This window comes from Dietzia natronolimnaea (assembly GCF_002289575.1).
Lineage (GTDB): Bacteria > Actinomycetota > Actinomycetes > Mycobacteriales > Mycobacteriaceae > Dietzia > Dietzia natronolimnaea_A.
Genome location: NZ_NTGA01000011.1, coordinates 1 through 55067 on the forward strand (window position 1 = coordinate 1; position 55067 = coordinate 55067).

Consider the following 55067-nt stretch of genomic DNA (forward strand, 5'->3'; position numbering starts at 1 on the left):
GCTGCTGGTAGTCGCCGCGCTCGTGCTGGGTCTGGTCACCGCGGTGCAGAGGCGGTGCACCGGCGGGGTGCTGGGCCCCATCGTCACCCACGTGGTCTGGTCGATGGTCATGCTGTTCGCGCTCTCACCGATATTCGACGCCGCGAGCGGGTAGCCGCCTACCCCCCGCAGCACCCCGCCCCGGCGCCGGAGCTGCCATACGGGCCACGAGCCGAGCCGCGCTCCGGGCCGGGGCGCACCTCACGCGTGGTGAGATTCCGGGCCGCGAGATCGGCCTCCGCCGGGTAGTCCACCCCCACCAGGGACAGCCCGCACGCGGGCGCGACGGGCACCGACGACGACCGCTGCGTCTCGCGCAGCAGCCCGGTGATCCACTCCTGGCCGCGCCGGCCCTCCCCCACGGCCATCACCGCACCCACCAGGCTGCGCACCATGGACCAGCAGAACGCATCCGCGCTCACCGACGCCGTCCACACCTCGGCCGCCCCGGGCGCGTCCGGCCCGCGCGGATCCGGCTCGGCGCGCCAGTCGAAGCGCTGGAGCTCCCGGATCGTCGTGGCGCCCTCGCGACGACGACAGAACGCCGCGAAATCGTGCAGGCCCAACAGCCGCGAGGACGCCTCGCGCACCGCGTCCAGGTCCGCAGGCCGCGTCCAGGCCGCGGTGTCGCGGGCGCGGGTCGGCTCGGGGCCCCACGGCGCGGTGGTGAGCCGGTACTCGTAGTGGCGGCGCAGCGCCGAGAAGCGGGCGTCGAAGTCCCCGGGCGCCCACCGGGCGTCCATCACCGCGATGTCGGCGGGCAGGAGCCGGGCGAGTCTGCGCACCAGCGCCTCGGGGCGCCCGTCGAACGACCGTTGGTCCAGCCACTCCGGGTCCACGTCGAGGTGGCACACCTGGGCCCGGGCGTGGACCCCGGCGTCGGTGCGGCCGGCGACAGTCAGGGTCACGGGGTGGCGCAAGACGGTCCCGAGCTGCTCCTCCAGGACTCCGCACACCGTGCGCAGGCCGGGTTGCCGGGCCCACCCGGAGAAGTCGGTGCCGTCGTAGGCCACGTCCAGGCGGATCCGGCGGGTGGATGTGACGGTGGAGGTGTCGGTGGATGTGTCGGCTGCGAACTCCGACGGGGTGATCATGACCGTCGACGCTAGCCCACCGGCCCCGGCCGTGGCAGGCTCGGGTCATGCCGCGCCCCACCACCAGGACCGCGCTGCTCGAGGCGGCCGCCGGAGAGTACGAGCGGCTGCACCTCGCCCTCGGCCGGTTCGATCCCGGGGTACTGGCCGACCTCACCTGGGAGGCGGAGATCGAGGACACCTCCCGGCACCCGCGGGACGTGCTCACCCACATCCACGCCTGGCAGCTCCTGGCCCTGGGCTGGGCGGAGACGGCAGAAGCCGGTGGCACGCCTCAGGTCCCCGGGGAGGGGCGCACCTGGCGCGAGACCCCGATGATCAACGCCGAGATCCGCGAGCGCTACCTGGGCACCTCGTACGCCGACGCCGTCGAGCTCCTCGCCGGGAGCCACGCCCGGTGCCTCGCCGTGATCACCTCGCACTCCGACGACGAGCTCTTCACCCGGGGCCGCTACGCCTGGACCGGGAGCACCACCCTCGGCGCCTATTTCGTCTCCGCCACCTCGAGCCACTACGTGTGGGGCCGCAAGACCCTCCGTCGGATCCAGCGCGCACTGCCTGCGCGCTCGCTCCCTGGGCCATGAGCGGCCACTCCGACGTCCTGCCGTGGCTGCGGGCGGCCGACCCCTCCACCACGTACCTCGCCGTGCGCGATCTGGAGGACCGCGACGACCCGGGGCTGCGGTCCGCCGTCGCCGGGTCCGGGGTGGGCGCGGCGTTGCTCGGGTACCGGCGTTCGGACGGGCACTGGGGATCCGGCTTCGCCGTGCCCCAGTGGACCAGCACCCACGACACGCTGCTCGAGCTCGCGGCGCTGGGCCTGGACCCCGGTGACCCCCGCGCGACCGCGTCCGTGCGGATGGTGCTGGAGGCCCCGAGGTGCGCCGACGGCGGCCTGCGCGTGAGCCCGAGCGCCCGCCGCAGCGACGTATGCATCAACGGCATGGCACTGACCTACTGCTGCCACTTCGGGGCGGAGACCCCTCTGCTGGCCGGCGTGGTCGACGCGATCCTCGCCGAGCGGATGGCCGACGGCGGGTTCAACTGCCGGAGCACGCGCTTGGGCGCCACCCATTCCTCCGTGCACAGCACCACGAGCCTGATCGAGGGGTTCACCGCCTACCTCGCGGCCGGGCACGCGCATCGCGCCGACGAGGTCGCCGCGGCGCGGGCGGGGGCCGTCGAGTTCCTCCTCGTACACCGGTTGTTCCGTAGCCACCGGACCGGCCAGGTGATCCGCCCGGAGTTCACCCGGCTCCACTATCCCGCGCGGTGGCGATTCGACGTCCTGCGCGGCCTCGACGCCGTCACCGCGGCCGGTGTCGTCGACGACGAGCGGCTCTCCGACGGACTCGACATCCTCCGGCGGCGGCGCCGTGCCGACGGACGGTGGGCCGGAGCCCGCGGGTACCCCGGGACCACCCACGTCGAGTACCCGGCCTCCCGCGAGCCGAACCCGTGGATCACCGTCATCGCACTGCGGATCCTGCGACGGGTCGGGGTGGACTGAAACGCGCCCGGCGGAACTCGTCCAGGATGGAGGTATGCAGCCTCCCCGCCTCGCAACCCCCGTCGCAAAGCCCGTCGCCGTCCTCGTCACCGCCCTCACCGCCGCCTCCCTGCTTGGGGCGTGCGCCGCCGACGACGAGGGGACCGCCGACGGCGTGCCGACCGCAGTCACCGACCTCGACCCCGAGGCCGGCCCGACGTACGCCCGCTACGTGGCCCTGGGCGACTCGTTCGCCGCCCTCGGCGCCACCGACGCCCCCACCAGTGGGCCCGACCGGTGCCTGCGGTCCACTGCGAACTACGCGTCCCTCCTCGCCGAGCGCCGGGACGTGGGAGAACTCGTCGACGTGACGTGTGGCGGCGCGGAGACGACCGACATGACCGAACCCCAGATCCCCGAGACGCCGCCCCAGTTCGACGCACTGACCCCCGACACGGACCTGGTGACCCTCTCGATCGGCGGGAACGACATCGGATTCGGCGCGATGGTGGGATGCATCGTCCAGACCCCGCGGGCGGAGACCGGGGCGCCGTGCCGCGACCGCCTCGAGTCCACGGTGACCGACCAGCTCGACGCGCTCGGCGACCGGCTGGACCGGGTGTACGACGGGATCCGCGACCGCTCCCCCGACGCGCGGGTCGTCACCACCGCCTACCTGCCGCTGGTCCCCGACGACGGCGGGTGCGAGTTCGTCTCCGGGATGAGCCCCGGGGACGTCGCCTGGACCCGGCACGTGACCGAGCGGATCAACCTGATCGTCTCGGACGCCGCCGACCGCGCGGGCGCGGACGTCGTGCTGCCCGAGGACGCCGACGAACGGAGCGCCTGCGCACCCGCCACGGAGCGGTACACCGACTTCACCGGGCAGGAGACGGGGTCGCACCCGATGCACCCGACGCAGGCGGGCCACGCGGCGATGGCGGAGGCCGTCGGCGCGGTGCTGTGAACGACGGGGCTCAGAACGACGGTGCTCTGAACGACGACGGGGGCCCCGCCCTCCGCATGACGCGGTGGGCGGGGCCCCTCACACCGGATCCGGGACGGATCGGGCCTCGGTGACTCAGGCCTTGTCGGTGTCCTCGCTGGTGGCGTGGGTCGTGTCCTCGGAGACGGCGTCGGCGGTCTCCTCGGCGGTGTCCACGTCGGCGTCGTCCGCGGCCTCGACCTGATCGGCGATCGGGCTGTTGGCCTCGGCCTCGGCAGTCACCTCGTCCGTGCTCTCCTCGGCGGGCTCGGCCGGGGCCGTGGCCGCCTTGGAGGCGGCGGCACGGGTGGCACGGGAGGCCTCGGCGGAGGCCAGCTCCTCGGTGACGAGCGCGATCATCGCCATGGGAGCGTTGTCGCCCTTGCGGTTCTCGAGCTTGACGATCCGGGTGTAGCCGCCATCGCGGTTCGCGGCCCGGGGGCCGATCTCGGCGAACAGCTTGTGCAGGACGTCCTTGTCGCGGATGACCTTGGCGGCCTCACGACGGTCGGCCAGCGTGCCACGACGGGCCTTGGTGATGAGCTTCTCCGCGTACGGACGCAGCAGCTTCGCCTTGGTCTCCGTGGTGCGGATCGCATCGTGCTCGAACAGCTGGGTGGCCAGGTTCGAGAGGATGAGCCGCTGGTGGGAAGCGGATCCGCCGAGGCGGGCGCCCTTCTTGGGCTTGGGCATCAGATTCTCCTAGGAATGGTGTGCTGAGAGCTCGTCAGAGCTGCTCGGTCTCGGCGTAATCCTCGCCACCCTCGTCGGTCCACGTGCCGGTCTCGGCGTCGTAACCGGCGACCGAGGCGGGATCGAACCCGGGGGGCGCATCCTTGAGCGACAGGCCGAGCTCCACGAGCTTGACCTTGACCTCGTCGATCGACTTCTGACCGAAGTTGCGGATGTCGAGCAGGTCGGACTCGCTGCGCGCCACGAGCTCGCCCACGGTGTGGACTCCCTCGCGCTTGAGGCAGTTGTAGGACCGGACGGACAGGTCCAGGTCGTCGATCGGCATCCCGTAGGCGGCGATGTGATCGGCCTCGGCCGGGCTGGGCCCGATCTCGATGCCCTCGGCCTCGTCGTTGAGCTCCCGCGCCAGGCCGAAGAGCTCGACCAGGGTCTTGCCGGCGGACGCCAGGGCGTCACGCGCGGTGATCGAGTTCTTGGTCTCGACGTCGAGGACCAGGCGGTCGAAGTCCGTGCGCTGGTGCACACGGGTGGCCTCGACCTTGTAGGTCACCTTGAGCACGGGCGAGTAGATCGAGTCGACCGGGATGCGGCCGATCTCGTGTCCCGCGTCCTTGTTGAGCCCGGCGGGGACGTATCCGCGACCGCGCTCGACGACCAGCTCGATCTCCAGGCGCCCCTTCTCGTTGAGGGTGGCGATGTGCAGGTCCGGGTTGTGCACCTCGACGCCCGCGGGCGGGACGATGTCGCCGGCGGTGACGGCGCCCGGGCCCTGCTTCTTGAGGTACATGGTGACCGGCTCGTCCTCGACGGACGAGACGACCAGTCCCTTGAGGTTCAGGATGATGTCGGTGACATCCTCCTTGACACCCGGCACGGTGGTGAACTCGTGCAGGACACCCTCGATGCGGATGCTGGTCACGGCCGCGCCCGGGATGGACGACAGCAGCGTGCGACGCAGCGAGTTCCCGATGGTGTAGCCGAAACCGGGCTCGAGGGGCTCGAGCACGAACCGCGAGCGGTTCTCGGAGACGACCTCCTCGGTGAGGGTGGGCCGCTGGGAGATGAGCATGTGCTACCTCTTTCGATTCTCGGCGTCCGCTATTTGACGCCGTAGTAACCCACCGTCGCCGGGAGGGCCGCGGTGTGCGGCCCTCCCGGCGACGAGGGAGGACGGATCACTTCGAGTAGAACTCGACGATCAACTGCTCCTGCAGCGGCACGTCGATCTGCGCGCGCTCGGGAAGCTGGTGCACGAGGATGCGGAGCGTCGTGGGGACGACCTGCAGCCACGCCGGGACGGGACGCTCGCCGAGGCTCTCCTGGGCGATCTCGAACCAGTCCATCTTGGTGGACTTGGGCCGGACGTCGATGATGTCGTACTGCGAGACCCGGTAGCTCGGGACGGTCACCTTCTGGTCGTTGACCCGGAAGTGGCCGTGGTTCACGAGCTGACGTGCCTGACGACGCGTCTGCGCGAGACCCGCGCGGTACACGACGTTGTCCAGACGCGACTCCAGGAGCTGGAGGAGGTTCTCGCCGGTCTTGCCGCCGCGGCGGTGAGCCTCGGCGTAGTAGCGACGGAACTGCTTCTCCATCACGCCGTAGGTGAAGCGGGCCTTCTGCTTCTCCTGCAGCTGTGTGCGGTACTCGGACTCCTTGATCCGCGCGCGGCCGTGATGGCCGGGCGGGAAGGGCCGACGTTCGAATGCGGTGTCCCCACCGACGAGGTCCACGCCCAGACGGCGGGACTTACGGGTGACGGGGCCGGTGTAACGTGCCATGGTTCTCTACGTTCCTTCCGGCTCAGACTCGACGCCGCTTGGGCGGACGACAGCCGTTGTGGGGCTGGGGGGTGACATCGGAGATCGTGCCCACCTCGAGGCCGGCGGCCTGGAGTGAACGGATGGCGGTCTCCCGGCCCGAACCCGGGCCCTTGACAAAGACGTCGACCTTCTTCATGCCGTGCTCCTGCGCCTTGCGGGCCGCGTTCTCGGCGGCGAGCTGGGCGGCGAAGGGCGTCGACTTGCGCGAGCCCTTGAAGCCGACGTGGCCCGAGGACGCCCAGGCCAGAACGGCACCGGACGGATCGGTGATCGAGACGATCGTGTTGTTGAACGTGCTCTTGATGTGGGCCTGGCCGTGAGCGACGTTCTTCTTCTCCCTGCGACGGCCCGTCTTCTTGGGGCCCGCAGCGCGTGACTTGGGGGGCATTACTTCTTCTTTCCGGCGACGGTCTTCTTCGGACCCTTACGGGACCGGGCGTTGGTCTTGGTGCGCTGTCCGCGGACGGGCAGACCCCGGCGGTGGCGGATGCCCTGGTAGCTGCCGATCTCGATCTTCCGGCGGATGTCGCCCTGGATCTCACGGCGGAGGTCACCCTCGACCTTGTAGTTGCCTTCGATGTCGTCTCGAAGGACGGTCAGCTGCTCGTCGGTGAGGTCCTTGGTCCGCAGATCCGGGCTGATGCCGGTCCGCTCGAGGATCTCGACGGCCCGCGTGCGACCGATGCCGAAAATGTAGGTGAGCGCGATCTCCATACGCTTGTCGCGTGGGAGATCGACGCCGGCAAGACGTGCCATGTGGCGTTTCTCTTTCGTCGTGCGGTAGGTCTGCTCCCCGACCGTCCCCGCTGGCGCATGGTCATCTCACGATGAGCATCCGTCCGGGGCCCTGGCCTCCGCATCCAGGGGTGTGGTACCCGCCTCACCGGCGATCCGGGAGGCGGCTGGTACGGGGAGTTGAGCGATTTACTTGTAGCGGTAGACGATCCGACCGCGGGTGAGGTCGTACGGCGACAGCTCGACGACCACGCGGTCCTCGGGCAGGATGCGGATGTAGTGCTGCCGCATCTTCCCACTGATGTGCGCCAGGACCTTGTGTCCGTTCTCGAGCTCGACGCGGAACATTGCGTTCGGCAACGGCTCGACAACCCGGCCCTCGACCTCGATGGCTCCGTCTTTCTTTGCCATGCTGGTAACGGTCCTCCACGATTCCCCGGATGTCATCTACCGGATTCTGGTGCACTGGTGGGCACACCGACGTATAAGCCTACGTCAGTGCGCGGTGCAGTGCCAATCGGAGGTCATCCGTAGCAGGCGCGTCCCGCCGGGACGCCGTCGAACCGTTCCTGCAGCCAGTTCATCGCCGCCGGCAGCTTCTCCACCGCGCCGAGGAGATGCTCGGGCGCCAGACCCGGCTCCCAGGTCAGCGGGGTCCCCTCACGGCAGTAGCGCGCAGCGGTGTCCTCCGCGTCCCAGAAGGGGACCAGCGGGTCGGTCCGGGAATGCCACATGAACACCGGCACGCGGGGCACGTCCGGCGACAGTCGCACGCTGTTCTCGGCGAACGCGCGCATCAGACCCTCCTCGGCGACCAGGTCTCCCCCCTGCAGGACCAGCGGCACGGAGCGGAACGCGCCGAAGAACAGCAGAGAGGCCGTGCACCGGCCCTTCATCTGCTCGAACAGCGCCCAGCCCTCGGGGGTGAGCCTGTCCTCCAGTCGGATGTCCTCCGGATACTCCCGGGCCATCCCCACGGCGGCCGCGAACGCCAGGCCGAAGGCCGGGTGCGGCCCGTTGCCGATCATCCGGGCCATCGTCGTCATGTCCGTCGGGATCCCGCCCTGCGCGACCCCCACGAGATTGACGTCCGGCGCGTAGTCGTCGTGCATGACCGAGACCCAGGCGCTGGCGATGCCGCCACCGGAGTACCCCAGCGCGCCGAACCGGCTGTCCCGGGCGTCGAAGCGGGGGTCGTCACGCACCGCCCGCATCCCGTCCAGCACGATCCGCGCGGACAGCTGACCGCCGGGGTAGGCCACCTTGGGGCCGAGATGATCGGGGATGATCACCGTCCACCCCTGATCCAGCCGGACGCGGAGGAACGCCATCGCGTTGTCCTGCGCGGTCTCCAGGGTCGGGTTGACCAGGGTCTCCGTGGGGGCGCACCGCTGGCCGAGGGCGTTCAGGTAGTGCTGGTAGCTCAGGACCGGCCCGTTCGGGCGGGCGTGGGGCGGACGGACCACCGTCGCCGTCGCGAGGATCGGACGATCGCGCGTGTCGGTCGACCGGTACGCGATCTCCGTCACCTCGTACCCGGCGAACGCCGGCATGCTCACGACGCGGGTGTTGATCACCTGACCGAGAGCCGCTCCGGCGAGCACCGCGGGATCGGCGTGGTAGAACGGCGCCGGCTGCGGGTCCTCCATGAGGGATCCCGTTCCGCCCTCCATGACCGACTGTGCCCCCGCCGAGGGGGATGGTCCCGTGAGCTGGGCCAGGATCACGAGCGCCGCGAGGGCGGCAGCGATCGCCGCACGCGACGAGGTGGTGGTTCGGCGCACGTGTGGGTGAACGGGCATGCCCTGACCTTTCGGGCCGGTGGTCGACAGTGCGAACACCTTAACCCGAGCCAAGAAGATACCGGCACGGCTCCCCCGGGCGCCGCCCGGTCCGCGCCGGATTCAGTCGCGGGGGCGTGGGGTGAGCACGCGGGGGCCATCGGCGGTGACCGCGACCGTGTGCTCCCAGTGCGACGACGGCGAGCCGTCGACCGTGACGACGGTCCAGTCGTCCGCCAGGGTCCGGGTGTCGGTCTCCCCACCGAGAACCAACATCGGCTCGACGGCCAGAACCGACCCCTCCTGCAGCCTCGGCCCCTTGCCCGGCTTGCCCTCGTTGGCGAGGAAGGGCCACTCGTGCATCTCACGCCCGATCCCGTGCCCACCGAACCCGTCGACGATGCCGAGGGAGACGCCGTGACGCTGTTCCGCGCGGCGGGTGGCGACCTCGAGGGCGTGGGAGACGTCGGTCAGCCGGTTTCCCGGCGACATCGCCAGGATGCCCTCCTCGAGGACCTCGCGGGTCGCCTGGTTGAGAAGGGCGACATCGGGGTCCAGCTCGCCGACGCCGAAGGTCCAGGCGGAATCCCCGTGCCACCCGTCCAGGATCGCGCCGCAGTCGACCGAGACCAGGTCGCCCTCACGGAGCACGGTGGCCGATCCCGGGATTCCGTGCACGACCACCTCGTTGACCGAGGAACAGATCGAGCCGGGGAAACCCTCGTACCCCTTGAACGAGGGCACCGCACCGGCGTCCCGGATCAGCTGGTCGACGAGCTCGTCGAGATCCGCTGTGGTCGCGCCGGGTACCGCGGCGTCGCGGGCCGCCACGAGCGCGCGACCGACGATCCGGCCGGCCGCCTCCATCGCGTCCAGCTCACCGGGGGTACGCGCGGTGACGACGCTGGTGCGCGACCGGCCGAACACGTCGGATCAGCGATCCAGCGCGGCCAGGGCGCGCGCGTTGATCTCGTCCACCTCGCCCACCGCGTCGACGGTGGTGACCTCCGAGCCGTAGTACTCGAGGAGGGGCGCGGTCTCGGAGCGGTACACCGACATGCGGTTGCGGATCACGTCCTCGGTGTCGTCCTCCCGGCCACGGGCCAGCATCCGCGCGACCACGGTGTCCTCGTCGACCTTGAACTCGATCACGGCGTCGAGCTCCTGGCCCGCCACGGCGAGCATCTCCTTGAGCGCGTCCGCCTGCTCCACGCTGCGGGGGTACCCGTCGAGCAGGAAGCCCTCCGTGGCGTCGGGCTCGGCGATGCGGGCCTCGACCATCCGGTTGGTGACGTCAGCGGGAACGAGGTTACCGGCGTCGATGTAGGACTTGGCCTCCACGCCGAGGTCCGTCCCCTGGGAGATGTTGGCACGGAAGAGATCACCCGTGGAGATGTGCGGCACGCCGAGCTTCTCGGAGAGCAGGGCCGCCTGGGTTCCCTTGCCGGCGCCGGGAGGGCCGAGGAGGACGAGACGCATGGTGAGGACCAGCCTTTCTACAGTGTGATGTGCTCGGGGTCGCGAACGCCTACTTGAGGAAGCCCTCGTAGTTGCGCTGCATGAGCTGCGCCTCGATCTGCTTCACGGTGTCGAGACCCACGGACACCATGATGAGCACAGCGGTGCCACCGAACGGCATGTTCTGCATGTCACCACCCCCGCTACCCATGTCGAGGAAGATGTTGGGCAACACGGCGATCAACCCGAGATACAGCGATCCGAACAGCAGGATCCGGTTGAGTACGTAGCCGAGATACTCGGCCGTCGGGCGCCCCGGGCGGATGCCCGGGATGAACCCGCCGTACTTCTTCATGTTCTCGGCCTGCTCCATCGGATCGAACTGGATGGCCACGTAGAAGTACGCGAAGAAGATGATCAACGCGAAGTACAGCAGGATGTAACCCCAGCTGGAGGGGTTCTGCAGGTACTGCATGACGTAGCGCTGCCAGAAGCCGTCCGCGGCCGGCTCGGGACCCTGGATCAGCTGGGTGATGAGGATCGGCACGTACATCATCGAGGACGCGAAGATCACCGGGATGACGCCGGCCTGGTTGACCTTGAGCGGCAGGTAGGTGGAGGTCCCGCCGTACTGACGGCGGCCCACCATGCGCTTGGCGTACTGGACCGGGATACGACGCTGGCCCTGTTCGACGAAGACGACCGCGACGACGATCAGGACGACGGCGAACATGACCGCCGCGAACTTCAGCGTCGAGGAGTTCTGGTAGATGTTGACGCCCTCGGCGGGGATTCTCGAGGCGATGCCGGCGAAGATCAGCAGCGACATGCCGTTGCCGACCCCGCGGTCGGTGATGAGCTCACCGAACCACATGACGAGGGCGGCGCCGGCGGTCATCACGATGACGATGGTGACGAGCGTGAGGATGTCGTTGTCCATGAGGACGGACTCCCCGTTGCCCAGCAGCTGACCCCGGTCGGCGAGCGCCACGATGCCCGCGGACTGCAGGAGGGCGAGCGCGATGGTGAGATACCGCGTGTACTGCGTCATCTTGGCCTGGCCGGACTGCCCCTCCTTCTTGAGCTGTTCGAAGTAGGGGATCACCACGGTGAGCAGCTGCACGATGATGCTCGCCGTGATGTACGGCATGATGCCGATCGCGAACACGGACAGCTGCAGGAGCGCCCCGCCGGAGAACAGGTTGACCAGGGAGTACAACTGCGCGTTGTCTCCGGTCAGGGCGGTGTCGAGCAGGCCCCGGAGCTTGGGGTAGTCGACACCTGGCGACGGGATCTGCGCGCCGATGCGGTAGAGGATGATGATCCCGAGGGTGAAGAGGATCTTCTTCCTCAGGTCCCGGTCCTTGATCGCGGACGCGAGTGCGGAGAGCACATGTCCTCCTGGTCATGGACGGCCCGTAGCCGCCGCCTTCGTCGAATGCCGGTGCGTCGGGGGGTCAGACCGGCGGCAGTGAGCCGGGCCCCGAACGCACAACAAGAAAAACTGTATCAAGATGAGCGCAGGGGCCGGATCCGAGACTCTCGGACCCGACCCCTGCACCCGTCAACCGGTCCCCTCGCGGGAACCGTCGGGGACTCAGGCCCCGGCCTCCGACACGCTTCCGCCGGCGGCCTCGATCTTGGACTTCGCCGACGCGGACACCTTGTCGGCGGCCACGGTCACGGCCACGGAGATGTCCCCGTCGCCCAGGACCTTGACCGGCTGGTTCTTGCGGACGGCACCCGCGGCGACGAGCTCGGCCACGCCGACCTGTCCACCGGAGGGGAACAACCGCTGGATGTCGGACACGTTGACGACCTGGAAGACGACCTTGTTGCGGTTCTTGAAGCCCTTGAGCTTCGGGAGACGCATGTGGATCGGCATCTGGCCACCCTCGAACGCCGCGGGGACGTTCTTGCGTGCCTTGGTGCCCTTGGTACCGCGGCCGGCGGTCTTGCCGCCCTTACCGCCCTCACCACGACCCACGCGGGTCTTGTCGGTGTGGGCGCCGGGTGCCGGGCGCAGGTGGTGCAACTTGATGGTCATGCTCACTCCGTCTCTTCGACCACGACGAGGTGGTTCACGACGTTGATGAGACCCCGTGTCTGGGCGTTGTCCTCACGGACGACCGTCTTCCGGATGCCCTTGAGTCCCAACGTCCGCAGGGAGTCCTTCTGGTTCTGCTTGGTCCCGACCGTGCCGCGGACCTGGGTGATCTTGAGGTTGGCCATGATCTACGCCCCCTGTCCGGCACGTGCGCGGAGCATGCCCGCGGGAGCGACGTCCTCGATGGGCAGGCCGCGGCGGGCCGCGACCTCCTCGGGGCGATGCAGACCCTTGAGGGCGGCCACCGTCGCGTGGACGACGTTGATGGCGTTGTCCGACCCCAGCGACTTGCACAGGATGTCGTGCACGCCGGCGCACTCGAGAACGGCGCGCGCCGCGCCACCCGCGATCACACCGGTACCCGGCGAGGCCGGACGGAGCATGACGACGCCCGCGGCGGCCTCACCCTGGATCGGGTGCGGGATGGTGGAGCCGATGAGCGGGACGCGGAAGAAGTTCTTCCGTGCCTCCTCCGACCCCTTCTGGATCGCCGCCGGCACCTCCTTGGCCTTGCCGTAGCCGACGCCGACCATGCCGTTGCCGTCGCCCAGGATCACGAGGGCGGTGAAGCTGAACCGCCGACCGCCCTTGACGACCTTGGACACGCGGTTGATGGTGACGACGCGCTCGATGAACTGTGACTTCTCGTCGTCGCGGCCACCGCGACGATCGTTTCCGCCACGGCCACGGCCCCCGCCGCCGCCGCTGCGGCCGCCCTGGGCGTTGTCGTTGGTGGTGGTGGTCTTGTTGTCCGCGGCGGGCCCGGTGCCGCCGTCACGACGCTGACGTCCCGGCATCAGACGGTCCTTCCGTTAAAGGTCAGTGCAGTGGTGTTGGTCATCAGAACTCCAGCCCACCCTCGCGGGCGGCGTCGGCCAGCGACGCGATCCGGCCGTGGTACTTGTTGCCACCACGGTCGAACACGACGGCGTCGATGCCGGCGGCCTTGGCGCGCTCGGCCAGGAGCTGGCCGACCTTGGCGCTGCGGTCCTTCTTGTCGCCCTCGAGGGTGCGCACATCGGCCTCGATCGTCGACGCGGCGGCCAGCGTGTGGCCCGCCGAGTCGTCGATGATCTGGGCGTGGATGTGGCGCGAGGACCGGTTGACGACCAGCCGCGGACGCTCGGGGGTGCCGGCGACCTTCTTGCGGAGGCGGAAATGGCGCCGGGCGCGACCGACGCGACGTGCCGTCGAGACATCGGTACCCAGCGGGGAACGCTTCTTCGTGTTGCTCATGGTCACTTACCCGTCTTTCCGACCTTGCGACGGACCTGCTCGCCCTCGTAACGGATGCCCTTGCCCTTGTACGGGTCGTGCTTCCGCAGACGCTTGATGTTGGCGGCGATCTGGCCCACCTGCTGCTTGTCGATCCCGGAGATCGAGAACTTCGTGGCCCCCTCGACGGCGAAGGTGATGCCGTCGGGTGCCGCGATCGGCACGGGGTGCGAGTAGCCGAGGGCGAACTCGAGGTCCTGGCCCTTGGCCACGACGCGGTAACCCACGCCGAAGATCTCCATCTTCTGCACGTAACCCTCGGTGACACCCACGACCATGTTGTTGACCAGGGAGCGGGAGAGACCGTGCAGGGAGCGGTTGTCGCGGTGGTCGTCGGGACGGTTCACCGTGAGGGTGCCCTCCTCGACCGACACCGTGATCGGTGCGGGCAGGTCCTGGGTGAGCTCACCCTTGGGGCCCTTGACGGTGATCGTCTGGCCGTCGACCTTGATGTCGACTCCGGACGGGATGGTGATCGGAGCCTTGCCGATACGTGACATATCTCGCCCCTTACCAGACGTAGGCGAGGACTTCCCCGCCCACCTTCTTGTTGTTCGCCTGACGGTCCGTGAGCAGACCCTGGGAGGTCGAGATGATCGCGATACCGAGGCCACCGAGGACCTTGGGCAGGCCGGTGGACTTGGCGTACACGCGAAGACCCGGCTTGGAGACTCGCTTAATGCCCTGGAGGCTGCGCTGGCGCGACGGGCCGTACTTGAGGTCGATGGTGAGCTTCTTGCCCACCTCGGCGTCCTCGACGGAGTAGTCGCTGATGTAACCCTCTTGCTTGAGGATCGCCGCGATGTTGCCCTTGAGCTTGGAATGCGGCATGGAGACGGTGTCGTGGAACGCCGAGTTGGCGTTACGCACACGCGTCAGCATGTCCGCGATGGGGTCGGTCATCGACATGGATTTACCATGTTCCTTTCTCGTCACGGTTCCCATGCAGCACGGTCCGTCGACGGCCTGTGGGCCGCTCGCGTCCGTCGTGGGCCTATCACGAAGAGTTCGAATGTTCGGTTGTCTGGGGCCCGCCGATCGTTGCCGATCAGGTGGGGAACCCGCCGCGGGTGACGCTCTTCTCGTCAACCACGACCCGACGGCTGGGCCGTCTGCCCGTCGCCGGGGACCCGCGGATGCGATGCCCCGACGCGGACGGCCGGTCCGGCGCGAGGAGGGGGTCAGTCCTCCTTGAAGGGGAAGCCGAGGTGCTTGAGCAGCGCCCGACCCTCTTCGTCGTTCGTCGCGGTGGTGACCACCGTGATGTCCATGCCCCGGGGGCGGTCGACCTTGTCCACGTCGATCTCGTAGAACATGGTCTGCTCGTTGAGGCCGAAGGTGTAGTTCCCGTGACCGTCGAACTGCTTGCCCGACAGGCCGCGGAAGTCGCGGATACGCGGGAGGGCGATCGTCGTCAGGCGATCGAGGAACTCCCACATGCGGTCACCGCGAAGCGTCACGCGGGCGCCGATCGGCATGCCCTCGCGGAGCTTGAACTGCGCGATGGACTTGCGGGCCCGACGGACCTGCGGCTTCTGACCGGTGATGAGCGTGAGGTCGTTGATGGCGCCGTTGATCAGCTTGGCGTCCCGGGCGGCGTCGCCGACACCCATGTTGACGACGACCTTGACGACGCCGGGGATCTGCATGACGTTCGCGTACTCGAACGTCTCGTTGAGCGCCGGCTTGATCTCGGAGCTGTACCGGGCCTTGAGGCGCGGGGTGTACGCGGTGGGAAGTGCGGTGTCGGTCATGGTCACAGGTCCTTCCCGGTCTTGCGCGAGACCCGGACGCGCTTACCGTTCTCGTCGGTGCGGATTCCGACGCGCGACGGGGTGCCGTCGGCGTCCACGACGATCACGTTGGACACGTGGATCGGGGCCTCCTGCGTGACGATGCCACCGGAGGAGGCACCACGCTCGGCAGCCGAGTTGGCGGTGTGCTTCTTGATGCGGTTGACGCCCTCGACGAGGACCTTCTCCTGCGCCGGGTAGGCCTGGATGACCTTGCCCTTGGCGCCCTTGTCCTTGCCGGCGATGACGAGGACCGTGTCGCCCTTGTGGACCTTCATGTCAGAGCACCTCCGGAGCCAGCGAGACGATGCGCATGAACTTCTTGTCGCGCAGTTCACGACCGACGGGCCCGAAGATGCGGGTCCCACGCGGGTCGTTGTCGTTCTTGATAATGACGGCGGCGTTCTCGTCGAACTTGATGTACGACCCGTCCGGGCGACGGCGCTCCTTGGCGGTGCGCACGATGACGGCCTTGACGACCTCACCCTTCTTGACGTTGCCACCGGGGATGGCGTCCTTGACGGTGGCGACGATGATGTCGCCCACGCCTGCATAGCGACGCTTGGATCCACCGAGAACGCGGATGCAGAGAATCTCCTTGGCACCCGTGTTGTCGGCGATCTTGAGTCGCGACTCCTGCTGGATCATGGTTCTCCTGACCAGGCTTGTTCAGATGTGTGCCGGATTCCGACCCGACACACGCGGTCATGTCGCCCCGACCGGATCTCTCGACTCGGCCACCACAGGCAACTGTTCCAGTGTAGGGCTCGCGGCGGCCGAGCCCCAAATCACCGTCAGTTCCCCGCCGAACCCGAGGAGCCGACCGAACCCGAGGATCCTGCCGAGGCCTGCGACCCCGCGGACCCCGACGAGCCCAGTGAACCCGGGTCCACTCCCCCGGCCGCCGTGCGCATGGTCGGGACCGCCGGGGACAGGCCGGAGAGGATGTGATCCATCCCCGGCAGCATCTGGGTGACGAACACGGGCCAGTTGTGGATCCCGGTCGGCATGTAGTTCATCCGGAGATCGACCCCCGGGACACCCGCGAGCTCGGACTCGAGCCTCCTGGTGCTCTCGTAGGAGCCCTTCTCCAGAATGTGGCCGTCCACCAGGATCATCTCGTTGCTGCCGAAATGCCCCAGCTCGGCCGAGCCCACCCGGCCCGTGGCGGCGCTGAGGTACACGGTCTTGCCCGCGAGCCCGGAGGGGTCGGACACCGTGTCGTGGTCACGCCACGTCTGGGAGCCCCGCGGGCCCCACATGTTGGTGGCGTCACCGTTCCGCGCGGCCACGGTCAACCGTGCGTACTGGTACCCGAGCTCGTCCATCGTCGAGTAGGCCCCGCTGATCCCGGCGACGGCGTCGAACATCCCGGGATTCGTGTTGGCCAGATGGACGGCGGCGGAGGCACCCATCGACAACCCCATCACGCCCCAGCTGCCGTTGTGCGCCAGGGGTGCGGCCGTGCCGGGGAGACCGGCTTCCAGCAGCGGGGGCAACTCGTCGATGAGGAAGGTCTCCCACTGGTTCGGCCCCAGGACCGGGTCGTCGGCCTGCCAGTCGGACCACATCGAGGCCGGCGCCCCCGTCGGGGCGATCACGTTGACCGCGCGATCGCGTAGTGCCGGGTCACCCCAGCCCATGCCGGTGCTCCAGCCCGACGGCGATTCGCTCCCCACGCCGTCGAGGAAGTACACGTTCGGCGCGTCCACGCCGTCCGGCGCCCGGTACACCTCGACCCGGACGGTGCGCTGCATCGACGCCGACGTGACCGTCCAGACCTCCGCGCGACGGTCTACGGGATTCATCGATCCCGGGAACAGCGGCGCGACCGACCGGACCGTCGACTGGGTGATGGAGCCGTCCCGGGTGGGGACGGGGCCCGAGGGATGGGAGCTGCCCGGCCTGGGGAAGTCGCTGGACCCGGCCGCCGCGACCGATCCGAGAACGGAGGTCAGCGGGATCGGCGCGCCGAGCTGGGTGAGGGCCGCGACGCTCAGCGAGGGGACTCCGAACAGGCTGCCCGGCGCGACGCTCGGAACAAGGGATCCGGGATCCAGGCTCTGCGCCCCGGCCGTCCCGGCCCCTGCTCCGGACGCGGTCATCAGAGCCACCGCGACCACGGCGGCCCCCCTGAGAACCGCGGAGGGACGTCGACGTATCGCTCGCCCGGTCCCCTCGACGTCGTACCCCTCGATGCCGTGCCGCTTGTCGTCCGGCCTACTCGTCATTTCCGATCCCGTCCTCATGCGCGACGCGGCCCGCGGGATCTTCACGTCCCGGGCCGCAGGGTGAACTCCGGCTCGGTGGCCGATGACACAATACTCACTTGTCGTATCGGGACGAGGATAGTGTTACATCTCCATACGCCGCCGGCCCGGCCCCGATCTCTCGGGGCCGGGCCGGCGGATGTCGGTGGAGCGGATCCTACTTGGCGCGCTCCAGGACCTCGACGAGGCGGTACCGCTTGGTGGCGGACAGCGGGCGGGTCTCCATGATCCGCACGCGGTCGCCGACTCCGGCGTCGTTGGTCTCGTCGTGAGCCTTCACCCGCTCGGTACGGCGCATGATCTTGCCGTAGAGCGCGTGCTTCACGCGGTCCTCGAGCTCGACGACGATGGTCTTGTCCATCTTGTCGGACACGACGTACCCGATGCGCACCTTGCGGCTGTTGCGCTCGATGTTCTCGCTGGCCTCAGTCACGGCTGCTTCCTTGTCACTCACTTGGCATCACCCGGCGCCGCCGACAGCCCGAGCTCGCGCTCGCGGATGACGGTGTAGATGCGTGCGATGTCGTGACGGACGACCCGCAGGCGACGGTTGTTGGTCAGCTGACCCGTGGCCATCTGGAAGCGCAGGTTGAACAGCTCCTCCTTGGCCTCACGGAGACGCGCGGTGAGCGCATCGGCGTCGAGTTCGCGCAACTCGGGGGCGGTGGTTCCACTAGCCATCAGAACTGCTCCTCCCGGGTCACGATACGGGTCTTGCACGGGAGCTTGTGCTGCGCGCGGCGCAGTGCCTCGCGTGCGGTCTCCTCGTTGGGGTACGACATCTCGAACAGGATGCGACCCGGCTTGACGTTGGCCACCCACCACTCGACGGATCCCTTACCGGAACCCATGCGGACCTCGGCGGGCTTCTTGGTCAGCGGACGATCGGGGTAGATGTTGATCCACACCTTGCCGCCACGCTTGATGTGGCGGTTGATCGCGATACGAGCGGACTCGATCTGACGGTTGGTGACGTACGCGGGCTCGAGGGCCTGGATGCCGTACTCACCGAACGTCACCTTGGTGCCGCCCTTGGCCCCGCCACTGCGGCCGGGGTGGTGCTGCTTGCGGTGCTTGACGCGCTTGGGGATGAGCACTTCTCACGCCTCCCTGGTCTGATTCTGCGGAGCCTGGGCGGGTGCCTCGGCAGCCGAACCGGAACCGGCGCGGCCGGTCTCGGTGCTGGTGGCCGTGGTCCCCTGGGCGCCGGAACGACGCGGCCGGCCCGCGCCACGCTCGCGGCGGGGTCCCCGGTCGGCTCCGCCGCGGTTGCTGGACTGGGCGTACTGGTCGGACTCGCGACGTCCACCGACGACGTCACCCTTGTAGATCCACACCTTGACGCCGATGCGACCGAAGGTGGTCTTGGCCTCGTAGGTGCCGTAGTCGATCTCGGCACGCAGGGTGTGGAGCGGGACGCGACCCTCGTGGTAGCGCTCCGAGCGCGACATCTCGGCACCGCCGAGACGGCCCGAACAGACCACCTTGATGCCCTTGACCTGCGGCTGACGCATGGCGGACTGGATGCCCTTGCGCATCGCGCGACGGAACGCCACGCGGTTGGACAGCTGCTCCGCGATCCCCTGCGCCACGAGCTGGGCGTCGGCCTCGGTGTTCTTGATCTCGAGGATGTTGAGGTGGACCTGCTTCGCGGTGAGCTTCTCGAGCTCGCCACGGAGACGGTCGGCCTCTGCACCCCGGCGACCGATCACGATGCCCGGGCGGGCGGTGTGGATGTCCACGTTGACCCGGTCACGGGTGCGGGAGATGTCCACGCCCGAGATGCCGGCCCGCTCCATGCCCTTGGACAGGAGCTGACGGATCTTGATGTCCTCGGCGACGTAGTCCGCGTACTGCTTGTCGGCGTACCACTTGGACGTCCAGTCCGAGGTGATGCCGAGACGGAAGCCGTGCGGCTGGATCTTCTGTCCCATTTAGCGGGCACCTCCCTGGTTACGACGACCCCGACCGGCGGAACCGGCCTTCTCGGGCACGCTGGTCACCTCGACGGTGATGTGGCTCGTGCGCTTGCGCACGCGGAACGCACGACCCTGGGCACGCGGACGGAACCGCTTCAGGGTCGGGCCCTCGTCGGCGAACGCGGCCGACACGACGAGGGTCCGGGGATCCAGGTCGAGGTTGTTCTCGGCGTTCGCCATGGCGGACGCGAGGACCTTGCCGACCGGCTCGCTGGCGGACTGCGGGGCGAACCGCAGGATGTCCAGCGCGTCGGAGGCGTCCTTGCCCCGGATCAGGTCGATCACGCGACGCGCCTTCATGGGCGTGACGCGGACGAACTTGGCGGTGGCCCGGGCGGTGAGCTGCTGCTCGTCCTGCGCCGTGCCTTCGGCGGTCTTGCTGGTATCAGTGCTCATCGACGCTTACTCTTCCGATCGTCCTTGATGTGCCCCTTGAACGTGCGCGTCGGCGCGAACTCGCCGAGCTTGTGACCCACCATGGAATCGGACACGAACACGGGCACATGCTTGCGGCCATCATGGACGGCGAACGTGTGGCCGATGAAATCGGGCAGGATCGTCGAGCGACGCGACCAGGTCTTGATGACCTGATGGGTACCCTTGTCGTTCTGCGCGTCCACCTTCGCGAGGAGGTGTTCGTCGACGAACGGACCCTTCTTGAGACTACGAGGCATCCTAGTTTCCCTCCTTAGCGCTTCTTACCGGTGCGACGGCGGCGGACAATCATCTTGTCGCTCGCCTTGTTGGGCTTGCGGGTCCGGCCCTCGGGCTGGCCCCACGGGCTGACGGGGTGACGTCCACCGGACGTCTTGCCCTCGCCACCACCGTGCGGGTGGTCGACGGGGTTCATGACGACACCGCGGACGGTCGGGCGGACGCCCTTCCACCGCATGCGGCCGGCCTTACCCCAGTTGATGTTCCCCTGCTCGGCGTTGCCCACCTCGCCGATCGTCGCGCGACAGCGGACGTCGACCCGGCGGATCTCACCGGACGGCATACGGAGGGAGGCGTACGCGCCCTCCTTGCCGAGCAGCTGGATCCCGGCACCCGCGGCGCGGGCCATCTTGGCGCCGCCGCCGGGGCGGAGCTCCACGGCGTGCACGACGGTACCGGCGGGGATGTTGCGCAGCGGCAGGTTGTTGCCGACCTTGATGTCGGAACCGACACCCGACTCGACCTTCATTCCCTGCTTGAGGTTGCGCGGGGCGAGGATGTACCGCTTCTCGCCGTCCGCGTAGTGCAGGAGGGCGATGTTGGCGGTGCGGTTGGGGTCGTACTCGATGTGCGCGACGGTGGCGTCGACGCCGTCCTTGTCGTTGCGACGGAAGTCGATGAGGCGGTACTGGCGCTTGTGTCCACCGCCCTTGTGGCGGGTGGTGATGCGTCCGTGACCGTTACGGCCACCGGTCTTGTGTAGAGGGCGAAGCAGCGACTTCTCGGGCGTCGAGCGCGTGATCTCGGCGAAGTCCGAGACGCTCGAGCCGCGACGGCCGGGCGTCGTGGGCTTGTACTTGCGGATAGCCATGAGGTTCTCTCGTCCTTAACTCTTCCCGCCGTCAGGCGGTCAGACCCGGGATCTCGATGGGCTTGCTGTCGGCCGCGAGGGTCACGATGGCGCGCTTGGTGCTCTTGCGCTGTCCGAACCCGGTGCGGGTGCGCTTGCGCTTGCCCTGACGGTTGGCGGTGTTGACGGACTCAACGGTGACGCCGAAGATCTCCTGGAGGGCGATCTTGATCTGCGTCTTGTTGGCGTCCGGGGCGACCAGGAACGTGTACACGCCCTGCTCGAGCAGGCCGTAGGCCTTCTCGGAGACGACCGGGGCGATGATCACGTCCCGGGGATCGGCGACGGTGCTCACCTGTCGGCCTCCTTCGCGGCGGTGTTCTCCGTGCCTGCGGCACGCTTGCTGGCCTGCGAGACGAACGCGTCCAGAGCCTCGACCGTGAACACGACGTCGTCTGCATGCAGCACGTCGTAGGTGTTCAGCTGATCCGGGGCGATGGGATGGACGTTGTCCAGGTTGCCCACCGAACGCCACGCCGCGATGTCCTCGCGGCCCACCACGAGCAGGAACTTCTTGCGGTCCGACAGGCTCGCGAGGAAGTCCCGCACGCCCGCCGTCGACGGGGTCTGGCCCTCGACGACCTCGGTGACCACGTGGATCCGCTCGTTCGCGGCCCGGTCCGACAGGGCACCGCGGAGGGCGGCGGCCTTCATCTTCTTGGGCGTGCGCTGCGAGTAGTCACGCGGCTTGGGGCCGTGGACCGTGCCACCGCCGGTGTAGGCCGGGGCGCGGGTCGAGCCCTGGCGTGCGCGGCCGGTGCCCTTCTGGCGGAACGGCTTGCGCCCACCGCCACGGACCTCGCCGCGCGTCTTGGTCGAGTGGGTGCCCTGCCGCGCCGCGGCGAGCTGCGCCACGACGACCTGGTGCATCAGGGACAGATTGGGCTCGACGCCGAAGATCGCGGCGGGGAGCTCGACCGACCCGTCGGCCGAACCGGCCGGGGTACGGACGTCCAGCTTGAGATTCACGGTGTTCTCCGTCGTGGTCATGCGCGCGCACCGCCCTTCACTGCGGATCGGACCATCACGAGGCCGCCGTTGCGACCCGGGATGGCGCCCTTGATCAGGAGGACGCCGGCCTCGGCATCGACCTTGTGGACCTTGAGGTTCATGGTGGTCACGCGCTCGTTGCCCATGCGTCCGGCCATCTTCTTGCCCCGGAACACCCGGCCCGGGGTCGACGCGCCGCCGATGGAACCGGGCCGACGGTGCACGGCCTGGGTACCGTGCGAGGCACCCTGGCCGGCGAAGCCGTGACGCTTCATCGTGCCGGCGAAGCCCTTGCCCTTGGAGGTGCCGGTGACGTCGACGAAAGCACCGTCGGCGAACACGTCCGCGCCGAGCTCCTGGCCCAGCTCGAAACCGGCCGCCTGCTCCGCGTTGTCGAGTCGGATCTCCGCGACGTGGCGACGCGGGGTCACACCCGCCTTGGCGAACTGGCCCGACACGGGCTTGGTGACCTTACGGGGGTCGATCGCGCCGAAGGCGATCTGGACGGCGTTGTAGCCGTCGGTCTGCTCTGTACGGATCCCGGTGACGACACACGGCCCGGCCTTGATGACGGTAACCGGGACGACCCGGTTGTTCTCGTCGAAGACCTGGGTCATGCCGAGCTTCGCGCCCAGGATTCCCTTGATCTCGGTTGTACTCATCTGTTCACTGTCTCCGCTGCACGTTGCTTGCTGACCGCTGCTCGGTCGGAGGTCACTGGATGTTGACGTCGACGCTGGCAGGCAGGTCGATGCGCATGAGCGCGTCCACGGTCTTGGGCGTGGGGTCGAGGATGTCGATCAACCGCTTGTGGGTGCGCATCTCGAAGTGCTCGCGCGAGTCCTTGTACTTGTGCGGCGAGCGGATGACGCAGTACACGTTCTTCTCGGTCGGCAACGGCACCGGGCCGACGACACGAGCTCCCGTGCGGGTGACCGTCTCGACGATCTTGCGCGCCGAGGCGTCGATGGCCTCGTGGTCGTAGGCCTTGAGCCGGATGCGGATCTTTTGTCCCGCCACTTCGTCCTCTTTCTCCCTCCGCCCGTCAAGGCGGCTGTCGTGAGCGCCCTCGCTGCGCGGGGGACACCTGGTGTGTTCGCTTGTCGTACATGACACCGTCTGACCGTCTACCGCCCGGTCTCGTGCATCGGTGCTCCGTCGTGGAGGGCCGCCGTCGTGAGCACGCGAACGTGACACGACGATGAGCCCTCCAGAGGACGGAGAGCCGCACTCCCGCGAGGCGAGGGTGACGGCGGAACCGATCCGCTGCCGCTGTTGACGTGTCACGACGCGTCCACGCGGTCGGGCGTGTCGCCCTCCCACTTTTCCGGCGGGTGATCGCTCACCCGCCCCTGTCGTGCTCGCCCGACCAACCCGGTTCCCCCGCGGGCCGAGGGCCACACGAGATCGCCGCCTTGTCCGGGCAACTCGACCAGTATGCCGCACGGACCCCGCGGGATCAAAATCGCCGTGGACGACCGGGTCGAGACGGCATGCGCGGGGTGCCTCGCCTTAGGTACCGTCGAATCATCAGCGCCTCTCGGCGCCTCGTCCCCCAGGAGTGCAGAACGTGAACAGCCGACGCGAACCACGCGACCCCGCCGCCTACAAGCGGGATCGGCGTCAAGCCGTCCTGCGGCATCACCCGGACAAGGGCGGAGACCCCGACGCGATGCTCCGCGCTCTCGAGGAGGTCGACCGCCGGCACGGCGTCGTCGGTGGGAGCCGTCCGGATCACGCGGCGACGGCCGAGCAGGTCGCCGCCGTGGCCGTGACCGCCCTGGCCGGGATGGCCGCGGTCGGGCTCTCGGTGGCCATGAGCGTCATGGGTCGCCGCCGGTAGCCTCTCCCGGTGACCGGCACCCGCCCCGGACCCTGGCGGATCGAGACCCGGGACGACGACGAAGGGGCGCCCCACCTCGCGGTGGGGCGCCCCTTCCACATACGGTCCGGACGTCGCGTCCGACCCGACGGGTCAGTCGATCACTTGATGATCTTGGTGACCTGACCGGCGCCGACGGTGCGGCCACCCTCACGGATCGCGAAGCGCAGGCCCTCGTCCATGGCGACCGGCTGGATGAGCTCGACGCTCATCTCGGTGTTGTCGCCCGGCATGACCATCTCGGTGCCCTCGGGGAGGGTCACGACGCCGGTCACGTCCGTGGTGCGGAAGTAGAACTGCGGCCGGTAGTTGTTGAAGAACGGCGTGTGACGGCCGCCCTCGTCCTTGGACAGGATGTACGCCTGGCCCTCGAAGTTCGTGTGCGGGGTGTAGGCGCCCGGCTTGATGACGACCTGGCCGCGCTCGACCTCCTCGCGCTTGAGGCCACGGACGAGCAGACCGACGTTGTCGCCGGCCTCGCCGTAGTCGAGGAGCTTACGGAACATCTCGATGCCCGTGATGGTGGTCTTGGTGGCCTTGTCCTTGATGCCGATGAGCTCGACATCCTCGTTGACGTTGATCTGGCCACGCTCGATACGACCGGTGACGACGGTGCCACGACCGGTGATCGTGAAGACGTCCTCGACGGGCATGAGGAACGGCTTGTCCGTCTCACGCTCGGGATCCGGGACGGAGTCGTCGCAGGCCTGCATGAGGTCACGGATGGCCTGGACCCACTTCTCGTCACCCTCGAGCGCCTTGAGGGCGGAGATGTGGACGACGGGGGCGTCCTCGTCGAACTCCTGCGAGGCGAGGAGCTCACGCACCTCCATCTCGACGAGCTCGAGGATCTCCTCGTCGTCAACCATGTCGCACTTGTTGAGGGCGACGAGGATGTAGGGAACGCCGACCTGGCGGGCGAGCAGCACGTGCTCACGCGTCTGCGGCATCGGGCCGTCGGTGGCCGCCACGACCAGGATCGCGCCGTCCATCTGGGCGGCACCGGTGATCATGTTCTTGATGTAGTCCGCGTGGCCCGGGGCGTCGACGTGCGCGTAGTGGCGCTTCTCGGTCTGGTACTCGACGTGGGAGATGTTGATCGTGATACCACGAGCCTTCTCCTCCGGCGCCTTGTCGATCTCGTCGAACGCGAACGCGTCGTTGAGATCCGGGTAGGTGTCCGCCAGGACCTTGGTGATGGCCGCGGTGGTGGTGGTCTTGCCATGGTCGACGTGACCGATGGTGCCGATGTTAACGTGCGGTTTGGTCCGCTCGAACTTCGCCTTCGCCACTGTGTGTCCTCCTGGACTGGTCTGTCCCCACCTCGAGGTGGGCACTGCATTGTGTGGGATCTGATCTTACTCATCGTGCCGCTATGGGCACGAACCGGCGGCCACCCGGAGGTTCGACCGTGCGCCGCCGGCATCGGCCCCGCCCTGCCTCTCGGCCGGGCGGGACCAGTACCGGTTACTCGCCGGTCGCCTTGGCGATGATCTCCTTGGACACACTCGCCGGAACCTCGGCGTAGTGGGAGAAGACCATCGAGTAGTTGGCCCGGCCCTGCGTCCGCGACCGGAGGTCGCCGACGTAGCCGAACATCTCGGACAGCGGCACGTTGGCCTTGACGACGCGGGCGCCGGAGCGCTCCTCCATCGCCTGGATCTGGCCGCGCCTGGAGTTGATGTCGCCGATGACGTCGCCCATGTAGTCCTCGGGAGTGATGACCTCGACCGCCATGAGCGGCTCCAGGATCACCGGCTGACACTTGCGCGCGGCCTCCTTGAAGGCCATCGAGCCCGCGACCTTGAACGCCATCTCCGAGGAGTCGACCTCGTGGTACGCGCCGTCGACGAGTGTCGCCTTGACGTTGACCATCGGGTACCCGGCCAGGACGCCGTACTGCATGGCGTCCTTGATGCCGGCGTCCACGGAGGGGATGTACTCCTTGGGGACGCGACCACCGGTGACCTTGTCGTCGAACTCGTAGGTCTCGCCCTCCTCGACCTGCTCCTGCGGGAGCGGCTCGAGACGGATCTGGACCTTGGCGAACTGACCCGAACCACCGGTCTGCTTCTTGTGGGTGTAGTCGTACTTCTCGACCGTGCCCTTGATGGTCTCGCGGTACGCGACCTGCGGCTTGCCGACGTTGGCCTCGACCTTGAACTCACGCTTCATCCGGTCGACGAGGACGTCCAGGTGGAGCTCGCCCATGCCGCCGATGACGGTCTGACCGGTCTCGTCGTCCAGGCGGACGGAGAACGTCGGGTCCTCACGGGCCAGCTTCTGGATCGCGGTGCCGAGCTTCTCCTGGTCCGCCTTGGTCTTGGGCTCGATCGACACGTCGATCACCGGCGCCGGGAACGTCATCGACTCGAGGATGACCTGGTTGTTCAGGTCGCACAGGGTGTCACCCGTGGTCGTGTCCTTGAGCCCGATGAACGCGTAGATGTGGCCGGCCACGGCCTCCTCGACGGGCATCTCCTTGTTGGCGTGCATCTGGAAGAGCTTGCCGACGCGCTCCTTCTTGCCCTTGGTCGCGTTCATGACCTGGGTGCTCGGGTCGATCCGGCCCGAGTACACGCGCACGAAGGTGAGCTCGCCGAAGAACGGGTGCACGGCGATCTTGAACGCCAGCGCCGCGAACGGCTCGTCCTTCGACGGCTGACGACGGATCTCCGTCTCCTCGTTCCCGACCGCGTGACCGTGGATCGAACCGACGTCCAACGGGTTGGGCAAGTAGGAGATGACGGCGTCGAGCAGGGGCTGGACGCCCTTGTTCTTGTACGCCGAACCACACAGCACCGGGTAGATCTCGGCGTTGACCGTCATCTTGCGGATCGCGGCCTGGATCTCGTCCTTCGTCAGCTCCTCGCCGCCGAAGTACTTCTCCATGAGGGCCTCGTCGCTCTCGGCGACGGCCTCGAGGAGCTTCTCGCGGTACTCGTCCGCCTTGTCCTTGAGCGCCGCGGGGATCTCCTGGACCGTGGCCTCGGTGCCGATCGGCGTGACGCCGGGCCAGACGAGGGCCTTCATGTCCACGAGGTCGATGACCCCGTCGAACTCGTCCTCCGCGCCGATGGGCAGCTGCAGGACGAGCGGCTTGGCACCGAGACGGTCGATGATGGTCTGCACGGTGTAGTAGAAGTCCGCGCCCATCTTGTCCATCTTGTTGACAAAACAGATACGCGGGACGTCGTACTTCTCCGCCTGGCGCCACACCTGCTCCGACTGGGGCTCGACGCCCTCCTTGCCGTCGAAGACCGCGACCGCGCCGTCGAGCACGCGCAGCGACCGCTCGACCTCGACCGTGAAGTCGACGTGGCCCGGGGTGTCGATGATGTTGATCTGGTTGTTGTCCCAGAAACAGGTGACGGCGGCCGACGTGATGGTGATGCCGCGCTCCTTCTCCTGCTCCATCCAGTCGGTGGTCGAGGCGCCGTCGTGCGTCTCGCCGATCTTCCGGTTGACACCCGTGTAGAACAGGATGCGCTCGGTGACGGTCGTCTTACCGGCGTCGATGTGCGCCATGATGCCGATGTTGCGGACCTTGTTGAGGTCGGTCAGCACGTCCTGTGCCACGGATGATCCCCGATCATGAGTCTTAGGTGGGCCGTGCGGTCATGGTGGACCGTCCGGACCGGGTCTGTTGTCCTGGGCCGTGCCGTGACTCGCTCACGCGAGAGGCGACCCTCGTTCAATGATGCCACCCTCGGGGCGGCCGGGGGGCCCCGGAGCGGTGACGCCCCGTGGGCGTCCCCCCGCTCCGGGGCCCGGCTGGATCACCAGCGGTAGTGCGCGAACGCCCGGTTGGCCTCGGCCATCTTGTGGGTGTCCTCGCGACGCTTGACCGCGGCACCCAGGCCGTTGGAGGCGTCGAGGATCTCGTTGGCGAGCCGCTCGACCATGCTGTTCTCACGACGCTGCCGGGAGAAGTTCACCAGCCAGCGCATGGCCAGGGTCGTGGAACGCCCGGGGCGGACCTCGACGGGCACCTGGTAGGTGGCGCCGCCGACGCGGCGGGAGCGGACCTCGAGGGCGGGCTTGACGTTGTCGAGCGCCTTCTTGAGGGTGAGGACCGGATCGGTTCCGGTCTTCTCACGGCAGATCTCCAGCGCGGAGTAGACGATGCGCTCGGCGGTCGTCTTCTTGCCGTCGAGGAGGATCTTGTTGACGAGCTGCGTGACCAGCGGCGAACCGTAGACCGGATCGTTGATCAGCTGGCGCTTCGGGGCGGGACCCTTACGAGGCATTACTTCTCCTTCTTGGCGCCGTAGCGGGAGCGGGCCTGCTTGCGGTCCTTCACGCCCTGCGTGTCGAGGGAGCCGCGGATGATCTTGTAACGGACACCCGGGAGGTCCTTCACACGACCGCCACGGACGAGCACCATGGAGTGCTCCTGGAGGTTGTGGCCCTCACCGGGGATGTAGGCGGAGACCTCGATGCCACTGGTCAGGCGCACACGGGCGACCTTGCGCAGCGCGGAGTTCGGCTTCTTGGGGGTGGTGGTGTACACGCGCGTGCACACGCCACGACGCTGGGGCGAGCCCTTGAGCGCCGCCGTCGCTGTCGAGGACTTCTTGTCCTGGCGGCCCTTGCGGACCAGCTGGTTGATGGTTGGCATGAACCGACTTTCTCTAGCTGGCGGCCTCCTCGGGGGCGACCACCGGTCACTGGGACGTTGCTCGTATCCGGACTCTCGCGCTCCCCGACGGGCGCACGGGCGACCACGTCAGCCGCTCTCGCTGGCCTACTGGGCACGATCCTCCAGCTCGCGTACTGCGAGCACGATGGTCAAGCCTAACCGCCCCCGTGAGGATCGGTCAAAACGCGGCCGGGGCGGAGTCCCGGTCCGACGCCACCGGGACCTGCGCCAGCATCACGTCCAGCGTCTCGGCCCAGTACCGGATGACCTTCTCGCGACGGGCCGAGTCATCGGAGAGCACGTCCGCGAGCCCGAGCCCGCGTGCCAGGTCGAGGGTCGCCTGCAGGGGCCGACGCACCCGTAGGTCGGCGGGATCGTATCCGAGGGCGTCGGCGGCGATCACCAGGACCTCGCGGGACATGTGGGTCTCGAACGGCAGCACCCGGTCGCGCAGCGCCGGGTCGCTGGCCGCGGCGGTCCACACGTGGAGCGCGGCCTTGAAGAGGTCCGAGGTGTAGTGCTGGACGATCAGCCGGACCACGGCGACCGTGCGTTCGGGGCCCGGCTCCGGCAGATCCAGGCCCACCCTCCGGACGTCCTCGAGCCGCTGCTCGATCATGTGCCCGAGGGCGGCGGTGATGAGATCCTCCCGGGTCGGGAAGTGGTGCTGGGCGGCGCCCCGTGAGACGCCGGCGGCGGCGGCCACCGCCCCCACGGTGGTCGCCGCCCAGCCCTGGGTGGCGAGGAGGTCGATCGATGCACCGAGGAGTCGTTCCCGCGTCAGGCGGCTACGGTCCTGCTTGGGGGCCCGCTTCTCGGGTGCCGTCATCGCTCCTCCTGTTACCAGTCCTGCTCGTCGTAGATGATCACACCGCGGATGTTCTTGCCGTCACGCATGTCCTGGTACCCCTGGTTGATCTCGTCGAGCCGGTACGTCCTGGTGACCAACTCGTCGAGCTTGAGGTTGCCCGCGCGGTACTGGTGGAGCAGGTGCGGGATCTGCTTGCGGGGCCCGGTGCCGCCGAAGATCGCGCCCTGGAGCGTCTTCTGCTGCATGGCCAGGTCGAGGATGGAGATCTGGGCGTCGACCGCCATCATGTCCCCCAGCCCCACCACCACGCAGCGGCGCCCCTTACCGGTGAGCATCAACCCGGGCAGCAGGTCCTTGCCCTCCACGATCCCCATGGTGAGCAGGACCAGGTCCGCCATCCGGCCCCAGCTCAGCTCCCCCACCAGCGCCATGGCCTCGTCCATCGAGGCACACGTGTGGGTGGCCCCGAACTCCATCGCCTTCTCCCTCTTGAACTCCACGGGGTCCACGGCCACGATGACACGCGCGCCCGCGGCGGCCGCGCCCTGCACCGAGTTGATCCCGATCCCGCCCACCCCGACGACCACCACGATGTCGCCCTCCTTGGCCTGACCGATCTCCGTGGCCGAGCCCCAGCCCGTGCAGACGCCGCATCCGAGCAGGGCGGCCTTGTCGAGCGGGATGTCCTTCTCGATCTTGACCACCGAGGACTGGTGCACGGTGACGTGCGGCGCGAACGTGCCCAGGACGCACATGGTGGCGACGGGTTGACCGTCGGCGGTGTGCACACGGAAGCCGTCGTCGCTGATCGCCCGACCGCTGAGCAGCCCGGCGCCGTTGTCGCAGAGATTCTGGAGTCCCTCCGAACAGGGCGGGCAGACGCCACAGGCGGGGATGAACGCGAGGACCACGTGGTCGCCCTCCTCGAGCCCGGTGACGCCCTCTCCCACCTTCGTCACCACACCGGCTCCCTCGTGACCGCCCATGATCGGGTAGGTCTCGAACTGGAGGTCGCCGGTGAGCAGGTGCTCGTCCGAGTGGCAGAGGCCCGAGGCGGCCAGTTTGACCTGCACCTCCCCCGCCTTGGGATCGTCGATGTCCACGTCGACGATCTCCCAGGCGTCCTGCTTGGGCTCGCGGATGATGGCTGCTCTGGTGCGCATGGCATTACCTCTCGGTTCGATCCCGGGCGATGTGGGGGAGGTCACACATCAACGACATCGCATACGCTACGCGTCCGGCGTCGCCCAGGAGGGCGGACGGCGTTCAAGAAATGCGGTCATCCCCTCGGCGACCTCGGCGGTCGTGAACAGGCGGGCGGTCACCCCTGCCAGGTCCTCACCCCGGGCGTCGAGATCGGCCAGGATCGGTGCCGCGAGCAACGCCTTGTTCTCGGCGAGTCCCTGCGGGGAGCAGGGCCGGAACGCGTCGACGAGGTCACCGACCGCGGCCTCGAGGTCCTCGACGGCCTCCGTGAGCAGTCCGATCCGCCGGGCGTGCTCGGAATCGAACTTCTCACCGGTCAGCAGGGCGCGGGAGAGGTCCCGCGAGGTGATCCGCGCTGCGAGCGGCACCGAGATCATGGCCGCCGCCAGACCGAGGCGGACCTCGGTGAGCGCGAACGTCGAGGCCGGCCCCGCCAGGGCGAGATCGCAGGCGGCCACAAGCCCCATCCCCCCGGCACGGACGTGGCCGTCCACGGCGGCGATCACCGGCTTGGGGTGCGAGATGATCGCGCGCAGCAACCCGAGGAAGACCCGGGTCCGCTCGGCGGCCTGGGCCTCGGGACTCCCCTGGCTCGCGGAGGCCTCGGAGAGGTCGGCTCCGGCGCAGAAGGTGCCGCCGGCGTGACCGAGGACCACCACACGGGCGTCGTCATCGGCGGCCGCCCGGTCCAGTGCGGCGTGCAGCTGCGCGACCAGTGCGGTCGAGATGGCGTTGCGGTTGTGCTGCGAGTCCAGGGTCACGCGGGCCGCGCCGCCGGAGACCTCGTAGCGCACCAGCACCTGCGCGCCTTCCGCGGCCATGTCAGTAGCTCCTCGGCAGCCCGAGCGAGTGCTGGGCCACGTAGTTGAGGATCATCTCCCGACTCACCGGCGCGATGCGCGGCAGGCGCGACGCGGCGAGCATCCCGGCGAGGCCGTACTCCACCGACAGGCCGTTGCCGCCGAGGGTCTGGATGGCCTGGTCGACGGTCCGGGCGGAGACCTCGCCGGAGGCGTACTTGGCCATGTTGGCCGCCTCGCCCGCGAGGTCGTCCAGGCCGGCGTCCACGAGCGCGGCGGCCTTGCGCATCATGAGCCGGGCCAGCTCCAGCTCGATCTTGCACTGCGCGAGCGGGTGGGCGATGCCCTGGTGGGCGCCGATCGGGGACTTCCACACGGAGCGCTCGTTCGCGTACGTCGTGGCCTTGTCCATCGCGTAACGCGCGGAGCCGATCGCCATGCCGGAGGCCATGATGCGCTCGGGGTTGAGGCCCGCGAAGAGCATGAGCAGCGCCGTGTCGCCGTCGCCGATGAGCGCGTCGGCGGGCAACCGGACATCGTCGAAGTACAGCTGGAACTGCCGCTCGGGCGTGCGCACCTCGGTGGGGATGTGGGTGCGCTCGAGGCCCGGTGCGTCGGTGGGCACCATGAACAGCGCCGGCTGGAGCTTCCCGCTTGTCGCCCCCTCGAGTCGGGCCACCACGAGGATCGCGTCGGCCTGGTCGACCCCCGAGATGTAGGTCTTCTGCCCGCTGAGCAGGAAGTCCGCGCCGTCCCGGCGTGCCGTGGTGGTGATGGCGTGGGAGTTGGATCCGGCGTCCGGCTCGGTGATGGCGAACGAGGTGATGATCTCGCCCGAGGCCAGGCCCGGAAGCCAGCGCTTCTTCTGCTCCTCGGTACCGAAGCGCGAGATGATCGTGCCGTTGATGGCGGGCGAGACCACCATCATGAGCAGGCCGGCACCCGCGGCGGAGAGTTCCTCCTCGACTATCGCGAGCTCGGTCATGCCGGCCCCACCGCCGCCGTACTCCTCGGGCAGGTTCACCCCCAGCAGCCCGAGCTTGCCGGCCTCGGTCCACAGCTCGTCGGTGGTCTCGCCGGCGTCGGACTTCTCGCGCATGTACTCCATGCCGTAGCGCGAGCCCAGGTCGAAGGCCACCTTGCGGAGCTGCGTCTGCTCCTCGGTGTCGACGACGGGGTTGGGGATCTGTGAGAGGTCGGTCATCGTGGTCACTCCTGGGGGGTGGTGGTGTCGGTGCTGTCGGGCTCGGTGCTGTCGGGCTCAGTGCTGTCGGGCTCAGCGACGACGGCGAGGATGGTGCCGGTCTCGACCTGCGTGCCCACCTCGACGGGGAGCTCGCTGACGACGCCGTCCACCGCCGCGGAGATGGTGTGTTCCATCTTCATGGCCTCCATCCACAACAGCGGTTGGCCGGCGGTGACGGTGTCCCCCACGGAGACGGCCACCCGGATGACCGCGCCCGGCATGGGGGCGAGCAGCGATCCCGCGGCGACCTCCGCTCCGGGGTCGGTGTAGCGGGGCGGTTCGACGAACGAGACCGGTCCGAGGGGCGAGTCCACCTCCACGACGGTGTCCGAGCCGGCCACCTCGTACCGGTTCACGGAGAAGGTGTGGCGGACTCCCCTGATCTCGAGGTCCACCGCGTCGGGGCGGACCTGTCCGACGTCGACGACCTCCGCGAGATCACCATCCGGGTGGGCGCCGGAACGGTCGCGGAAATAGGCCACCTCGAGGTCCTCCTCGCCATGGCGCAGAATCCGCCTCTGCAGGGTGCGGCCGACGTTCCGGAATCCGGCCCGGGCCAGCGGCACGGGGCCGGCGGCGTGGTCGGCGGTCCCGGACACCAGCGCGGCGGCCAGGGCCGAGATCCGCACGGCCTCGTCGTCGGCGAGCGGGGCGGCGAGCGCAGCGGACCCGTGGTCGTCGAGGAACGCGGTGGACAGGTTGCCGGCGATGAACTCGGGGTGGCGCAGCACCCGGACGAGCTGGGCCCGGTTGGTGGTCAGCCCGTGGACCCTCGCCCGGGCGAGGGCACCGGCCAGGGAGGCACAGGCCTCGGAGCGGGTGCGACCGTAGGAGATGACCTTGGCGAGCATGGGGTCGTAGTGCACCCCGATGAGCGCCCCGTCCGGCCCCGGCTCGACACCGCTGTCCAGCCGGATGCCGGGTCGGTGGGGACCCTCGAACCGGGTGGAGACCCCGGGGACGTCGAGCGCCCAGAGCGTGCCCGAGCCCGGGGTGTAGTCGTGGGCCGGGTCCTCGGCGTAGAGACGCGCCTCGACGGACCAGCCGTGGGCGGCCGGGGGTTCGGGGGACGGTAGCGGCAGTCCCGCGGCCACATCCAGCTGGAGCGCCACCAGGTCCAGGCCTGTCGTGGCCTCGGTGACCGGGTGCTCCACCTGGAGACGGGTGTTCATCTCGAGGAAGAAGAACTCGCCGTCGTCGGTGGCGAGGAACTCGACCGTGCCGGCTCCGGTGTACCCGATCGCGGACGCCGCGTCGCGGGCGGCCGAATACAGCTTCTCGCGCATCCCCGGGGTCCGCTCGACCAGCGGGCTCGGCGCCTCCTCGATGACCTTCTGGTGGCGCCGCTGGATGGAGCACTCGCGCTCCCCCACCGCCCACACGGTCCCGTGGGAGTCGGCCATGATCTGGACCTCGATGTGGCGGCCACGCTCGAGGAATCGTTCGCAGAACACCGCGTCGTCACCGAAGGCCGACCTGGCCTCGCGCTGCGCGGCGTCGATCTCGTCATGGAGCGAGTCGAGGGTGCGGACGATCCGCATGCCACGACCGCCGCCGCCCGCAGACGCCTTGACGAGTACCGGGAGCATGTCCTCGGTGACGTCGGCCGGCTCGAGGTCGCTGAGCATGGGCACGCCCGCCTCGCCCATCATCTTCTTGGCCTCGATCTTCGAGCCCATCGCCTCGATGGCGGACACCGGCGGGCCGACCCAGGTGAGCCCCGCGTCGATCACGTCGCGAGCGAACCCGGCGTTCTCGGACAGGAACCCGTAGCCCGGGTGGACCGCGTCGGCGCCGGCGGCCCTCGCCGCGGCGATGACCAGGTCACCGCGCAGGTAGGTCTCCCCGGGGGTGTTGCCCGGCAATCGGACCGCGGCATCGGCCTCGCGGGTGTGGGGCGCCTCGGCATCGGCGTCGGAGTAGACCGCCACCGTGGTCATGCCCAGTGCGCGGGCGGTGCGGTGGACACGGCGGGCGATCTCCCCGCGGTTGGCGACCAGGACCGAGGCGATCGGGACAGGGGTGATCGGGGCAGGGGTGGGTGCGTTCTGCATGATGGAGTTCCTCACATCCGGAAGATGCCGAAGCGGTCGGTTCCGGCGACGTCTCCGGAGTGGATCGCGGACAGGCTCAGACCCAGGACGGTCCGGGTGTCGCGGGGGTCGATGATGCCGTCGTCGTAGAGCATCCCGGACAGGAAGGCCGGCAGCGATTCCTTCTCGATCTGGTCGGCGATCATGGTCTTGAGGCCGTCGATCGTCTCCTGGCTCATCTCCTCGCCCCGCGCGGCCGAGGCCGCGGCGGCCACGGAGGTCACCACGTCGGCGAGCTGCTGGCCCCCCATGACCGCGGACTTGGCGCTCGGCCACGTGTAGAGGAACCGGGGGTCGAACGCGCGGCCGCACATGCCGTAGTGGCCCGCGCCGTAGGAGGCCGCGGTGATGAGCGACAGGTGCGGGACCTCGGAGTTGGAGACCGCGTTGATCATCATCGACCCGTGCTTGATGATGCCGCCGCGCTCGTACTCGGAGCCCACCATGTAGCCGGTGGTGTTGTGCATGAAGAGCAGCGGGGTGTCGTAGCGGTTGGCCAGCTCGATGAACTGCGTGGCCTTCTGCGCCTCCGCACTGAACAGCACACCGCGGGCGTTGGCGATGATGCCGACCGGGTATCCGTGGATCTCGGCCCACCCGGTCACCAGGCTCGCCCCGTAGAGCGGCTTGAACTCGTCGAAGTCGGATGCGTCCACGACGCGCGCGATGATCTCGCGCGGATCGAACGGGATCTTGAGGTCGTCCGGGACGATGCCGAGGAGGTCCTCGGCGTCGTACAGCGGCGGGGCGACCCCGGCGCGCGGGGCCCGCCCGGACTTGGTCCAGTTGAGCCGGCGGACGATGCCGCGCGTGATGCGCGCCGCGTCGGCCTCGTCGGCGGCGAGGTGGTCGGCCAGACCGGAGACGCGGGCGTGCATGTCCGCGCCACCGAGGGTCTCCTCGTCGGCGATCTCGCCGGTGGCGGCCTTGACGAGGGGCGGCCCCGCGAGGAACACCTTCGAGCGCTCCTCGATCATGACCACGTGGTCGCTCATCCCCGGGACGTACGCTCCGCCCGCGGTGGAGTTCCCGTAGACCACCGCGATGGTGGGGATGCCCGCCTTCGACAACCGGGTGAGGTCGCGGAAGAGCGCTCCTCCCGGGATGAACACCTCCTTCTGCGTGGGCAGGTCGGCGCCCCCGGACTCGACGAGGCTGATCACCGGCAGCCGGTTCTTCATGGCCACGTCGTTGAGGCGCAGGATCTTGCGCAGTGTCCACGGGTTGGAGGTGCCGCCCTTGACCGTCGGGTCGTTGGCGATGAGCAGGCACTCGACGCCCTCGACCACTCCGATTCCGGCGACCACGGAGGCACCGGTCTGGAAGTCGGAGCCCCACGCGGCCAGTGCGCACAGCTCGAGGAACGGCGACTCGCGGTCGAGGACCATGTCGATCCGCTCCCGGGCGGTGAACTTGCCCCGCTCGCGGTGGCGGGCGACCTTGCGCTCGCCGCCTCCGGCGAGAGCGGGCTCGAGATCGGCCGCGAGCCGGGTGAGCTTGTCCTCCATGGCGGCCCTGGCGGCGGCGAACTCGGCGCCGGTGGTGTCGAGTGTGGAGCGCAGGACGGTCATGCGGTGTACCCCAGACGACGTCCGGCGAGGGTGGTGAGGATCTCGGTGGTCCCGCCGCCGATGCCCAACAGGCGGACATCGCGGAACTGCCGGCTCACCTCGGACTCGGCCATGTAGCCGAGCCCCCCGAAGAGCTGGAGCGCCTGGGTCGCGACCCACTCCGCGCACTCGACGGCGGTGTTCTTGGCAAAGCAGACCTCGGCGATCGAATCGTGCCCCGCCTCGGCCAGGTCCACGCAGCGGTGGGTGTAGGTGCGGGCGACATCGATGCGGCGGGCCATCTCGGTGACGGTGTTCTGCACGGCCTGCCGGGAGAGCAGGGGTCGGCCGAAGGTCTCCCGCTCGCGGACCCAGTCCAGGGTCAGGTCCAGGCACCGCTGGGCGTGGGAGTACCCCTGCGCGGCAAGCGCCGCGCGCTCTCCCACGAAGCCGATCGCGATCTGCGCGAACCCGTCGTTCTCGGCGCCGACGAGGTTCTCCGCGGGAACCCGGCAGTCGGTGAACGTCAGCTCGGCGGTGTCCGAGGCGCGCCAGCCCAGCTTCTCCAGCGGGGCCGAGCGGTGGAAACCGGGCGTGTCGGTGGGGATCACGAGCAGACTCACGCCCGCCGCCCCCCTGAGCTCGTCGCCACCGGTTCGCACGGCGGTCACCACGAAGTCGGCGCGGGTGCCGGAGGTGATGTACGTCTTGGCGCCGTTGACGACGAAGTGGTCCCCGTCCCGGCGGGCGGTGGTGGTGAGACGTCCGACGTCGGAGCCACCGCCGGGTTCGGTGATCGCCAGGGAGCCGATCATCTCGCCGGCGAGCGTGGGCGCGACCCAGCGCTCGATCTGATCGGGCCTGCCGGACTGGGCCAGGTGCGGCGTGGCGATGCCGCAGGTGAACAGCGAGGCGAACACACCGCCGGAGACCCCGGCCTCGTGGAGGGCCTCGCACACGATCAGCGAGTCCCGCATGTCGCCGCCCCCGCCGCCCACCTCCTCGGGGAACGAGACCCCGAGCAGGCCCAGCTGGCCGGCCTTGGCATGGAGCTCACGGGGGAGCACGCCCGCGGCCTCCCACTCGTCCTGGTGGGGCAGGATCTCGCGCTGGGCGAAACGGGTCGTGGTCTCGCGCAGGGCGAGGCTCTCTTCCGAGTACCAGGGGTCCCCGGGCACGTACGGCGGGATGGTCACGAGTTCTCCTTCGCGGGTGCCGGCTCGGCGGATGCCGTAGCGGCGGGGACGGGGGCGGTGATGTCGTGCGGGACGTCGACTACGCGGGAGCGCAGCCATTCGGCGAGACCCTTGGCCTGCGGATCCCAGCGGTAGCCGTGGGCGACCCCCTTGCCGAGCAGTCCGTCGACGACGAAGTTCAGGGCATTGATGCGCGGCAGTTCGTATCGCTCGATCGCCAGGTCGGCGGTCTCCGGGAGGAGACGGCGGATCTCGGCGACGGTGAGGGTCTCGCGCATCCAGCGGTAGGCCTCCGCATCACCGGCCCACAGCCCGATGTTGGCGGTGCCGCCCTTGTCCCCCGAGCGGGCGCCGAGCACGTCCCCCAGGGGCCTACGGGTGGTGGGCTGCGACTCCGACCACGCCGGCAGCGGCGCGCCCTCGGCGTCGAGTCCGTCGGACGCGTGGCCGTCGCCCATCTCACGGGTGTCCTCCGGGGGCGCGATGTCGACCCTGGTGCCGTCGGGCAGCACCGCGACGTGGGGCACCTTCTCCTGGTCGAGGTAGGCGGGGACGTACACGCCGTACGGGCCACCGCGACCGGGGGGCGCGCTGGGCGTGGCACCCGGGTAGCTCGCCAGGATCATGGCCACGGCGGCGTCCGAGAACGCCCGACCCACCACGTCTTTGTCCGGATCCCAGGCGACGACGGTCAGCAGGGCGGTCGCCGCGGCCTGGGTGTCGGCGTCCGCGTGGTCCGTGCGCATCAGGCGGAAGTCGATCTCCGCCGGACGGGTGGCGAGGCCGGCCAGGACCTGCCGCTCGACCAGTGCGGCCTTGTCCTCGATGTCCAGCCCGGTGAGCAGGAACGTGACCTCGTTGCGGAAGCCACCGAGGCACGTCACCGACACCTTGGTGGTGGTGGGGGCGGTCTCGCCGCGCACACCGGAGATGCGGACGCGGTCGGCGCCCTCCTGCTCGAGGCGAGCGGTGTCCAGGCGGGTGACGACGTCGGGCCCGCCGTAGCGCGCCCCGGTGACCTCGTAGAGGAGTTGGGAGGTGACGGTGCCGACCGTCACCGCTCCCCCGGTCCCGGCGTGCTTGGTGATGACGGAGGTGCCGTCGGAGGCGATCTCGGCGATGGGGAACCCGGGGGTGACGGGGTCGGCGATCTCACCGCGGTTGAAGAAGGCGTAGTTGCCGCCCGTGGCCTGGGTCCCGCACTCGATGACGTGCCCCGCGACGGTGGCGCCGGCGAGGGCGTCGAGGTCCGTCCGAGTCCACCCGAAGTGGCTGATCGCCGGACCGACGATGACCGAGGCGTCGGTGACGCGACCGGTGACGACGATGTCGGCGCCGGCGTCCAGACAGCGGGCGATCCCGAAGCCCCCGAGGTAGGCGTTGGCGGTGACCGGGAAGCCGGCGTCGGCCGGGATGTCGAGTTCCGAGACCCGGTCGATCAGGTCGTCGCCCTCGACGTGCGCGACCCGCGGGGACAGCCCCAGCCGCGATCCGAGCTCGACGACCGCGCCGGCCAGGCCGGCGGGGTTGAGACCGCCCGCGTTCGCGACGATCCTGACGTTCTTCTCCAGCGCCAGCCCGAGACAGTCCTCGAGCTGCCGCAGGAAGGTCTTGGCGTATCCCAGCTCTGCGTTCTTCATCCGGTCGCGGCCGAGGATCAGCATGGTGAGTTCGGCCAGGTAGTCGCCGGTGAGGACGTCGAGCTCGCCGCCCTCGAGCATCTCGCGCATGGCGGAGAACCGATCGCCGTAGAACCCTGACATGTTGCCGACGCGGAGCGGAGGCACGGTCGACTCAGGGCCGACGCGGAGCGGGGTGTTGTCCACGGTCATGCCCGTGCTCCCTTCTCGCGGCCGCCGCCGGGGAGGCCGGCGAACGCCTGGGCGACGCGCAGCCAGCCCCGCGCGTCCTCGCCGACCGCCTCGAGAGCCGTGTCGTCGAGGTGTACTCGTTGCGTCACCAGCAGGCAGAAGTCGAGGATCGGGCCGGTGACGCGCTGCTGGGCGTCGTCCGGGCCGAACTCGAGGACGGTGCCGTCGGACCGGGTGAGCGCGAGATGCACCTCGGAGGCGGGGGCCTCGAGCCCGTTCATCTGGTAGGCGAAGCCCCGGGTCTTCCAGCCCAGCCGGGCGACGTGCGGGAGGGCACCGAGGAAGGCCGGGTCGGTATCGACAGCGACGCCGAGCGCGTCCGCGACGTCCACCCCGTGGGCCCAGGTCTCCATGACCCGGGCGGTGGTCATGGACTTGGGCCGCATGGGCGGGCCGAACCACGGGATCTGCTCCCCCGGGTCGGCGGCCTTGAGGGCGTCGGCGAGCTCCCCGCGGGCGAGGCGCCATCGTGCCAGGACCTCGTCACGGCCGGAGGCCGCGACCTCCGTGGCGCCGGCGTCCACGAAACCGGTCGGATCGGCCATCGCCGTGTCGACCACCGCCTGGAAGGCGTCCGCGTCGCGGATGGCGGTGACGGAGACCTCGTCAGTCCAGGCCAGGTGGGCGATCTGCATGGCGACGTCCCAGCCCGCGGCCGGGGTGTCGGTGTGCCAGCGATCGGGCCCGGCGGTCTCGACGAGCTCGTCCACCCGCGCACTGAGGGTGGCGAGGGCGGCGTGCGGGTCCTCCGACTCGGAGGGCGGGGGGTTTGTCATGGCGGGAACGATTCCACTTCCGCCGAAATAAAGCAAGCATGCTTGCTTGCTTTTCTCCGCGACGACTGGGAGGCTGGCCCACGGTGACCCACATCACTCCCGACGCGGGACGCCCGACCCCTCTCCCGACCCCTTACGGAGGCACCGTGCGACTGGACATGACCGGAATCGACCCCGTGGACCACGCCCTGGCCCGCCGCTGCTCGGTGGGCGACATCCCCACCCGGGCGGCGGCCACCTTCTCGGACCGGATCGCCCTCACGGACGATGCCGGGTCGTGGTCCTTCCTCGAACTCGAGTCCGTCTCCAACCGTTTCGCCCACGGTCTGGTGGCGCACGGGATCGAGGCGGAGGAGCCGGTCGCGATCCTGTCGACGAACTGCCGCGAGTTCGTGGCCACCTATTTCGGCACGGCCAAGGCCGGGATGGTCTCGCTGCCCATCAACCTGCTGTCCGGGCTGGACAACATCGCGCACGCCCTGACCGACTCGGGGACCCGCATCCTCGTCGTCCACGGTTCACTCGCGGAACTGGTGATGGGAGCGGTCGCCGCCATGCCCGGGATCCGCACCGTCGTCGTCATCGGAGGCGTCCCCGACGGGTTGACGGCCACCGCCGACGGTCCCGACCTGATCGGGTGGGACGACCTGCTGTCCGGCGACGACTCCAGCCCCGACACGTTGATCGGTGACCGCCAGGTCGTGCAGTGCCTCTACTCCTCGGGCACCACCTCACGCCCCAAGGGCGTCCTCACCTCGCACCTCGCCGTGTCCATGGCCGCCCTGGGCAACGGGGCCGTCTTCGGCCTGAACTGGGGCGCCGAGGCCTCGGTGACCGTGTGCCCGCTCCCCCTCTTCCACACCGCCGGTCTCAACGGGGTCCTGCTGTCGGCGGTCACCATGGGGGCGACCGTCCACCTCCTGCCGGGTTTCGACCCGGTCGGATACGCCGAGACCGTCGCCCGCGTCCGGGCCACCCATCTGGTGGGCCTGCCCCTCATGCTGGAGGCCCTGGCGGACGGGGCCGACCGCGGCCTCGACCTGTCCTCGCTCCGGTTCCTGCTCTACGCCATGGCCCCGATGTCCGAGGAGATGCGCCGGCGCCTCGACGCCGCACTCCCGGATGCCCGGATGGTCCTGGCCTCGGGGATGAGCGAGTGCACCCCGGCCACCGTCATGCAGTGGCCGGAGCTCAATCCGGACAAATCCGACTCCTGGGGGTACCCCACCCCGATCGCGGAGAACAGGATCAGTGAACCGGGCGGTTCCGCACTCGTGCCCGCCGGGGAGGACGGTGAGATCGTCTACCGCGGCCCCACGGTGATGGAGGGCTACTGGAACAACCCCGAGGCCAACTCCGAGGCGTTCGTGGGTGGCCGCCTGCACTCGGGGGACCTCGGGCGCATCGACACCGAGGGGGTGGTGTGGTTCGCCGACCGCGTCAAGGACATCGTCAAATCCGGCGGCGAGAACGTCTCGTCACTGCACGTCGAGCGTGTCCTCATGGACCACCCGCACATCGCCGAGGTCGCGTGCGTCGGCCGCCCCGACCCCCGGTGGGGCGAGCTCGTGGTGGTGGTATTGGTTCCCGCAGAGGGTGCGCCGGACGGCGACGACCTCAAGGCCTCGGTCATGGAGTTCGGGGCCGAGCGTCTGTCCTCCTCACACCGGCCACGAGACGTGGTGGTGGTCGACACCATCCCGCGCACGGCGACCGGCAAGATCCGGAAGGTCGAGCTCCGCGCGGCGACCTGACCCGTCCCGGTCAGCGGCGGTCCCGGTCAGGGGCCGACCTCGAGGAGCTCGCCCGGGATCTCCAGGCTCGCGGCCGCGAGGTCGGACCCGAGCCCGGGTCGCAACACCTCGCCCCGCGGGGGCCGCGCGACGACGTTGACCGCCCGGAGGTTGGGCAGCAGGTAGCGGCGGAGCTCCATACCCTCCAGCCCCGGGACGAGTTCACGGAACCGCTCGTCGGTGAGTTCGCCCGCGAGCCACGCGAACGCGGCGTCGTCCCAGGTCCACACCGCGATGTTGACACCGCGTCCCACGACCCCCCGGCGGACGCTCGCCACCGACCCCAGCGCGGCGGCGACCGGTCGTCCGCCCGGGACCGTGCCCGGGGTCCACGGGGTCGGCAGTTCACCGGGTCCGATGTCCGCGGTCTCCCCCGGCACCGGGACCGCGACGCGCGTGCCGTCGGGCAGCACGACCGAGTGCCCGGCGTCCTCCTGCGCGACCGGACGGGCGACGCGGGAGGGACGCGCGCCCTCCCCGTCCCCGCGGCTCATGCCCACCGCCGCCACGACGGGCGGGGCTGGCTCGCCACGGGCCCCGCTGATCCGGACCCGGTCGGCGCCCTCCTGGGCCAACCGGAGCGAGTCGAGGCGCAGCACCACGTCCGGCGCGGCGTAGCGGGCCCCCGCGACGCCGTCGAGAAGCTGGTCGGTGACGGTCCCGACGGTGACCGAGCCGAAGGCGGAGGGATGGCGCGTGACGACCGCGCACCCGTCGTCGGCGATCTCCGCGATGGGGTATCCGCCGGTCACGGGGTCGGTGGTGCGGGTGACGTCGGTCGAGGAGTCCACGACCCCCGTCGCGCCGGGTCCGCCGGAGAGCACATGTCCCACCGCGACCGATCCGGCCAGCGCGTCGAGTGCGGACGGTGTCCACCCGTGGTGCGCGGCGGCGGCGCCGGTGACGAGGGCCTCGCGGCTGACGCGACCGGTGACGACGACGACGGCCCCGGCAGCCAGGGCCCGCGCGATGCCGAAGGCCCCGTGGCGCACCGTCGCGACATCGACCTCACCGAGACCGAGCGCGGCGGCCCGGTCCGTCACGTCACCGGGGTCGACCCAGGCCACGGGAAGGTCCAGACCCCGCGACCGGGCGAGCTCGCGCAACTCGGTGGCGAGCCCCTCGGGATCGAGGGCGCCGGCGTTGGTGACGATCCGGACCCCCCCGGTACCGAGGCGGCCGAGGCACTCGCCGATCTGGACCACCGCGGCCCGCTCGTATCCCGGCCCGCCCGCCACCCGTTGCCCGGCGAGCTCGAGCACCGCCTCGTCGGAGAGCATGTCCAGGGCGAGGACGTCGAGCGTGGCGGCGTCGAGGAACTCGGCCGTCGCGGTGGCGCGGTCACCACGTGAGGCCGAGACGTTTCCGATGCGGAGGGGGCTCTGGGTGGTCGTCATCGATCCTCGGGCTCCTTGTCGGTGCGGCGTTCGTCTATCCCAGCATGCCCCCGGTCGCGGTGAGACGAGCGTGGAACGAGAAGGCGTCTACGAGGATATGCGGGGCCACAGTCCTGACGGTCCGCCGGTCGTCCCGTCCCGCACGTCTGCCGGTCGCACGAGGCCCGGGCGGATAGACTCGCCTGATCAGACGCCCGCCGTGTCCTCCAGGAGTGAGCCGTGCCCCCCAGGACCGCCCCGATCCCCGACCGCATCGACCAGGCCCGCGCCAACTGGGAACGCGAGGGATGGATCGACGCGGCCCAGGGGATGACCGTGGTGACATCGGTCATGCGCGCGCACCAGATCCTGCTGGCGAGGGTGGAGGAGACACTGCGCCCCTGGAACCTGTCGTTCCCCCGCTACGAACTCCTGCGCCTGCTGGCCTTCTCGAGGTCCGGCTCGCTCCCCATCACCAAGGCCTCCGAGCGACTGCAGGTGCACGTCACCAGCGTCACCAGCGCGATGAAGCGCCTCCTGGACGCCGGGCTGGTCGAGCGCCGACCACACCCGACCGACGGCCGGACCACCCTGGTGGAGATCACCGCCGAGGGCCGGCGTGTGGTCTCCGAGGCCACCGCGGCGCTCAACGCCGGGGTCTTCTCCGATCCCGGGATGGACCGGTCGGAACAGTCGGCGCTGATCGAGGCCATCTCGTCGCTCCGGCGGACCGCCGGCGACTTCTGACCAGCGGGGCCCCGGAGTAACAACACCGCGCCCGGCCCCCTCTCGGGTGGGGCCGGGCGCGGCTGTCCGGGGAGGATCCGTGGTGCGGATCCTGGACCGAGCTCGTCAGACCTCGGTCACGGCATCTCGGTGGCGACGAGCCGTGAGTCGTCCGGCTCGGCGTCGGCGTGGATGGCGTTCTTGCTCGACTCCGTCATGAGGAAGATGCAGACCATGGACATGACGGACAGCGCGGAGAGCATCAGGCCCACGCCGAAGGTGTTGCCGGCGCCGATCATCGCGGCGGCGGCCAGCGGCGGCAGTGCACCACCGAGGATGCCGGCGAGGTTGTAGCCCAGGCCGGCGCCGGTGTAACGGTAGCGGGCCTGGAACAGCTCCGGGAGCAGCGCGCCGGCCGGGCCGTAGGCGATACCGAAGATGACCAGCGTGACGAACAGGACCAGACCGAAGGCGACGGTCGACCCGGTGTCGAGGATCGGGAAGACGAACAGCGTCCACGGGATGGCGAGCCCGACCGAGGTGCCGATGACCTTCCTCCGGCCGATCTTGTCGGAGTACATCGCCGACAACGCGATGGCGGCGCCGAAGATCAGCGCGGCGATCATGCCCATGCCCAGGACGAACGGACGCGAGTGGCCCAGGGTGGCGGTGGCGTAGTTGGTGAGGAACGAGGTGCCCATGTAGAAGAGGGAGAACAGCGAGGTGAGCGCGCCACCGGCGATGAGGATCTCCTTCCACTGGTACCGCAGCGCATCGGCGAACGGCAGCGTCTTGGGAGCGGTGACCCTGTTCGCGGCCCGGTCCGCCGCCTCGGTCGCCGCGGCCTCCCTGGCCTCTCGGGCCTGGGTCTGGCGGAAGACGGGGGTCTCCTCGACGGTGAGACGGATCCACAAACCAACCAGGACCAGAACGGCGGAGAGCAGGAACGGGATACGCCAGCCGTACTGCATGAACGGGCTGTCGAGATCCGCGCCGCCACCGGCGACGAGGGAGAACACGAGGAACGTGCCGGAGGAGAGGAAGAAGGCGAAGGCCACGCCCAGCTGCGGCCACATGGCCATCATGCCGCGCTTACCCTCGGGAGCGTACTCGGCCGTGAGCAGGGTCGCCCCGGCCCATTCGCCGCCGACCGCGAAGCCCTGGAAGAACCTGCACACCACGAGGAGTGTCGGTGCCCAGATCCCGATGCCGCCCGAGAAGACGCCGAAGGCCCCGGTGCTGTACCCGGGCAGCAGACCGATGAACACGGTCGCGACGCCCATGATGATGAGCGTCCACACGAGGGTGTTCTTGCGGCCGATCCGGTCACCGAAGTGGCCGAAGATCGCCGCACCGACCGGCCGGGCGAAGAACGCCACGGCGAACGTCGCGAATGAGGACAGCGTCGCCGTCGCGGGGTTCTGGTCGGGGAAGAACAGCGCCGGGAAGACGAGCGCGGCGGCGGTGCCGTAGATGAAGAAGTCGTACCACTCGATGGTGGTACCGATCGAGGAGGCCGCGGCGACCTTCTTCAGTGAGGTCTTCTGCGTGACCTGCGGAAGAGTGGGGGACTGCGGTGCCGCGTCCCCCGGCGGGGTGGTTCCTGACTGCGTCAAGACAACTCCAGTCGTGTCTGATTCGCCGGGTATCGGACCTCCGGCGAGAGGGGTGATCGCCGACGCTGTGGCGTCGATTGAGGCGAACAGTATGTGATGACCACCACACCCGGTACACCCGAAAGTATGTCGGTCGTGATCCGCCCCACACCCGGGGTCGTGGTGTCCGACCGGATGCCCCGGGGGCCAGCCGGCCCTAGGGTGTGCGCCGTACCGTGCCCCCGACTGACTGGAGACACCGATGTCGTCCAACGATCACCGACGGCTCCGCGAACAGTCCCTCGACTTCCTCCGTTCCGGATACCTCTTCACCTCCCGCGTGCGGCAACGCGCGGGACTGCCCGCCGACTCGCAGACGCCGGTGCGCCTGCGCCTCATGGGTCGCAAGGCCGTACTGCTGCGCGGAGTGGAGGGTGTCCGCCACTTCTACGACTCCGACAAGGTCAAGCGCGAGGGTGCGATGCCCGCGTTCGTCCGGCTCCCGCTCTTCGGACCCGGCGCTGTCCACGGCCTGGACGGCGACGCCCACACCGTCCGGAAGAACGCGCTCGCCGACCTGGCCTACGACGACGACCGGGTGGCACACTTCGCCTCCCTCGTGGCGGAGGAACTCGAGCACATGCTCGACGAGTGGTCGCGCCACGGATCGGGCACCGTCTACCACGACACGACCACCGCCTACGGCCGGGCGGCCTTCCGCTGGGCCGGGTTGCCGCTGCGCCCCGAGGAGTCGAACAGGCGCGCGCGTCAGATGAGCAGACTCCTCGACACCTTCGGCCGGATCTCGGGGAACCCCGTGGCGCAGGTGGAACGCCTCCGTCTCGACCGCTGGGCCACGTCCCTGGTGCGGAAGGTCCGGTCGGGGGCGATTTACCCCGACCCCGATTCGGTCCTGGCGGCGATGGCCGACCTCCGTGACGAGAACGGCCGCTTGGTCGACGACCGCACCGCGGCGGTGGAGCTGCAGAATCTCACCCGCCCCACCGTGGCGGTCGCCCGATTCGCGGCGTTCGCCGCCGCGGCCCTGGCAGAGAACCCCGCGTGGCGGGACCGCATCCGCGAGGCGTCGGCGGACGCCGGCCGGCTCACCGAGGTCCCCGAGGCGGTCGCCTTCGCCCAGGAGGTGAGGCGGGTCTACCCGTTCGTCCCGATGCTGCCGGCGCTGGCCACGACGGACTTCGAGGTCCGCGGCTGCCCGGTACATGAGGGTCAGCGCGTCCTTCTCGACCTCCAGGGAACGGACACGGATCCGAACCACTGGCGCGACGCAGGGACGTTCGACCCGGAACGGTTCCTCGGCGTCGATGACGCCGAACAACTGGAGGCGTTCATCCCACACGGGGGCGCCGGGGTGCGCTCCGGCCACCGGTGCCCCGGCGAGAAGATCGCGGTGACCGCCCTGTCCGCGACCGTCGCGGCGCTGTGCAGGCCGGGGGTGCGGATCAGCGACGACACCGACGACCTGACGTTCCCGTGGACCACGATGCTCACCCGGCCGGCGACCGGGGTCAGGGTCCGGGTGCACCCGACCCCCGCGTGACGAGGGGGTCGGCCGTGTCAGATCAGGGCAGGACGCCCAGGAGCCGGGCCCGGGCCACGGACTCCATCCGTGACCGTGTGCCCAGCTTGGTACCGATGTTGCGCAGGTAGGCCTTGATCGTCTCCGGTGACAGGGACAGTCGGGCGCCGACCTCGGCGTTGGAACACCCGAGAGCGACCTGTGCGAGGACATCGATCTCCCGGGGTGACAGGACCGTCGACGACGGGCCGGGGTCCCGTCCCGTCTCCGGAGCCCGGCCCACCCCCGCCAGCGCGGAACCCGCCGCCAGGAGCCTCTCGCGGAGATCAGGATCACCGAGCTCGGCGGCGATGGCCCGCAACTCACCGTGGAGGACACGCAGACGTTCCCTGTCGGACGATTCCAGCCCGAAGCTCTGCTCGGCCGCGGCGTGATCGGCCATCCGCAGCCGTCGGTCGACCTCGTCGTGGACCTTGAACTCCGAGGCCAGGTCCGCGGCGACGGTCGTGAACGTCCGGGTGACCTGGTCGCCGAGCTGGGTCGCGACCCGAGCCGATCCGTAGAGGATCGTCCGCGCCACCCCCGAGACGATCACGGGGACCGAGATGATCGCCCGCAGGCCTTCGCGGTCCACCGCGTCGGCGTAGTCGCGGGTGATTCTCGAGCACTCCTCGTAGTCGCGCACCGTCGCCGGTCGTTTCGAGGCCATCACGTGACCACCGAGCCCACGGCCCCTGGCCACGGCCAGCCCCTGCATGGAGTCGGTGCGGACCCCGATGAAGTGGTTCAGTCTGGCGGTCTCACCGGTGACGTCGCCGGCGAAGACGACGGGCATACCGGAATCACGGCGGGCTCGGCGCAGGGCTCCCAGTACAGCGTCTGAATCTTTGGGTCGGAGGGTGGACATGGTGTTCTCCCGAGAGTGGAGGTGTTCAGCTCCGCGAGGACTCGCGGATACTGGAGATGATGGCGCTGAAGTCCTTGCCACCGTTGTCCTGCGCGAACTCGTCGTACAGGGCCGCCGCTGCCGCGCCGAGCGGAGCGACCGTACCAGTGCTCTCCAGGGCCGCGAGCGCCAGCCCGAGATCTTTGTTCATGAGAGCCGTCGCGAAGCCGGGCGTGAAATCGTTGTTGGCGGGCGAGGTGGGAACGGGACCGGGGACGGGGCAGTTGGTGTGCAGCGCCCAGCTGTTGCCGGTGGCACCGGTGACCACGTCGAACAGGGCCTGGTGATCGAGACCCAGTCCCTCCGCGAGCACGAACGCCTCGGCGATCGCGATCTGGTGCACGGCGAGCACCATGTTGTTGCAGACCTTGGCGGCCTGGCCGGCCCCTGCTCCGCCGCAGTGGATGACCTTGCCCGCCATCGGCTCGAGCACCGGCTGCGCGGCCGCGAAGGCCTCGTCCTCCCCGCCGACCATGAACGCCAGGGTTCCGGCGGTCGCGCCCTTCACGCCGCCCGAGACGGGGGCGTCGACCTGGAGCATCCCGGCGTCCACGGCCTTGGCGTGGACCGCACGCGCGTCGTCGACCGAGATGGTGGAGGAGTCGATGAACAGGGTCCCCTCCCCCGCCTCGCCCAGGACGTCGTCATAGGTCGAGGTCACGAGCGCACCGTTGGGCAGCATCGTGATCACCACACCGGCTCCCCGGACCGCCTCGGCCGGCGAGTCGCACACGGTGATCCCGGCGGTCCGGGCCGCGTCCTGTGCCGCGGCGACCGGGTCGAACCCCCTGACGACGAATCCGGCCCCGACCAGGTTGGCGGCCATGGGACCACCCATGTTGCCCAGCCCGAGGAAGGCCACAGTCTGCGATCGGTTGTCCATGTCCTACGCTCCCAGTCCGCGCGCGGCGACGGCCCGGCCGACGACGACGCGCATGATCTCGTTCGTCCCCTCCAGGATGCGGTGCACCCGGAGATCTCGCACGATCTTCTCGATTCCGTACTCGGCGAGGTATCCGTACCCGCCGAAGAGCTGCAACGCCCGGTCCGCGACGTCGAAGCAGTGGTCGGTGACGAAGAGCTTCGCCATCGCGCACTTCTCCACGTGGTCCGGCTCCTTGGCGTCCAGAGCCGCGGCGGCCCGCCACAGCATGAGCCGGCTGGCCTCCAGCTCCGTCGCCATCTCGGCGAGGGTGAAGCGGATCGTCGGCTCGTCGATCAACGCACCGCCGAAGGCCTCCCGGTCCCGCACGTGGGCGACGGCCCGCGAGTACGCGTCCTGGGCCCCACCCAGAGAACAGGCGGCGATGTTGATGCGCCCACCGTTGAGGCCCCGCATCGCGATGGTGAACCCGAGACCCTCGCCGCCGGTCTCGGCGCCCCCGATGAGGTTCGCGGCAGGGACCCGGACGCCCTCCATGATCACCTGCGCGGTGGGCTGGGCGTTCCACCCCATCTTCTGCTCGTCCGGGCCGAAGCTCAGCCCCTCGGAGTCCGCCGGGACCAGGAAGGCCGAGATGCCCTTGGGGCCGGCCTCCCCGGTGCGGGCCATGACGATGTAGACGTCCGACTGCCCCCCACCGGAGATGAACTGCTTGGTGCCGGTGAGGACGTACTCCGCGGACTCACCCTCGCCCTCCTTGACCGCCTTGGTCCGCAGGGCCGCCGCGTCCGAACCGGCACCGGGCTCGGTGAGGCAGTAGCTGGCGAACAGCTCCAGCGACGCCATCCTCGGGATCCACTCGCGACGCTGCTCCTCGGTGCCGAACTCGTCGACCATCCACACGCACATGTTGTGGATGGACAGGTACGCGGCCACCGACGGGCATCCCCGGGCGAGCTGCTCGAAGATCCGGACACCGTCGAGGCGACGCATCCCGCTGCCCCCGACGTCCTCCGAGACGTAGATGGCGCCCATCCCCATCTCGGCCGCCTCGCGGAGGACGTCTTTCGGGAAATGATGGCTCGCGTCCCACTCCTGCGCCATGGGCGCGATCCGCTTGGCCGCGAAGTCGCGGGCGGTGTCGACGATGACCTTGTCGTCGTCATCCAGGGTGAACATGGGTGTTCCTCTCATACGGTGCCCGGTTGTCGCGGTGCCCGGCTATCGCGCTGCGGGACCGGTCAGTCCATCGTGGGGATGACGAACTCGGCCCCGTCCTTGATGCCCGACGGCCAGCGCTGGGTGACCGTCTTGACCTTGGAGTAGAACTTGATCGACTCGGGGCCGTGCTGGTTGAGGTCGCCGAATCCGGACTTCTTCCAGCCGCCGAAGGTGTGGTACGCGATCGGCACGGGGATCGGCACGTTGACGCCGACCATGCCCACCTGGACGTTGGACACGAACTCGCGGGCGGCGTCGCCGTCGCGGGTGAAGATGGCCACGCCGTTGCCGTACTCGTGCTCGTTGGGCAGGCGCAGGGCCTCGTCGTAGTCCTTGGCGTGGACCACCACGAGGACGGGGCCGAAGATCTCGTCCGTATACACGCTCATGTCGGGGGTGACCTTGTCCATGAGCGTGGGGCCGACGTAGTAGCCCCCGGAGATGTCCTCGCCGTTGAACTCGTCCGTGTAGGCGCCCACGCCGCGGCCGTCGATGAGGATCTCCGCGCCGGCCTTCTCGCCCTGGTCGATGTAGTCCAGCACGCGGGCCTTGGACTCGGGCGTGACCAGCGGGCCGTAGTCGGAGTTGGGGTCGTGGCTGTGGCCCACCCGCAGCTCCTTGACCTTGGGCACCAGCTTCTCCAGCAGCGCCTCGGCGGTGCCCTCGCCCACCGGGACGGCGACGGAGATCGCCATGCAGCGCTCACCCGCGGAGCCGAAACCGGCTCCGACCAGGGCGTCCGCGGCCTGGTCGAGGTCCGCGTCGGGCATGATGATCATGTGGTTCTTGGCGCCGCCGAAGCACTGCGCGCGCTTGCCGGTGCGGGCCGCGTTCTCGTAGATGTACTGCGCGATCGGGGTCGAACCGACGAACCCGACCGCCTGGATCGTGTCGTTGTTCAGGATCGCGTCGACGGCCTCCTTGTCGCCGTGGACGACCTGGAAGATGCCGTCGGGCAACCCCGCCTCGGTGAACAGCTCGGCCAGGCGCACCGGGACCGAGGGGTCGCGCTCGGAGGGCTTGAGCACGAAGGCGTTGCCGCACGCGATGGCCGGGCCCGCCTTCCACAGCGGGATCATGGCTGGGAAGTTGAACGGGGTGATCCCCGCGACGACGCCGAGCGGCTGGCGCATGGAGTAGACGTCCACGCCGCCCCCGGCGTTCTCGGTGTACTCACCCTTGAGCAGGTGCGGGATCCCGATCGCGAACTCGAGCACCTCGAGGCCGCGCTGGATGTCCCCACGCGCGTCCGGGGTGGTCTTGCCGTGCTCGATGGCCAGCAACTCGGCGAGCTCGTCCATGTTCTGGTTGATCAGGTCGACGACGCGCATGAGCACGCGGGCGCGCTTCTGCGGGTTCTGGGCCGCCCACGACTTCTGGGCCTCGGCGGCCTTGGCGATCACGTCGTCGACCTCGGCCGTCGACGCCAACGGGACCACGGCCTGCGCCGCGCCCGTGCTGGGGTTCAACACCTCGTGGGTGCGGCCACCCGCCCCGGCGACCCTCGTGCCGTTGATGTAGTGGTCGATCTGCCTGAGATCAGACATGGCCATCCCTTCGTCGTGAGGCCGCGGTCCGTCATGTCCGCGCGGCACTTCTCCCGTGATGGCCATCACCCTATACTTGCATCTCCTAGTAATCCAGGGGGCGGGCGCCCGGACACCCCCCGACCCTCCCCTTTCGGGTGTACCGCCGCCCTGGGGCGCGCCCATACTGTGAGCTGACTCACTTCCCGTGCCCGTTCTCAACCGTGCCCGCTGTCAGGAGACTTCATGGCCCCGCTCGCCACCGACGCCACCACCCGATTCCGCGCCGCCCGCGACTTCCTGCAGGCCAACGCGGAGGACTACGAGGCCGCCCGGGCCGGCTTCGCGTGGCCGGAGCTCAACGAGTGGAACTGGGCACTCAACTGGTTCGACGTCGAGGCCGAGGGGAACACCGATCCCGCGTTGTGGATCGTCGAGGAGCACGACGGCGGCGGTGCACCGACCGAGGCGAAGTACTCCTTCGACGAGATGCGGATCCGCTCGGACCGCACCGCCAACTGGCTGCGCGAGGCCGGGGTCGGGCCCGGCGACCGGATCCTGCTCATGCTGGCCAACCAGGTGGAGCTGTGGGACGTCATGCTCGCGGTGATCAAGCTCGGCGCCGTGGTCATCCCCGCCACCACCCTGCTCGCCGAGGGCGACCTGCGCGACCGCATCGCCCGCGGCGGAATCAAGCACGTGATCGCCCGCTCCGAGCTGGCCGAGCGCTTCGCCGCCATCTCCGGCGACTATCAGCGGTTCGCGGTGGGCGGCGCCCCCGACGGCTGGACCGACCTCGCCGGTGCGATGGACGCCTCCCCCGACTTCGAGCCCACCCACACCACCCACGCCGACGACACGCTGCTGCTCTACTTCACCTCCGGGACCACCAGCAAGCCCAAGCTCGTCGAGCACACCCACGCCTCGTACCCGGCGGGCCACCTGTCGACCATGTACTGGATCGGTCTCCAGCCGGGCGACGTCCACCTCAACGTGTCCTCGCCCGGATGGGCCAAGCACGCGTGGTCCAACGTGTTCACGCCGTGGATCGCCGGGTCGTGCGTGTTCATCTACAACTACTCCCGCTTCGACGCCACGGCGATGATGCGCGAGATGGACCGCTGCGGGGTGTCCAGCCTGTGCTGCCCGCCCACCGTGTGGCGGATGCTCATCCAGGCCGACCTGACGCAGCTGCAGGTGCCGCCCCGGCTGGCGGTGGGTGCCGGCGAGCCCTTGAACCCGGAGGTGATCGGGCGCGTCCGCGACGCGTGGGGGGTGACCATCCGCGACGGCTTCGGCCAGACCGAGACCACCGTGCAGATCGCCAACACCCCGGGCCAGCCCATCAAGGACGGGTCCATGGGCCGCCCGTGCCCCGGATTCGACGTCGTCCTGGTCGACCCCGCCACCGGACAGGAGGTCCCGGGAGAGGGCGCCGAGGGCGAGATCTGCCTGCGCCTGGACCCCCGCCCGCTCGGCCTGATGGTCGGATATCACGGAGACAAGGACCGGACCGACGCCGCGTACGCGGACGGTTTCTACCACACCGGTGACGTCGGCTCGCGGGACTCCGAGGGCTACATCACCTACGTGGGCCGGACCGACGACGTGTTCAAGTCCTCCGACTACCGGATCTCGCCGTTCGAGCTGGAGTCCGTCCTGTTGGAGCACCCGGCGGTGGCCGAGGCGGCGGTCGTCCCGTCCCCGGATCCCGTGCGACTGAGCGTCCCCAAGGCGTTCGTGGTCCTGGCCGGCGGCTGGGAGCCGACCGAGGAGACCGCCCGCCAGATCTTCGACTACTCCCGCACCCACCTGGCCGGCTACAAGCGGGTGCGCCGTCTCCAGTTCACCGACCTGCCCAAGACCATCTCCGGCAAGATCCGCCGCGTCGAGCTGCGCAACGGCGAGAGCGAGAACGGCCCGTCGGTGGACTTCCCCGGCGAGTTCCGGGAGGAGTCGCTGCGCTGACGGCGGTTTCCCGGCCCGCGGGGGCGCGGCTGCGGCCCGTGCAGGCCGGGCCGTGTCGGCGCAGGTCGGGCCGTGTCGGCGCAGGCCGGGCCGTGGCCCGTGCTGGCACCTCGACGAGTGGTCGCGACTGCAGGAGAACCCGCCACCTGACCTGGGAAGACGTGAGCGGGTGTGACCTCTCGGCGCGGTGGGACGACCCCGGCGCGTCTCGAGCGGCTCCCGGTGACGCTCAGGCCCGGACCAGTCCGTCTATCTCCTCAGGGGTCCACGGCGGACTGTCGTGGAAATCTCGGTAGGCCAGGATCTGCGCCTCCGGGGCGGGGAATCTCCCGATGAACCCGCCCGACCCGGCGAACACCCCGCCGGTGATCCCGGCAGCCAGATCGGAGACGAGATAGGTGTAGAGCGGCGCCACGTACTCCGGCCCGGCCGGGTCCAGTGCACCGGCCACACTGAGCTCGTCGAGCATCCCCCTGCGGCCCAGCTCGCGGATCTGGTCCTCGTAGTCCTCCCCGCTCGACAGCCTGGTCCGGGCGCCCGGGCACACCACGTTCGCCCGCACCCCGTGCTCGGCGAGCTCGGCCGCGATCGCCATGGTCAGCGAGGTGACCGCGCCCTTGCCGGCCGGGTAGCCCGTACCTCCGTAGTCGCCTTTCCAGGCGAACGACGACGTGGTGACGATCGCGCCCGAGCCGGTGGAGACGAAGTGCGGTGCGAACACGCGACACGCCGCGAAGGCCGTCCCGAGGTGGGCGTCCATGAGCGCGCCGAACTCCGCGTGACTCACGGTGAGGATCGAGGACCCCGCGGGCTCGGGAACCCCTGCGCACGTGATCAGGCCGGAGACCGTCGACCCCCCGCGGATCGCCTCCTCGAGCAGCGACTCCGCCACCGTGGGCTCGTGTGCCGACCCGGCGACCCCGGTGATCCGGCCGCCGGACCGTGCGGCGAGCTCGGCGACCCGGTGCCGCAGCGCCGCCTCGTCGCGCCCGTTGAGCACCACGTCGGCGCCGCGCGCGGCCAGGTCGTCCGCGACCGCCGCACCGATCCCGCGGGAGGACCCGGTGACCGCGAAGGACCGGCCGTCGAGCCGGAGCCCGGTCACGCGGTGCCGGCGGCGTCCGTGCGCCGGTCGAGGTCGGGGGCACGCTCGGCCACCAGACGGCGCGCCCAGCCGTAGTCGGTCTTGCTGCTGGGATGGCGTTCGACGCGGTCGACCACCCAGTACGCCACGGGGATCTTGAACCCGGCCAGGTGCTCGCGCAGTGCGTGCCCGACGGCGTCGAGGTCCCGCGGGCCGGTGCCCGGCGAGGAGTCCGGCGATGAGTCCGGCGATGAGTCCTGT

General features: G+C 69.6%; 61 protein-coding genes (1 of these 61 running past the window's edge). 8 read left to right on the plus strand and 53 right to left on the minus strand.

What is annotated here, in order from left to right; translation table 11 throughout:
- Window positions 1-158: 158 nt before the first annotated feature.
- Window positions 159-1133: a tRNA pseudouridine(38-40) synthase TruA gene (gene truA / locus CEY15_RS05135; RefSeq protein WP_095717581.1), complete on the minus strand. Its 975-nt coding sequence runs from the start codon at window positions 1131-1133 to the stop codon at window positions 159-161.
- Window positions 1134-1180: 47 nt separating this feature from the next.
- Between truA and CEY15_RS05140 the strand changes: the two genes are divergently transcribed.
- Genes CEY15_RS05140 through CEY15_RS05150 form a run of 3 tightly spaced genes read left to right on the plus strand, consistent with a single transcriptional unit; the run spans window position 1181 to window position 3589 of the window.
- Window positions 1181-1717 (plus strand): ClbS/DfsB family four-helix bundle protein, encoded by a 537-nt coding sequence (locus CEY15_RS05140; protein WP_095717582.1) that lies wholly within the window; start codon window positions 1181-1183, stop codon window positions 1715-1717.
- Window positions 1714-2643, plus strand: a complete 930-nt coding sequence (locus tag CEY15_RS05145) for a hypothetical protein (RefSeq protein ID WP_095717583.1) — start codon at window positions 1714-1716, stop codon at window positions 2641-2643. The genes CEY15_RS05140 and CEY15_RS05145 overlap by 4 nt, the downstream gene beginning before the upstream one ends.
- A gap of 34 nt (window positions 2644-2677) precedes the next feature.
- Entirely contained in the window at window positions 2678-3589 is a 912-nt protein-coding gene (locus CEY15_RS05150; RefSeq protein ID WP_095717584.1) for an SGNH/GDSL hydrolase family protein, read from the plus strand.
- Window positions 3590-3703: 114 nt separating this feature from the next.
- Here the strand turns inward: CEY15_RS05150 and rplQ are convergent, their stop codons facing one another.
- From rplQ to rpsJ, 31 genes are all read right to left on the minus strand, one after another.
- Window positions 3704-4300, minus strand: a complete 597-nt coding sequence (gene rplQ, locus CEY15_RS05155) for a 50S ribosomal protein L17 (RefSeq protein ID WP_095717585.1) — start codon at window positions 4298-4300, stop codon at window positions 3704-3706.
- A gap of 34 nt (window positions 4301-4334) precedes the next feature.
- The gene (locus tag CEY15_RS05160; protein WP_017838218.1) at window positions 4335-5369 is read right to left on the minus strand and encodes a DNA-directed RNA polymerase subunit alpha; all 1035 of its coding nucleotides are present in this window, start codon (window positions 5367-5369) and stop codon (window positions 4335-4337) included.
- A gap of 106 nt (window positions 5370-5475) precedes the next feature.
- On the minus strand, window positions 5476-6081 hold the full coding sequence (gene rpsD / locus CEY15_RS05165) for a 30S ribosomal protein S4 (RefSeq protein WP_017838217.1): 606 nt from the start codon (window positions 6079-6081) through the stop codon (window positions 5476-5478).
- Window positions 6082-6103: 22 nt separating this feature from the next.
- Complete coding sequence (gene rpsK, locus CEY15_RS05170) at window positions 6104-6511, minus strand: 30S ribosomal protein S11 (protein ID WP_017838216.1); 408 nt, start codon at window positions 6509-6511, stop codon at window positions 6104-6106.
- Complete coding sequence (gene rpsM / locus CEY15_RS05175) at window positions 6511-6879, minus strand: 30S ribosomal protein S13 (protein ID WP_017838215.1); 369 nt, start codon at window positions 6877-6879, stop codon at window positions 6511-6513. The genes rpsK and rpsM overlap by 1 nt, the downstream gene beginning before the upstream one ends.
- Window positions 6880-7047: 168 nt before the next feature.
- Window positions 7048-7269, minus strand: coding sequence for a translation initiation factor IF-1 (infA, locus tag CEY15_RS05180; protein WP_010541191.1), 222 nt, complete (start codon window positions 7267-7269; stop codon window positions 7048-7050).
- A gap of 113 nt (window positions 7270-7382) precedes the next feature.
- Complete coding sequence (locus CEY15_RS05185; protein WP_141244212.1) at window positions 7383-8660, minus strand: lipase family protein; 1278 nt, start codon at window positions 8658-8660, stop codon at window positions 7383-7385.
- A gap of 102 nt (window positions 8661-8762) precedes the next feature.
- Window positions 8763-9566 carry a type I methionyl aminopeptidase gene (gene map, locus CEY15_RS05190; RefSeq protein WP_095717586.1) on the minus strand — a complete coding sequence of 268 codons (804 nt, stop codon included), beginning with the start codon at window positions 9564-9566 and terminating at the stop codon, window positions 8763-8765.
- Window positions 9567-9572: 6 nt separating this feature from the next.
- Window positions 9573-10118 (minus strand): adenylate kinase, encoded by a 546-nt coding sequence (locus CEY15_RS05195; RefSeq protein ID WP_095717587.1) that lies wholly within the window; start codon window positions 10116-10118, stop codon window positions 9573-9575.
- 49 nt (window positions 10119-10167) lie between these two features.
- Complete coding sequence (secY, locus tag CEY15_RS05200; protein ID WP_017838211.1) at window positions 10168-11490, minus strand: preprotein translocase subunit SecY; 1323 nt, start codon at window positions 11488-11490, stop codon at window positions 10168-10170.
- Between the two features lie 204 nt (window positions 11491-11694).
- Window positions 11695-12144, minus strand: coding sequence for a 50S ribosomal protein L15 (gene rplO, locus CEY15_RS05205; RefSeq protein ID WP_017838210.1), 450 nt, complete (start codon window positions 12142-12144; stop codon window positions 11695-11697).
- Between the two features lie 2 nt (window positions 12145-12146).
- Window positions 12147-12329, minus strand: coding sequence for a 50S ribosomal protein L30 (gene rpmD / locus CEY15_RS05210; RefSeq protein WP_017838209.1), 183 nt, complete (start codon window positions 12327-12329; stop codon window positions 12147-12149).
- Window positions 12330-12332: 3 nt separating this feature from the next.
- Complete coding sequence (gene rpsE / locus CEY15_RS05215; protein ID WP_095717588.1) at window positions 12333-13001, minus strand: 30S ribosomal protein S5; 669 nt, start codon at window positions 12999-13001, stop codon at window positions 12333-12335.
- A 43-nt stretch (window positions 13002-13044) separates the two neighbouring features.
- Entirely contained in the window at window positions 13045-13440 is a 396-nt protein-coding gene (gene rplR / locus CEY15_RS05220; RefSeq protein ID WP_095717589.1) for a 50S ribosomal protein L18, read from the minus strand.
- Window positions 13441-13442: 2 nt separating this feature from the next.
- Window positions 13443-13979 carry a 50S ribosomal protein L6 gene (gene rplF / locus CEY15_RS05225; protein WP_095717590.1) on the minus strand — a complete coding sequence of 179 codons (537 nt, stop codon included), beginning with the start codon at window positions 13977-13979 and terminating at the stop codon, window positions 13443-13445.
- Between the two features lie 10 nt (window positions 13980-13989).
- Window positions 13990-14388 (minus strand): 30S ribosomal protein S8, encoded by a 399-nt coding sequence (gene rpsH / locus CEY15_RS05230; RefSeq protein WP_017838205.1) that lies wholly within the window; start codon window positions 14386-14388, stop codon window positions 13990-13992.
- A gap of 272 nt (window positions 14389-14660) precedes the next feature.
- Window positions 14661-15233 (minus strand): 50S ribosomal protein L5, encoded by a 573-nt coding sequence (gene rplE / locus CEY15_RS05235; protein ID WP_031265201.1) that lies wholly within the window; start codon window positions 15231-15233, stop codon window positions 14661-14663.
- 2 nt (window positions 15234-15235) lie between these two features.
- Window positions 15236-15550 (minus strand): 50S ribosomal protein L24, encoded by a 315-nt coding sequence (gene rplX / locus CEY15_RS05240; protein WP_095717591.1) that lies wholly within the window; start codon window positions 15548-15550, stop codon window positions 15236-15238.
- A gap of 1 nt (window position 15551) precedes the next feature.
- On the minus strand, window positions 15552-15920 hold the full coding sequence (gene rplN, locus CEY15_RS05245; RefSeq protein WP_095717592.1) for a 50S ribosomal protein L14: 369 nt from the start codon (window positions 15918-15920) through the stop codon (window positions 15552-15554).
- 146 nt (window positions 15921-16066) lie between these two features.
- Entirely contained in the window at window positions 16067-17503 is a 1437-nt protein-coding gene (locus tag CEY15_RS05250; RefSeq protein WP_095717593.1) for an alpha/beta hydrolase, read from the minus strand.
- Between the two features lie 196 nt (window positions 17504-17699).
- Window positions 17700-17975 (minus strand): 30S ribosomal protein S17, encoded by a 276-nt coding sequence (gene rpsQ / locus CEY15_RS05255; protein ID WP_095717594.1) that lies wholly within the window; start codon window positions 17973-17975, stop codon window positions 17700-17702.
- A gap of 17 nt (window positions 17976-17992) precedes the next feature.
- Complete coding sequence (rpmC, locus tag CEY15_RS05260) at window positions 17993-18223, minus strand: 50S ribosomal protein L29 (protein WP_017838199.1); 231 nt, start codon at window positions 18221-18223, stop codon at window positions 17993-17995.
- Complete coding sequence (gene rplP / locus CEY15_RS05265; RefSeq protein ID WP_017838198.1) at window positions 18223-18639, minus strand: 50S ribosomal protein L16; 417 nt, start codon at window positions 18637-18639, stop codon at window positions 18223-18225. The genes rpmC and rplP overlap by 1 nt, the downstream gene beginning before the upstream one ends.
- Before the next feature lie 3 nt (window positions 18640-18642).
- A complete protein-coding gene (gene rpsC / locus CEY15_RS05270; protein WP_017838197.1) occupies window positions 18643-19476 on the minus strand; it encodes a 30S ribosomal protein S3 in 834 nt (277 codons plus the stop codon).
- Window positions 19477-19917: a 50S ribosomal protein L22 gene (gene rplV, locus CEY15_RS05275; RefSeq protein ID WP_017838196.1), complete on the minus strand. Its 441-nt coding sequence runs from the start codon at window positions 19915-19917 to the stop codon at window positions 19477-19479.
- A complete protein-coding gene (gene rpsS / locus CEY15_RS05280; protein WP_017838195.1) occupies window positions 19914-20195 on the minus strand; it encodes a 30S ribosomal protein S19 in 282 nt (93 codons plus the stop codon). The genes rplV and rpsS overlap by 4 nt, the downstream gene beginning before the upstream one ends.
- Before the next feature lie 14 nt (window positions 20196-20209).
- Entirely contained in the window at window positions 20210-21046 is an 837-nt protein-coding gene (gene rplB / locus CEY15_RS05285; protein WP_017838194.1) for a 50S ribosomal protein L2, read from the minus strand.
- Between the two features lie 31 nt (window positions 21047-21077).
- Window positions 21078-21380 carry a 50S ribosomal protein L23 gene (rplW, locus tag CEY15_RS05290; protein WP_095717595.1) on the minus strand — a complete coding sequence of 101 codons (303 nt, stop codon included), beginning with the start codon at window positions 21378-21380 and terminating at the stop codon, window positions 21078-21080.
- The gene (gene rplD / locus CEY15_RS05295) at window positions 21377-22075 is read right to left on the minus strand and encodes a 50S ribosomal protein L4 (protein WP_095717596.1); all 699 of its coding nucleotides are present in this window, start codon (window positions 22073-22075) and stop codon (window positions 21377-21379) included. Before rplD ends, rplW begins: the two co-directional genes overlap by 4 nt.
- Window positions 22072-22737, minus strand: a complete 666-nt coding sequence (gene rplC, locus CEY15_RS05300; protein WP_017838191.1) for a 50S ribosomal protein L3 — start codon at window positions 22735-22737, stop codon at window positions 22072-22074. The genes rplD and rplC overlap by 4 nt, the downstream gene beginning before the upstream one ends.
- Before the next feature lie 52 nt (window positions 22738-22789).
- Window positions 22790-23095 carry a 30S ribosomal protein S10 gene (rpsJ, locus tag CEY15_RS05305; protein ID WP_003938093.1) on the minus strand — a complete coding sequence of 102 codons (306 nt, stop codon included), beginning with the start codon at window positions 23093-23095 and terminating at the stop codon, window positions 22790-22792.
- Window positions 23096-23645: 550 nt separating this feature from the next.
- Between rpsJ and CEY15_RS05310 the strand changes: the two genes are divergently transcribed.
- On the plus strand, window positions 23646-23918 hold the full coding sequence (locus tag CEY15_RS05310) for a hypothetical protein (protein ID WP_095717597.1): 273 nt from the start codon (window positions 23646-23648) through the stop codon (window positions 23916-23918).
- A 140-nt stretch (window positions 23919-24058) separates the two neighbouring features.
- Here CEY15_RS05310 and tuf read toward each other — a convergent pair whose 3' ends face one another.
- The 13 genes from tuf to CEY15_RS05375 form a co-directional block, all read right to left on the minus strand.
- Window positions 24059-25249 carry an elongation factor Tu gene (gene tuf / locus CEY15_RS05315; RefSeq protein ID WP_017838189.1) on the minus strand — a complete coding sequence of 397 codons (1191 nt, stop codon included), beginning with the start codon at window positions 25247-25249 and terminating at the stop codon, window positions 24059-24061.
- 175 nt (window positions 25250-25424) lie between these two features.
- Window positions 25425-27536 carry an elongation factor G gene (fusA, locus tag CEY15_RS05320; protein WP_095717598.1) on the minus strand — a complete coding sequence of 704 codons (2112 nt, stop codon included), beginning with the start codon at window positions 27534-27536 and terminating at the stop codon, window positions 25425-25427.
- Window positions 27537-27736: 200 nt separating this feature from the next.
- The gene (rpsG, locus tag CEY15_RS05325; protein WP_017838187.1) at window positions 27737-28207 is read right to left on the minus strand and encodes a 30S ribosomal protein S7; all 471 of its coding nucleotides are present in this window, start codon (window positions 28205-28207) and stop codon (window positions 27737-27739) included.
- Window positions 28207-28578, minus strand: a complete 372-nt coding sequence (rpsL, locus tag CEY15_RS05330) for a 30S ribosomal protein S12 (RefSeq protein ID WP_017838186.1) — start codon at window positions 28576-28578, stop codon at window positions 28207-28209. The genes rpsG and rpsL overlap by 1 nt, the downstream gene beginning before the upstream one ends.
- A 199-nt stretch (window positions 28579-28777) precedes the next feature.
- Window positions 28778-29428 (minus strand): TetR/AcrR family transcriptional regulator, encoded by a 651-nt coding sequence (locus CEY15_RS05335; RefSeq protein WP_017838185.1) that lies wholly within the window; start codon window positions 29426-29428, stop codon window positions 28778-28780.
- An 11-nt stretch (window positions 29429-29439) separates the two neighbouring features.
- Window positions 29440-30573 carry an NDMA-dependent alcohol dehydrogenase gene (locus CEY15_RS05340; protein ID WP_095717599.1) on the minus strand — a complete coding sequence of 378 codons (1134 nt, stop codon included), beginning with the start codon at window positions 30571-30573 and terminating at the stop codon, window positions 29440-29442.
- Window positions 30574-30639: 66 nt separating this feature from the next.
- Entirely contained in the window at window positions 30640-31437 is a 798-nt protein-coding gene (locus tag CEY15_RS05345) for an enoyl-CoA hydratase family protein (protein WP_095717600.1), read from the minus strand.
- A gap of 1 nt (window position 31438) precedes the next feature.
- A complete protein-coding gene (locus CEY15_RS05350) occupies window positions 31439-32620 on the minus strand; it encodes an acyl-CoA dehydrogenase family protein (protein WP_095717601.1) in 1182 nt (393 codons plus the stop codon).
- Window positions 32621-32625: 5 nt separating this feature from the next.
- The gene (locus CEY15_RS05355; protein ID WP_095717602.1) at window positions 32626-34716 is read right to left on the minus strand and encodes an acetyl/propionyl/methylcrotonyl-CoA carboxylase subunit alpha; all 2091 of its coding nucleotides are present in this window, start codon (window positions 34714-34716) and stop codon (window positions 32626-32628) included.
- An 11-nt stretch (window positions 34717-34727) separates the two neighbouring features.
- Entirely contained in the window at window positions 34728-36326 is a 1599-nt protein-coding gene (locus CEY15_RS05360) for an acyl-CoA carboxylase subunit beta (RefSeq protein WP_095717603.1), read from the minus strand.
- Window positions 36323-37501, minus strand: a complete 1179-nt coding sequence (locus CEY15_RS05365) for an acyl-CoA dehydrogenase family protein (RefSeq protein ID WP_095717604.1) — start codon at window positions 37499-37501, stop codon at window positions 36323-36325. The genes CEY15_RS05360 and CEY15_RS05365 overlap by 4 nt, the downstream gene beginning before the upstream one ends.
- Window positions 37498-39333, minus strand: coding sequence for an acyclic terpene utilization AtuA family protein (locus tag CEY15_RS05370; RefSeq protein ID WP_095717605.1), 1836 nt, complete (start codon window positions 39331-39333; stop codon window positions 37498-37500). Before CEY15_RS05370 ends, CEY15_RS05365 begins: the two co-directional genes overlap by 4 nt.
- Window positions 39330-40148: a TIGR03084 family metal-binding protein gene (locus CEY15_RS05375; protein ID WP_095717606.1), complete on the minus strand. Its 819-nt coding sequence runs from the start codon at window positions 40146-40148 to the stop codon at window positions 39330-39332. Before CEY15_RS05375 ends, CEY15_RS05370 begins: the two co-directional genes overlap by 4 nt.
- Window positions 40149-40306: 158 nt before the next feature.
- On the opposite strand from CEY15_RS05375, the gene CEY15_RS05380 reads away from it, so the two are divergent.
- Window positions 40307-41902 carry a class I adenylate-forming enzyme family protein gene (locus CEY15_RS05380; protein ID WP_245847284.1) on the plus strand — a complete coding sequence of 532 codons (1596 nt, stop codon included), beginning with the start codon at window positions 40307-40309 and terminating at the stop codon, window positions 41900-41902.
- A gap of 26 nt (window positions 41903-41928) precedes the next feature.
- Here the strand turns inward: CEY15_RS05380 and CEY15_RS05385 are convergent, their stop codons facing one another.
- Window positions 41929-43338, minus strand: a complete 1410-nt coding sequence (locus CEY15_RS05385; RefSeq protein ID WP_095717608.1) for an acyclic terpene utilization AtuA family protein — start codon at window positions 43336-43338, stop codon at window positions 41929-41931.
- Between the two features lie 219 nt (window positions 43339-43557).
- On the opposite strand from CEY15_RS05385, the gene CEY15_RS05390 reads away from it, so the two are divergent.
- A complete protein-coding gene (locus tag CEY15_RS05390; RefSeq protein WP_095717609.1) occupies window positions 43558-44064 on the plus strand; it encodes a MarR family winged helix-turn-helix transcriptional regulator in 507 nt (168 codons plus the stop codon).
- A 116-nt stretch (window positions 44065-44180) separates the two neighbouring features.
- Here the strand turns inward: CEY15_RS05390 and CEY15_RS05395 are convergent, their stop codons facing one another.
- Complete coding sequence (locus CEY15_RS05395) at window positions 44181-45659, minus strand: MFS transporter (protein WP_095717610.1); 1479 nt, start codon at window positions 45657-45659, stop codon at window positions 44181-44183.
- A 241-nt stretch (window positions 45660-45900) separates the two neighbouring features.
- On the opposite strand from CEY15_RS05395, the gene CEY15_RS05400 reads away from it, so the two are divergent.
- Window positions 45901-47199 carry a cytochrome P450 gene (locus CEY15_RS05400; RefSeq protein ID WP_095717611.1) on the plus strand — a complete coding sequence of 433 codons (1299 nt, stop codon included), beginning with the start codon at window positions 45901-45903 and terminating at the stop codon, window positions 47197-47199.
- A 22-nt stretch (window positions 47200-47221) separates the two neighbouring features.
- Here CEY15_RS05400 and CEY15_RS05405 read toward each other — a convergent pair whose 3' ends face one another.
- From CEY15_RS05405 to CEY15_RS05420, 4 genes are all read right to left on the minus strand, one after another.
- Complete coding sequence (locus tag CEY15_RS05405; RefSeq protein WP_245847285.1) at window positions 47222-48013, minus strand: LuxR C-terminal-related transcriptional regulator; 792 nt, start codon at window positions 48011-48013, stop codon at window positions 47222-47224.
- A 97-nt stretch (window positions 48014-48110) separates the two neighbouring features.
- The gene (gene mmsB, locus CEY15_RS05410; RefSeq protein ID WP_095717613.1) at window positions 48111-49007 is read right to left on the minus strand and encodes a 3-hydroxyisobutyrate dehydrogenase; all 897 of its coding nucleotides are present in this window, start codon (window positions 49005-49007) and stop codon (window positions 48111-48113) included.
- 3 nt (window positions 49008-49010) lie between these two features.
- Window positions 49011-50186 (minus strand): acyl-CoA dehydrogenase family protein, encoded by a 1176-nt coding sequence (locus CEY15_RS05415; protein WP_095717614.1) that lies wholly within the window; start codon window positions 50184-50186, stop codon window positions 49011-49013.
- 62 nt (window positions 50187-50248) lie between these two features.
- Window positions 50249-51775: a CoA-acylating methylmalonate-semialdehyde dehydrogenase gene (locus CEY15_RS05420; RefSeq protein WP_095717663.1), complete on the minus strand. Its 1527-nt coding sequence runs from the start codon at window positions 51773-51775 to the stop codon at window positions 50249-50251.
- A gap of 225 nt (window positions 51776-52000) precedes the next feature.
- Between CEY15_RS05420 and CEY15_RS05425 the strand changes: the two genes are divergently transcribed.
- Window positions 52001-53722, plus strand: coding sequence for an AMP-binding protein (locus CEY15_RS05425; RefSeq protein ID WP_095717615.1), 1722 nt, complete (start codon window positions 52001-52003; stop codon window positions 53720-53722).
- Window positions 53723-53951: 229 nt separating this feature from the next.
- Here CEY15_RS05425 and CEY15_RS05430 read toward each other — a convergent pair whose 3' ends face one another.
- Together CEY15_RS05430 and CEY15_RS05435 are read right to left on the minus strand one after the other, a co-directional pair.
- A complete protein-coding gene (locus CEY15_RS05430) occupies window positions 53952-54827 on the minus strand; it encodes an SDR family NAD(P)-dependent oxidoreductase (protein WP_095717616.1) in 876 nt (291 codons plus the stop codon).
- Window positions 54824-55067: the final stretch of an AMP-binding protein gene (locus tag CEY15_RS05435; protein ID WP_095717617.1), read on the minus strand. It continues 1463 nt past the right edge of the window; only the last 244 of its 1707 coding nucleotides appear in the window; the start codon falls outside the window, past its right edge; the stop codon is at window positions 54824-54826. The genes CEY15_RS05430 and CEY15_RS05435 overlap by 4 nt, the downstream gene beginning before the upstream one ends.

Bases quoted from the DNA above. Each gene is read 5' to 3' on its own strand.
- truA (WP_095717581.1), bottom strand. From the start codon at position 1,133: ATGATCACCCCGTCGGAGTTCGCAGCCGACACATCCACCGACACCTCC.
- CEY15_RS05140 (WP_095717582.1), top strand. From the start codon at position 1,181: ATGCCGCGCCCCACCACCAGGACCGCGCTGCTCGAGGCGGCCGCCGGA.
- CEY15_RS05145 (WP_095717583.1), top strand. From the start codon at position 1,714: ATGAGCGGCCACTCCGACGTCCTGCCGTGGCTGCGGGCGGCCGACCCC.
- CEY15_RS05150 (WP_095717584.1), top strand. From the start codon at position 2,678: ATGCAGCCTCCCCGCCTCGCAACCCCCGTCGCAAAGCCCGTCGCCGTC.
- rplQ (WP_095717585.1), bottom strand. From the start codon at position 4,300: ATGCCCAAGCCCAAGAAGGGCGCCCGCCTCGGCGGATCCGCTTCCCAC.
- CEY15_RS05160 (WP_017838218.1), bottom strand. From the start codon at position 5,369: ATGCTCATCTCCCAGCGGCCCACCCTCACCGAGGAGGTCGTCTCCGAG.
- rpsD (WP_017838217.1), bottom strand. From the start codon at position 6,081: ATGGCACGTTACACCGGCCCCGTCACCCGTAAGTCCCGCCGTCTGGGC.
- rpsK (WP_017838216.1), bottom strand. From the start codon at position 6,511: ATGCCCCCCAAGTCACGCGCTGCGGGCCCCAAGAAGACGGGCCGTCGC.
- rpsM (WP_017838215.1), bottom strand. From the start codon at position 6,879: ATGGCACGTCTTGCCGGCGTCGATCTCCCACGCGACAAGCGTATGGAG.
- infA (WP_010541191.1), bottom strand. From the start codon at position 7,269: ATGGCAAAGAAAGACGGAGCCATCGAGGTCGAGGGCCGGGTTGTCGAG.
- CEY15_RS05185 (WP_141244212.1), bottom strand. From the start codon at position 8,660: ATGCCCGTTCACCCACACGTGCGCCGAACCACCACCTCGTCGCGTGCG.
- CEY15_RS05195 (WP_095717587.1), bottom strand. From the start codon at position 10,118: ATGCGTCTCGTCCTCCTCGGCCCTCCCGGCGCCGGCAAGGGAACCCAG.
- rplO (WP_017838210.1), bottom strand. From the start codon at position 12,144: ATGACCATCAAGTTGCACCACCTGCGCCCGGCACCCGGCGCCCACACC.
- rpmD (WP_017838209.1), bottom strand. From the start codon at position 12,329: ATGGCCAACCTCAAGATCACCCAGGTCCGCGGCACGGTCGGGACCAAG.
- rpsE (WP_095717588.1), bottom strand. From the start codon at position 13,001: ATGCCGGGACGTCAGCGTCGTGACGGCGGCACCGGGCCCGCCGCGGAC.
- rplR (WP_095717589.1), bottom strand. From the start codon at position 13,440: ATGAGCAACACGAAGAAGCGTTCCCCGCTGGGTACCGATGTCTCGACG.
- rplF (WP_095717590.1), bottom strand. From the start codon at position 13,979: ATGTCACGTATCGGCAAGGCTCCGATCACCATCCCGTCCGGAGTCGAC.
- rpsH (WP_017838205.1), bottom strand. From the start codon at position 14,388: ATGTCGATGACCGACCCCATCGCGGACATGCTGACGCGTGTGCGTAAC.
- rplE (WP_031265201.1), bottom strand. From the start codon at position 15,233: ATGACCGACACCGCACTTCCCACCGCGTACACCCCGCGCCTCAAGGCC.
- rplX (WP_095717591.1), bottom strand. From the start codon at position 15,550: ATGAAGGTCCACAAGGGCGACACGGTCCTCGTCATCGCCGGCAAGGAC.
- rplN (WP_095717592.1), bottom strand. From the start codon at position 15,920: ATGATCCAGCAGGAGTCGCGACTCAAGATCGCCGACAACACGGGTGCC.
- CEY15_RS05250 (WP_095717593.1), bottom strand. From the start codon at position 17,503: ATGACGAGTAGGCCGGACGACAAGCGGCACGGCATCGAGGGGTACGAC.
- rpmC (WP_017838199.1), bottom strand. From the start codon at position 18,223: ATGGCTAGTGGAACCACCGCCCCCGAGTTGCGCGAACTCGACGCCGAT.
- rpsC (WP_017838197.1), bottom strand. From the start codon at position 19,476: ATGGGACAGAAGATCCAGCCGCACGGCTTCCGTCTCGGCATCACCTCG.
- rplV (WP_017838196.1), bottom strand. From the start codon at position 19,917: ATGAGCACTGATACCAGCAAGACCGCCGAAGGCACGGCGCAGGACGAG.
- rpsS (WP_017838195.1), bottom strand. From the start codon at position 20,195: ATGCCTCGTAGTCTCAAGAAGGGTCCGTTCGTCGACGAACACCTCCTC.
- rplB (WP_017838194.1), bottom strand. From the start codon at position 21,046: ATGGCTATCCGCAAGTACAAGCCCACGACGCCCGGCCGTCGCGGCTCG.
- rplD (WP_095717596.1), bottom strand. From the start codon at position 22,075: ATGACCACGACGGAGAACACCGTGAATCTCAAGCTGGACGTCCGTACC.
- rplC (WP_017838191.1), bottom strand. From the start codon at position 22,737: ATGAGTACAACCGAGATCAAGGGAATCCTGGGCGCGAAGCTCGGCATG.
- rpsG (WP_017838187.1), bottom strand. From the start codon at position 28,207: ATGCCTCGTAAGGGTCCCGCCCCGAAGCGCCAGCTGATCAACGATCCG.
- rpsL (WP_017838186.1), bottom strand. From the start codon at position 28,578: ATGCCAACCATCAACCAGCTGGTCCGCAAGGGCCGCCAGGACAAGAAG.
- CEY15_RS05335 (WP_017838185.1), bottom strand. From the start codon at position 29,428: ATGACGGCACCCGAGAAGCGGGCCCCCAAGCAGGACCGTAGCCGCCTG.
- CEY15_RS05340 (WP_095717599.1), bottom strand. From the start codon at position 30,573: ATGCGCACCAGAGCAGCCATCATCCGCGAGCCCAAGCAGGACGCCTGG.
- CEY15_RS05345 (WP_095717600.1), bottom strand. From the start codon at position 31,437: ATGGCCGCGGAAGGCGCGCAGGTGCTGGTGCGCTACGAGGTCTCCGGC.
- CEY15_RS05350 (WP_095717601.1), bottom strand. From the start codon at position 32,620: ATGACCGACCTCTCACAGATCCCCAACCCCGTCGTCGACACCGAGGAG.
- CEY15_RS05355 (WP_095717602.1), bottom strand. From the start codon at position 34,716: ATGCAGAACGCACCCACCCCTGCCCCGATCACCCCTGTCCCGATCGCC.
- CEY15_RS05360 (WP_095717603.1), bottom strand. From the start codon at position 36,326: ATGACCGTCCTGCGCTCCACACTCGACACCACCGGCGCCGAGTTCGCC.
- CEY15_RS05370 (WP_095717605.1), bottom strand. From the start codon at position 39,333: ATGACCGTGGACAACACCCCGCTCCGCGTCGGCCCTGAGTCGACCGTG.
- CEY15_RS05375 (WP_095717606.1), bottom strand. From the start codon at position 40,148: ATGACAAACCCCCCGCCCTCCGAGTCGGAGGACCCGCACGCCGCCCTC.
- CEY15_RS05380 (WP_245847284.1), top strand. From the start codon at position 40,307: ATGACCGGAATCGACCCCGTGGACCACGCCCTGGCCCGCCGCTGCTCG.
- CEY15_RS05385 (WP_095717608.1), bottom strand. From the start codon at position 43,338: ATGACGACCACCCAGAGCCCCCTCCGCATCGGAAACGTCTCGGCCTCA.
- CEY15_RS05400 (WP_095717611.1), top strand. From the start codon at position 45,901: ATGTCGTCCAACGATCACCGACGGCTCCGCGAACAGTCCCTCGACTTC.
- CEY15_RS05405 (WP_245847285.1), bottom strand. From the start codon at position 48,013: ATGCCCGTCGTCTTCGCCGGCGACGTCACCGGTGAGACCGCCAGACTG.
- mmsB (WP_095717613.1), bottom strand. From the start codon at position 49,007: ATGGACAACCGATCGCAGACTGTGGCCTTCCTCGGGCTGGGCAACATG.
- CEY15_RS05415 (WP_095717614.1), bottom strand. From the start codon at position 50,186: ATGTTCACCCTGGATGACGACGACAAGGTCATCGTCGACACCGCCCGC.
- CEY15_RS05420 (WP_095717663.1), bottom strand. From the start codon at position 51,775: ATGTCTGATCTCAGGCAGATCGACCACTACATCAACGGCACGAGGGTC.
- CEY15_RS05425 (WP_095717615.1), top strand. From the start codon at position 52,001: ATGGCCCCGCTCGCCACCGACGCCACCACCCGATTCCGCGCCGCCCGC.